This window comes from Streptomyces sp. NPDC048639 (assembly GCF_043199075.1).
Lineage (GTDB): Bacteria > Actinomycetota > Actinomycetes > Streptomycetales > Streptomycetaceae > Streptomyces.
This window is the reverse complement of sequence record NZ_JBICVP010000014.1, coordinates 56,135-113,805: the sequence shown is the minus strand read 5'-3', so window position 1 is coordinate 113,805 and position 57,671 is coordinate 56,135. Positions and strand designations below refer to the sequence as shown.

The window sequence follows — 57,671 nt, the reverse complement described above, 5'->3', positions numbered from 1 at the left end:
GTCATGTCCGCCGAGCGAGTAGGAGCCGTCATGGAGACGGGCGGGGGAGAGGGGCGGCCCTTGTTCTTGAGCCATCCCATGGCGGCGTTGGCCGGGATGGCGATGAGGCCCAGGATGCGGTCCATGGGGTCCTTGGCGCGGGAGAGACCGAGGATCACCAAGGTTCCTCCCGGCGCCAGATGACGGCCGAAGCAGTCAAGCGCGTGGTCGAACGGCAGATGGTGGAGCGTTGCCACGCAGGTGATGACGTCGTAGGGACCGGCAGGGATTTCGGCTGCCGCATCCGCAACGGTGAAGGTCACGGGAAGTGCAGCCGGAGTCAGCTTCTGAGCCTGGGCAGTGATCACAGGGTCGGAATCGACAGCTACGACGGCAGTGGCACGTCTGGCGAGGAGTCGTGCGAGGTCGCCGCTGCCGGAGCCGATGTCCAGGGCGCGGCCGAAGCGCTTGGGGAGCTGCCGCCGTATCCAGCGGTGGTAGTGGGCGTTGTGATCCCAGGGGTAGGCGCGGTTGAACCGTTCGAGAGCCAGCAGGACACGAGGCGAAAGGCCCTTCATTCGCCAGTCCTCCCTGAGAGCGATCACGACGTTCATCGTAGGCGGGGGTGTCTCCGACGCAGTGCCGCTGCCAGTCGGAACCCCGGACGTTGCTCGGAATCGGACACGTGCTTCTCCACCCCCAGGCGAGGGCAGCTCGATCCACTCGTCAGCCTGTCTGCCCGGCGGGACTCCCCGAGGCCCCCGATGGCGCTCGTTCGCGCGATGGTCGCTGACGGAAGCCGTATCGGATATGGCGTTCCCGGCGCTGGAGGACCGGTCCGCGCCGCCGTAGTTTTCCGCTCATGGATCACCTGGACCACCCCGATCACCGAGATCGCCCCGATAACCGGGATGACGCGGACCACCTGCATCACCCGGACCTCCGTGCCGACCTGGACGGACTGCGGCTCCGCTACTGGCAGGCAGGGGACCATGGCTCCCCGGTTGTCCTGCTGCACGCCCTCGGGGCATCCGTCGAATTCTGGTCGCGTACCCTGCCGCGGCTCGCGGAGCACCACCGCGTCTTCGCCCTCGATCTTCCGGGATTCGGCAGGAGCGACAAGCCGAGAGTGCGCTACACGCGCGCCTTCCTCGCGGAGACCGTCTGGCGGTTCGCCGACGCCGTGGGTCTCGATCGCGTGCACCTGGTGGGGAATTCCATGGGTGGGGCTGTCTCGATGGAGTGCGCGATCCGCAGCCCGGAGCGCCTGCACAGCCTCGTCCTGGTCTGCCCGGCAGGGCTCGGCAGAGCGGTCGGTCCCGGTCCGCGGACGCTCAGCGTCCCGCACGTGGGGGAGATCCTCACCCGGCCCCACCGGGAGGCCACCAGGCGCTCCGTCCTCGGATGCGTGCACCGGCCCTCGACCGTCCCGGACGGCCTCGTGGAGGCGGCGTTTCGGCACTCCGCCGACGACGGCGCGGCACACGGACTCCTCGACACACTCCGCGCGTTCGTCCGCTACGACGGCCAGCGCATGGAGGTCGTCGACCGCTACCGGGAGGGGCTCGCGCAGATTCCCGCCCCCGTCCTCATGCTCACCGGTGAGAAGGACCGGATGATTCCAGCGGATTACCTCGACACCGTCGGCGCCTACCCGAACGTCCGGACCCACGAGTTCGCCGACTGCGGCCACTACCCCCAACTGGAAGTGCCCGACGAATTCAGCCGCGTCGTCCTGCCGTTCCTCCACCACGCCGAGGGGGTGCTCCGGGACTGACGCAGCCGCCAGGCGTGGTCGACCGGACAGGTGTCCTTGAGGTCGGTCCGGAAGCCTTGGCCGGGACGGGTGCTCTTCCAGCCCTTCACGGTCGCTGGGTACCAGCCGGGCTCCCCGCCCACCATCACGCCGGGCTTCAGCAGGAGGCTGTCGGGTGCCTGCTGAACCTGGCCGGGTGTTGGGGTGGCACGGCGAACTCCGCACGGACGAGGCCGGGTTCTTCCACCGGGCCGAGCCGTCCAGCGGGAGTGACGAACGGGCGCGTCCAGCCCCACGGTTGGCGTTGCGTCGCGGCTCCCGACCGTGAGACACGTCCGTCAGGCCGCTGGCGCGAAGTGGGGCGCGAGGAGAGACAGGGCGTCGAGGACTTGGTGCGCGCTGGGTGCGCTGTCGGGGTCGACGAGCCATTGGAGCATGAGGCCTTCACAGATCGCGATGAGCAGCGAGGGAATGGTCTCGGCGCCTGGGGGCGGGGCGATTCCCGTGTCGGTGCAGGCTCCGGCCGCCATGGTGTTCCCGGCGGGGCGTGCGTAGGTGTATCCGGCGGCCAGGCGTGCGCGCAATGCGGTGGAGCGGACTGCCGGGGGGAACGCCTCGATGTACGAGATCATCAGGGGCCGAAGTTCCTCGAAGGAGTCGATGAGGGCGACGAGGGCGGCCTCGAGTCGGGCGCGCGGTTCGTCACCGGCTGTTGCGGAGATCGCCTGGTGCATGCGCTGGGTCCAGGCGTCGACGCACTGTCCCAGGGCTGCGTCCAGCAGGGCGTCCACGCCGCCGAAGTGGTAGCCGATGGAGCCGAGGCTGGCGCCCGCCGCATCGGCGATGTCGCGGGCGGTGGTACGGGCGTAGCCCTTCTCGCGGAGGCAGATCAGTGCACCGTCGAGGAGCTTGTCGCGATGGTTCTTGGAGGCGGGTTCCTTCGGCATGCCCACGATGCTATACAAACGTGCAGCACATTTGTTCAGTACGTGCGTTCGCGCCACGCGTTGCCCGAAGGAGCCGTCGATCGTGTCTGCCTCCCTGCCTCCTGGGCCCCGTCTTCCCGCTTGGATGCAGACCGCAGCGGTCATCGCCGCCCCCAGCCGCGCCCTGCGGGCTGCCCGTCGGCGGCACGGACCGGTTTTCCGTGCGCGGTTCCTCGGGTTTCCCGATCAGGTCTTCGTGGCCACCGCGGACTACGCTCAGCTCGTCTACGCCACCGATGCCGGTGGCGGGCGGGCCGGCGAGGTGCGCCGCCAGTTCATGGACCACATGGTGGGCCAGCACTCGCTGCTCAGCCTGGACGGTGACCCATGGTGGCGGCATCGCAAGCTGCTCAGTCCGCCCCTGCACGGAAAGGCCATCTCCGGCTACGGCGAGGAGATAGCGGAGATCGCCGCCAACGACATCGCCGCGTGGCCGGTCGGCCGGGCCTTCGCTCTGCGCGACCGGATGCAGAACATCACCTTGGAGGTGATCCTGCGGCTGGTGTTCGGGATTCGCGACGCGGAACGGCTCGCCCGGCTCCGTACCTCGATCCCCGGGCTGGTCGAACTCGGCGGATCGGCTGCGATGCTGATGATGCCGCCACGGATGCGGGAATGGACGCAGCGGCCGCCGGCGTCGAGGATTCCGTTCCTGCCCTCCACGCGCTTCCTGCGCGCCCGCGACGCCGTGGACGCGATCTTGTTCGACGAGATTGCGCACCGTCGGGCCGATCCCGTTCCCGGCGCCACGGATGTCCTCTCCCGGCTGCTGGAAGCCCGCGACGAGCAAGGCCGGCCGATGAGCGACCAGGAGCTGCGCGATGAACTGCTGACGATGCTCGAAGCCGGGCACGAGACCACGGCGACTGCTCTGGCCTGGACCTTCGAGCGGCTGCTGCGCACCCCGGAGGTGCTCGACAGGCTCCGCGAGGAAGTGGACAGCGGGGAGGAGGACCGCTACCTCGAAGCGGTCGTCAAGGAAGCCTTGCGCTCACGGTCGGTGGTGTATGACGCTCCGCGGCTGCTGGACGCACCTCTGCGGCTGGGGGAGTACGAGATACCGGCCGGCTGGTTCGCCGCACCACTGATCCCGCTCATCCACCACGACACCGAGGCGTTCCCCGAGCCGGAGGAGTTCAGGCCGGAGCGGTTCCTGGGCGAGGAGGCGGCACGGGCCCAGAAGGCATGGATGCCCTTCGGCGGTGGCCGCCGGTACTGCGTAGGTGCCCAACTCGCTTTGCTGGAAATGAAAGTGATTCTCCGTCAGGTACTGAGGCGAATGGATCTGACCGCTCCCGACCCGGCGCCGGAACGGCAGCGGATGCGGCACGTCACCTTTGTGCCGGCGAAACTCACCCGCGTCATTGCCCAGCCGCGCACACCTTGAGGTCGGGGGCGCTCCGCAGGAGGTGTGGCCCGCGGTCGCAGTCGTGACGCGGATGGGCGAGTGGAGCCCGGGGCGCACCAGTGGCTGATGGATCGGTGAACAGGGTGCCCCTGCGACCGGAGCCCGCTTCGTCGGAGCCGACGACAGGAGCCGGGTCGGCTGGAACACCGTGTGCACCGTCACCGATGCCCGTCCCGGAGCCGGCGTTCATCTGGGCCGGACTCGGTCTCCCGATCGCTCGATGGTCCTTCACCTTCTCCGCAACCGAACACGGCACCCTCGTCAGCCGACGGCAGGCACGAGCCATGGGCTCTCGGTTGGTGGCACGCGCAGTTTCCGGGTCTTCGTCCCGCTCGGAGAGCTGCGACTTGAGGCCGGCGACTGTTTTCAGCCGATGGGGGACGTCGGTTCGGATTGCGTACGGACGTGGTTGAGCAGGGTGGGGAACCGGGCACGGGTGGTGCTGACCTTGCTCACCGGTGGTTGATGACTCCGCGGCAGCCTCAACGTGAGACAGAGGTCGGCCTGCGGGGCTCGACGCGATCCTCCACCGCCCTGTCGCCATCGCGTCTGACCAGGTACGCACCCTTGCCCGGAACCTCTGTCACCGCCTCCACCAGATCCGTTCCGCGGTAGACCAGACCGACTCCGTCATCGGTGCAATGAGCCGTCGGCAAGGTGCCGTCCGCGACGAGCCGGTGGATCATCGGCCGGCGCCCCTCGTCCACGTCGTAGTGCACGCCGTTGCCGTAGGGCAGGAGCCCGAGAGCGTTCGTGACCGGGCGCAGATCCGGCCCGAATGAGTCGGTCGCGCCTCCTTCGAACCAGCAGATGGACCCCGCGCTGACCCCGCTCAGCACAACGCCGGCCCTCCAGGCGCGGCGCATGATGTGGTCCAGGCCGTGAACCCGCCACACCGCCAGCAGATTGGCCACCGAGCCGCCCATGACCCAGATGACATCCTGATCGAGCACTGCCCCCTCAACGTCCTCCACATTGGGCATGGGGAACAAGTGCAATGGCGTCAGATCGAACCCGGCTATCCGTGCGGCCTCCGTCATGCGGGCCGTGAAGTGCTCGGCGTCACCGATCGCGGTGCCGACGTACATGACGCGTGGGCGCCGACCGTGCGCCCCGGAGAGGTCGACGGCGTGATGCACCAGGGCATCGAACATCACCCTGGTGCGTCCTCCGACACGGTGCCCGCCAGAGGTGGCGACGATGGTGGGTTCTGATGCCGTCATGGCTATGACCGTATCGACGCAATGGAGGGACTCCAATGCCGATTCGGAAACAGGCACTTGGCTTGCCGAACAACCTTCGCCGGGATGCTTGATCACTGGTGGACGGTTGCGGTGAGGCGTCGAAGTGCGGCGTGGGCGGGTGGGCCCCAGGTGGGCTTGCCTCCCGGGCGGCCGTGGACGCCGGCGTCTGCGATGTGGATGCCGCTGAGGGCGCGTAGAACCGCCCAACCGCGGGCGCGGCGTAGGGTCGCGGCGTCCGGGCTCGGCTGGTAGGTCTCGTGGAAGTGGTCGGTGGCGCCGTCCGGCAGCAGGATCCAGGCGGCGGCGAGGTCGCAGGCCGGGTCGCCGGCGAAGAGGTCGCCGAAGTCGATCACGCCGCAGAAGGTGCCGTTCGCGGTCAGGATGTTGGCGGGGTGCAGGTCGCCGTGGAGCCAGAGTCTTGGGCCTGCCCAGTCGGGTGCGGAGGCGGCGTCTTCCCAGACCGCGCGGACGGCGTCCGGGTCGCGAATCAGCCCCAGTTCGGTGGCCGAGGCGAGCCCTTGGGTGAAGTGGTCGGCGGTGTCGGCCAGCGGGCCCCCGCGGTTTCGGCCTGCGGGCGCCCCGTCAGGGGCGGGGTGGTGAAGGGCTGTCAGGAAGTCGGCCAGGGTGACGGCCGCCTCTGCGGTGCGCGTTGCGGGGGCACGGTCGGCGGGCTCGCCCGGTACCCAGGTGGTGACGAGCCAGGGCCGCGGAAACCGTTCGGAGGGTTCACCAAGGCGCTGCGGGACAGGGATCTGCAGCGGAAGGTGCGGGGCGAGGGTGGGCAGCCAGGCGTGTTCCTTACGCAGCAGCCCGTCCGCGGACTGTGTCGCCCAGGGCAACCGGACGGCGAGGTCGTCGCCGAGCCGCCACACTTGGTTGTCCCAGCCACGTGCACCGAGCTTCAAGGGGTGTTCCGCCAGGTCGGGGTGCTGCTCACGCAGCAGATCCCGGATCAAGTCCTCCGTGATGTCCATCTCGGTGGCTGTCATGTGGAGCAACGGTAGTTGGGTAGCGGCCTGCCTGGATTGCGGGCGAACCTGAGTCAGGTTCAGGCGTCGAACGTACATCGAACTTGGTCGGTCGTATTCGCAGTTCAGCGGATGTGAAGGCGGGCCTTCGTCCGATCCTGCACTCCGTCCCAGAATGGATCAGTGCAAAGGCGGTGATCGTGGGTTCGGTGCATCAGAGCGTTTTGCGGGATGCGTCCGCAGAAGTGTCACACGTCCGGTCGGAGCTGTACGCGTGTCCGACCGCGCGGGGCGACGCGTTGTTCGAGTTGCGCGAGGCGCTTGTGCACGGACTGGCCGGTGCGGACGCTGGTTGATCTCGCGCTCGCGGCAGCGGTCAGCGCGACGGGGGCGATCTCGGGGCGAACCTCGCCGCGGGGAGCGTGGCCGTGCGGCGAGGACGGCTTTCACCTCGCGTCACCTGGTCGTAGATTCTTGCGGGTCTGCCTGTTCTGCTCGCGCGATGCGAAAGAGGTCTCGTGTCCGTCAAACAGAATGCCGCGCTCGTGACGGGCGCCTCCCGTGGATTGGGTGCCGCCATCGCACGGCGGCTGGCGGCCGACGGGTGGCCTGTGGCGGTGAACTACCGCTCGGACGCCGATGGGGCTCATCAGGTGGTGGAGGAGATACGTGCCGATGGTGGCACTGCTGACGCCATCGCCGCGGACGTGACCGACGAGGAGGCAGTGGCCGGTCTCTCCGCGAAGATCGCCTCACGGCTGGGCCCCGTCGAAGTCCTGGTCGTCAACGCGACCGGGCCGCAACCAGAGTCGAGGGTCGAGGACCTCACGTGGCAGTCGTATCTCGACCAGCTCCGATTCTTCGTCAAGAGCCCCACGCTTCTGCTCCAGGAGATGCTCCCCGGCATGAAGGCGCTGGGCAGCGGCCGAGTGATCCAAATCGGCTCCGACGCCTTTCAGCGCGCGCTTCCGGGCACGTCCGCCTACGCCGCGGCGAAAGGCGCGCAGTGGGGACTGACTCGAGTGTGGGCGCGTGAACTCGGCCCGCACGGCATCACGGTGAACCTCGTCGCCCCTGGCTGGGTGCCGGTCGAGCGACACAGTGAGGTGTCGGCACATGACCTGCGCGGCTACGTGGCCGACGTGCCCTTGGGTCGACCTGGCCGACCGGAGGACGTCGCCGGCACCGTAGCGTTTCTCGCCTCGAACTCCGCGGAGTTCATCACAGGGGAGCGCCTTACCGTAAACGGTGGCCACACCATCGGCTGACAAGAGGGCCGAACACTGGTGGGTCGCCGTCTCCCGACACGACTCGAGCGACAGATCCGCCGACCGTCACGCCGAAGGAGACCCGCAGGAGAAGATCGCAACGAGCCTCGCAAGCGGAACGCCGGCCGGCTAGCCCGCCTTCCGCTTCCGGGCGCCTGTCGAGGTCTTGTTCGCAGTTTCTTGGCGGGCTTTTCTGCGTTCTGCCTGGACGCGCCACTGCGTGATTCCCGGCTGCGCTGCACAAGATTGCTCCAGGGCGGCCATATCGGCGCCTACGAGCCTCTCGCGCCTTCAATGCGCACCCGCCGGAGGGCGAATCAGGCGGACGGGGCCAGGGGGCGGCATGGACGACGCGCCCTCGCCCATCAAGCTCAGGAGCCGGCGAGGAATGCACCGAGGAGGGGGCCGACCTCCTCCGGGGCCTCGATCTGGGGGTAGTGGCCGACGGCGGGCGGTCCTCCGAGTTCCGCCACCGCCGCGTGCGGCATGCGTTCCCGGATACGGGCGAGGACATGAGCACCGCTGATCGGATCGGCAGGGCCCCACACGAAGAGGGCCGGACCCCCGTAGCCCTCCAGGGCCGAGACCCATCGGGTCTGGTGCATGCGTCGCTCGTCGATGTAGCGCAGCAGCTGCGGAGCCAGCAACTGGCCCCGGTTGAGGGCGATGCCGTGCCACATCTCGTGCAGCGCGCGGTCCGTGACCGGCCTGCCCAGGATCCGGCGCATCGAGGCGCGGAAGCCACGCTCGCTGATCGCGTGGGCGAGCAGCGGTCCCATCGGCCCGTGGAGCAGCCGCTGGATGCGGATCGGCCGGTGCAGATCGGCGTAGAGGCCCCGTTCAGCCAGGCAGTCCGGGTGATCCGGTGGGGGCTCCGCGCGAGCAGCTCCTGGGCCACGCTCACTCCGTAGTCGTGGGCGACCAGCGCGGTGTCACCGATGCCCAGCCGGCGCCAGAGGTCCTCCACCAGATCGGCCTGCTCCAGCAGCGAATAGCGGTGCCTGCGCGGCTTGTCGCTGTAGCCGAAACCGAGGAGGTCGAAGGTGGTGACCCTCAATCCGAGCCTCGTCAGCCCGGGCACGAGCGGCGACCAGTCGTGGGAGGAGGTGGGGAACCCGTGCACGAGCGTCACCGGTGCGCCATGGGCCGGCCCGTCCTGCCGGACGAAGAGCGTATGGATACCCGTACGTCCGCGAACGGCGGCCCGTGTGCCCCCGGCGAACCACTGGGCGCCGGTGGGCAGGGCGCTGCCGGGCACTAGTCATCCCCCTTCAGGCGGGCGATGCCGTCCAGGAGACACCGCAGGCCGAAGTCGAACTCCTCGTCCCCGTCCGGTCCGCCGAGGAGGGCGGAATGTTCGGTGACCAGCGGATAGCGTCCGGCGGGAAGTGAGGCGAACAGGCCGGCCATCGCCGAGCGTTGCTCGGCCGTGCGCGCCGCGCCACCGCTGTCCAGAAGCACGGCCCCGACCACGAAATGGGTGATGGTGAGGTAGATCCGCACCGCCTGCCCGGGCGGCCACCCCGCATCCGTGAGCAACCGCAGTCCGTGTTCGCGGGCGCGCAGGGCGTTCGGGCCGAGGAGCTGACCCCTGGTCATCAGGGGGACCAACGCGTGGTGCGCACTCAGTACACGCCGGTACTCCCGGGCGCCGGCCTCGGTGCGGGCGCGCCAGTCCGGGCCGGGCCCGGGGAGGCGGACCTCGCCCAGCATGTGATCGACCAGCTCCACGAACAGTTCGTCGCGACTGGCCACGTGCCGGTACAGAGAGGTGTGCCTGACGTTCATCCGGTCGGCCACCGCACGCATGGTCAGCGCGTCGAGGCCGTCGCTGTCGGCGATCGCCAACGCGACATCCATGATCGCGCCCAGGGCCAGCCCGCCGGGCCGGGGCCGCTGGCGTGCCCGGGTTTCATAGCGCTCCTTCCACCAGGCGGCCGAGCCGATCGCGGGATCCCTGCCACCGGTCGCAGCGGCCGCCGCGGGGCGCTCCGGCGTCACCTCGATTCCGGCCGCCGCGGCCTCGGGTGCTGCCTGCTCCCACTCCTGAGGGCCTGTCACGCGAACAGTTCCGGGTCGGTGCGGACGATGTCGTCCCAGAGCGGCTGGAAGGAGAACCACCCCGCGAGCGGGAATCCGGTCTGCTTCCGCGTGTAGCGGGCGGCCTCCGGACTGATCAGCTGGGGTGTTCCGGCCGCCTCGGCCAGCAACTGCGCCTGAGCGTTGCGCTCCATGCTGATGAACCACCACGCGGCCTCCTCGACGGACTCACCGACGGTGAAGATCCCGTGGTTCTGATGGATCGCTGCCCGCTTGTCGCCCAGCCCCTTTGCCAGCAGCTCGCCGGCCTCCTCCTCGAGGACCACCCCTCCGGCCCCGTCGCGCACCACGACGTGGTTCTCGTACAGGGCGCAGGCGTCCTGAGTGATCGGATCCAGTAGCCGGCCGAGACTCGACCACGCCTTGCCGTGTACGGCGTGGGCGTGGCACGCGGCGACCACGTCGGGGCGTGCCCGGTGAATAGCGGAGTGAATGACGAAGCCGGCCTTGTTGACCGGGCGTCGCCCATGTCGCACCACGCCCTGATGATCCACCATGATCAGATCGGAGACCGTGACGTGCCGGAAGGACATTCCGAAGGGATTGACCCAGAACAAGTCGGGGAACTCCGGGTCTCGCACGGTGATGTGCCCGGCGACGCCTTCGGCGAAGCCGAGCCGCCCGAAGATGCGACAGGCGCCGGCCAGCCGCTGCTTGCGGTGCTCACGCTCCTCCCGAGGATCGTCGAACCGGGGAGGCAGAGCGAACTCGAGGTCTTCCTGCGCCGGAAGGAAAGCGTTCGCGGTGTCGGTCACGTCAGAGGCCCCCTACGGTCGTCGTTGGCTGCACGTCGCAACAGGTATGCGTCCAGTGGACGCATGGTAAGCGTCCACTGGACGCACCACAATCATGCAGCAGCGGGAGCCGGGGGACTGGGACGGACCACGCGCCGCCCTGGACGCCCTCGAGGCGTCAACTCACCTAGCGCATGCTGCCTTTCGACCGCACTCTTGACGCGGGCTGCCGTCGTCCGGCTGATTCAGCCGCACGGGAGATCCCCACGGCTGACCATTCAGGTCATCGCATTCACGCCGTCGCGATGGTTGCGCCGGATCGCGGTCCCAGCTCGGCCTCAGGCATGCCGGCAGCCCATCGGGGCAGCGGGATCTGCGGCAGGGGCGGGGCGCTCGCCCCGGGTGATGGCTGGCTGACCGCATTGGCGCTCGCCGCATACAAGGCGACCGGCAAGCTTCACGCACCGCGGATGCCGACCAGCTAGCCCGTTTGTGTGCAGTCCTGCGGGGCGAACTTCCCGCAGCCCTCGATCGCCTCTCTGCCGCAGGTGTCATCGCGGCTTGGTCGGCTGACCCTGCCGGCGATGAGCTCCACTGGCAGATGCTCGGCGACATTCCCCTGACGACTCCGTTTGCCCCAGAGCGGCGGCGATCGCGCATCGCGTTAGGGATCCATCAAGGGCCCCGGACGGTGTCATCAGGAAGGCGTTAAGGGCGCGATTACTCGCCAGTACGGCTGGTTTTCTTCGTTAGGCGCCAGCGGTCCGCAGGCGTCATGCATGTCTCATTGATCCCTAGGAGCACACGGTGGCCGACGTGGCCTTCGTCGTCACCACGATCGCGGTCTTCGCGCTGGTGGCGCTCATCGCCAAGGGGGTGGCGAAGCTGTGACTGCCGAGAACATCGTCGGGCTGGTCGTAGCCGTAGCCCTGCTTGGATACCTGGTCCTCGCTCTCGTCTTCCCGGAGAGGTTCTGAGCGCTATGAGCCCCGTCCTCTCCGGTGTGCTCCAGTTGCTCGCGCTCATAGCGGCGCTCGCGCTGGCATACCGTCCGCTCGGTGACTACATGGCCGGTGTCTACGGCTCCGGCCGACACCTGCGTGTCGAGAAGTGGATGTACCGCGCCATCGGTGCCAACCCGGACGCCGGGATGCGCTGGCCGGCGTATCTGCGCGGCGTCCTCGCCTTCTCGGCCGTCGGCGTGCTGTTCCTCTACGGCCTGCAGCGGCTCCAGGGCGTACTGCCCGGGTCGCTCGGCTTCGTCTCGATCGACCCGGACCAGGCGTTCAACACGGCCGCCTCGTTCGTCTCCAACACCAACTGGCAGTCGTACTACGGCGAGCAGGCCATGGGCCACGTCGTGCAGACCGGCGGCCTCGCGGTGCAGAACTTCCTGTCCGCGGCGGTGGGCATGGCGGTCGCCGTCGCGCTCGTGCGCGGCTTCGCCCGTTCCCGTACCGGTGAACTCGGCAACTTCTGGGCCGACTTGGTGCGCGGTGTCGTACGGATTCTGATCCCGATTTCGATCATCGGCGCGATCGTCCTCATCACGACCGGAGCGATCCAGAACTTCGCGGGCATCCACGAGGTGGGCACGCTCACCGGTGGAACCCAGCAGGTCAACGGTGGAGCCGTGGCCTCCCAGGAGGCCATCAAGGAACTGGGCACCAACGGCGGCGGCTACTTCAACGCCAACTCGTCCCACCCGTTCGAGAACCCGAACGCCTTCAGCAACCTCTTCGAGATCTTCCTCATCCTGCTCATCCCGTTCGCGCTGACCCGCACCTTCGGGCGCATGGTCGGCAGCGTCAAGCAGGGCTACGCGATCCTCGCCACGATGGCCACGATCTGGCTGGCCTTCACGGGCCTGATGATGTGGACCGAGTTCCACCACGGTGGCCCGGCGCTCGAGGCCGCGGGCGGCGCCATGGAAGGCAAGGAGCAGCGTTTCGGCATCGGTGCCTCGTCGATCTTCGCGGTCAGTACGACGCTGACCTCGACGGGGGCGGTGGACTCCTTCCACTCCTCGTTCACCGGCTTCGGGGGCGGCATCACGATGCTGGGGATGATGCTCGGTGAGATCGCCCCCGGTGGTGTGGGGTCAGGGCTGTACGGCATGCTGATCATGGCCGTCATCGCGGTGTTCATCGCGGGCCTGATGGTCGGTCGTACGCCCGAGTACCTCGGCAAGAAGCTCGGCACCCGGGAGATCAAGCTCGCGGCCTGCTACATCCTCGTCACGCCGGCCCTGGTGCTCATCTTCACCGCGTTGTCGATGGCGCTGCCGACGCCACCGGACTCGATCTACAACACCGCGCAGAACGCGGTCGGCGGCAGCGGCGCGCACGGTTTCTCCGACGTGCTGTACGCGTTCACCTCCGGCGCCAACAACAACGGTTCGGCCTTCGCAGGCCTGAATGCCGACACGCAGTGGTTCAACACCACGATCGGTCTTGCCATGCTGCTCGGCCGGTTCGTGCCGATCGTCTTCGTCCTGGCGCTGGCGGGTTCGCTCGCCGAGCAGAAGCCGGTGCCGGAGACCGCGGGCACCCTGCGGACCGAGAAGCCGCTGTTCGCGGGGCTGTTGGTCGGCACGATCATCATCATCACGGGTCTGACCTACTTCCCGGCGCTGGCCCTCGGGCCGGTGGCTGAAGGGCTGGCGTCATGACCACGCATGTGAGGAAGCACGAGGACTCCATGTCCACCGCCACCCCGACACCCGCTCCGCATCAGGACGCGCCGACCGGGCACAGGACCGGCCGTGTGGGCGGCGGCCTGTTCGAACCCAAGCAGTTGTTCAGGTCCCTGCCCGACGCGTTCCGCAAGCTCCACCCGCGCGTGATGGTCAAGTCGCCCGTCATGTTCGTGGTCGAGATCGGCTCGGTGGTCACCACCGTGCTGGCGGTGAAGGACCCGGGTGACTGGTTCGGCTGGGTCATCGCCGCCTGGCTCTGGCTCACGGTGGTCTTCGCCAACCTGGCGGAGGCTGTCGCCGAGGGGCGCGGCAAGGCGCAGGCCGACACCCTGCGCAAGGCCAAGACCGACACCGTCGCGCGCCGTCTCGCCGATGGCGTCGAGGAGCGGGTGCCGGGCACCGACCTGCGGATCGGCGACCTGGTCGTCTGCGAGGCGGGCGACATCGTTCCCGGCGACGGTGACGTCGTCGAGGGCGTCGCCTCGGTGGACGAGTCGGCCATCACGGGTGAATCGGCCCCGGTCATCCGGGAGTCCGGCGGTGACCGGTCGGCGGTGACCGGCGGGACGAAGGTGCTCTCCGACCGCATCGTCATCAAGATCACGGCGAAGCCGGGCGAGACGTTCATCGACCGCATGATCGCCCTGGTCGAGGGTGCGGCACGGCAGAAGACGCCTAACGAGATCGCGCTGAACATCCTTCTCGCGTCCCTCACCATCGTCTTCCTGCTGGCCGTGGTCACCCTCCAGCCCTTCGCGATATACGCGGGGGCCGAGCAGTCGCTGATCGTGCTGACCGCCCTGCTGGTCTGCCTGATCCCCACCACCATCGGCGCCCTGCTCTCCGCGATCGGCATCGCGGGCATGGACCGGCTCGTCCAGCGCAATGTGCTGGCGATGTCCGGCAGGGCGGTCGAGGCCGCGGGCGACGTGTCCACGCTGCTGCTCGACAAGACCGGCACGATCACGCTCGGCAACCGCCAGGCGTCCGAATTCGTCGCGGTCCAGGGCGTTTCCGAGGCAGACCTGGCGGATGCGGCTCAGCTCTCCTCGCTGGCCGACGAGACCCCCGAGGGCCGCTCGATCGTCGTCCTCGCCAAGGAGAAGTACGGCCTTCGGGCGCGCGATGAGGGCGAGTTGGGCCACGCCGAGTTCGTCCCCTTCACCGCCCAGACCCGGATGTCGGGTGTGGACCTCGTCGAGAACGGGGCCGGGCGCAAGGTCCGCAAGGGCGCCAGCGGTTCGGTCATCACGTGGGTCCAGGAGCGCGGCGGCACCGTCGCGGACGACGCCGACCGGCTCGCCAACGGGATCTCGGAGGCCGGCGGCACGCCGCTGCTGGTGGCCGTGGAGGACGCGGAGGGTGCACGGATTCTCGGTGTCATCCACCTCAAGGACGTCGTCAAGGACGGCATGCGGGAGCGGTTCGACGAGCTGCGCCGCATGGGCATCAAGACGGTCATGATCACGGGCGACAACCCGCTGACCGCCAGGGCCATCGCGGACGAGGCGGGCGTGGACGACTTCCTCGCCGAGGCCACGCCCGAGGACAAGATGGCGCTGATCAAGCGCGAGCAGGCGGGCGGCAAGCTTGTCGCGATGACGGGTGACGGGACGAATGACGCTCCGGCGCTTGCGCAGGCGGATGTCGGCGTGGCGATGAACACCGGTACCTCGGCCGCCAAGGAGGCCGGGAACATGGTGGACCTGGACTCCAACCCGACCAAGCTCATCGAGATCGTCGAGATCGGAAAGCAACTCCTCATCACCCGGGGCGCGTTGACGACGTTCTCGATCGCCAACGACGTCGCGAAGTACTTCGCGATCATCCCGGCGATGTTCGCGGTGGCCTACCCGAGCCTGGACAAGCTCAACGTCATGGGCCTGGCCTCGCCGGAGTCGGCGATCCTCTCCGCGGTCGTCTTCAACGCGCTGATCATCATCGCCCTCGTCCCGCTCGCCCTGAAGGGCGTGCAGTACCGGCCGGTCAGCGCCGACAGGATGCTCCGCCGAAACCTCGCGATCTACGGCCTCGGCGGCCTGATCGCACCCTTCATCGGCATCAAACTCATCGACCTGCTCATCTCCCTCATCCCAGGCATCGGGTAACGGCATGAACACAGAAATCCGCACCACCGCACGGCTGACGGGGGCTGCGCTCCGCGCCCTCCTCGTCCTGACCCTGGTCTGCGGTGTCATCTACCCGCTGCTCATCACCGGAGTGGCCCAGGCCCTCTTCAACGACAAGGCCAACGGCTCCGAGATCGAGAAGGACGGAAAGACCGTCGGCTCCTCGCTCTACGGCCAGACCTACGACCTGCCGAAGAAGAACCCCGACGACCCGGAGGAGGCGCCGCGGCCGGATCCCAAGTGGTTCCAGCCCCGGCCGTCCGCGGCCGGCACCAACAGCGTGAACACGCAGTACAGCATCCTGCTCTCCGGTGCCTCCAACCTCGCCGCCGACAGCAAGGTCCTGAAAGACGCCGTAGTCGAACGCCGCCAGGCGTACGCCGAGTTGAACGGGGTCAAGGAGTCCCAGGTCCCCGTGGATGCCCTTACGGCGTCCGCTTCCGGCATCGACCCGCACATCTCCCCGGAGAACGCGGAACTCCAGGCGGCGCGCGTCGCGAAGGCCAACGGCCTGCGCGGAGCCGCGGTCGAGAAGCTGGTCAAGGACCACACCCAGGGCCGGATCGCCGGATTCATCGGCGATCCGCGGGTCAACGTCCTGGAACTCAATATCGCACTGCAGGACCTGGTCAGGAACTGATCGTGACACGAACAGCCGGCGGGAGCCGTGGGACCGGGGCACATTCTCGGCCCACGGCTCCCGCCGCGTCGTGAAGCCATGCATCGATACCTGTCACCCCGACTTCCCCGTCGGGATTCACCAGCCAGGAAGGCGGCACCAATGACCCGGGTGCTGGTGGTGGACGACGAACCACCCATTGTTCGGACCCTCGTGATCAATCTGAAGGCCCGGAACTACGTTGTGGATGCCGCACCTGACGGCACCACCGCCCTTCGGCTTGCCTCGGAGAACCGACCGGATGCCATCCTGCTGGACCTCGGATTGCCCGACATGGAGGGCATCGACGTCATCAAGGGGCTTCGCGGTCGGGTCCGTGTACCGATCCTGGTGGTCTCGGCCCGGCAGACAACTGACGAGAAGATCGCAGCCCTCGACGCGGGGGCGGACGACTATGTCACGAAGCCCTTCGCGATGGACGAGCTGCTCGCCCGGCTACGGGCCGCCGTTCGCCGCACACAGCCGGAAGAGCCGTCCAACGAGGGAGCCGTTGTCACCACCCGCTCCTTCACGATCGACTTGCACGTCAAGAAAGCCAGGCGAAAAGGCCGGGACGTTCGTCTGACACCGACCGAATGGCACCTGCTGGAAGTACTGATCCGCAATCGTGGTCGGATGGTGAGCCAGAAACAGCTGCTCCAGGAGGTGTGGGGCCCCTCCTACCAAAACCATGCCCACTACCTTCGTGTCTACATGGCACAACTTCGACGCAAGCTCGAAGCCGATCCCTCGCACCCCCGACACCTCATCACTCACCCAGGTATGGGCTACCGCTTCGAGTTGTGAGGCCTGAATTCTCTCCGCGGCGACAAGGTCCAAGGGGAAGTGGGCTCCGCAGCCGGACAGTCGACAACAGCCGGACATTTCTCACCGAATGTATGGGGACCATGGCACGCGGCAAACTAAGGATCTACCTCGGCTCGGCACCAGGTGTGGGCAAGACCTACGCCATGCTGTCCGAAGCGCACCGCCGTGTGGAGCGAGGCACGGACTGCGTTGTTGCCTTCGTGGAATGCCACAGCCGACCCCGTACCGAAGTGATGCTGCACGGGCTGGAGCAGGTGTCGCGGCATGAACTGGAGTACCGGGACGCCGCCTTCACCGAAATGGATGTGGACGCAGTCCTCGCCCGCAGTCCGGCCGTGGCGCTGGTCGACGAGCTGGCGCACACCAACGTGCCCGGCTCGCGCAACGAGAAGCGGTGGCAGGATGTCGAGGAATTGCTCCGGGCGGGTATCGACGTTGTCTCCACCGTCAACATCCAGCACCTGGAGTCGCTGGGCGACGTGGTCGAGACCATCACCGGTGTGCGGCAGCGTGAGACGGTCCCCGACGAGGTCGTGCGCCGCGCCGACCAGATCGAGCTGGTCGACATGTCGCCCCAGGCGCTGCGCCGCCGCATGGCGCACGGCAACATCTACGCCCCCGACAAGGTGGACGCGGCCCTGTCGAACTACTTCCGGCCCGGCAACCTCACCGCCCTGCGCGAACTGGCCCTGCTGTGGACCGCGGACCGGGTCGACGCCTACCTCCAGGAGTACCGCAGCGAGCACGACGTCTCGACGATCTGGCAGGCCCGCGAGCGCATCGTCGTCGGCCTCACCGGCGGACCCGAGGGCCGTACGCTCATCCGCCGCGCCGCCCGCATGGCCACCAAGGGCGCCGGCGGGGAGATCCTGGCCGTGTACGTCTCCCGCAGCGACGGGCTCACCTCCGCATCCCCGAAGGAACTGGCCGTCCAGCGCACCCTGGTCGAGGACCTCGGCGGCACCTACCACCACGTCGTCGGCGACGACGTCCCCGAAGCGCTGCTGGAGTTCGCGCGCGGGGTCAACGCCACCCAGATCGTGCTGGGCGCCAGCCGACGCCGCACGTGGCAGTACGTCTTCGGCCCCGGCGTCAGCTCCACCGTCGCTCGGGACTCGGGGCCGGATCTCGACGTCCACATCGTCACCCATGACGAAGTCGGCACGGGGCGTGGTCTGCCGGTCGCGCGTGGCGCGCGGCTCGGCCGCTCCCGCATCATCGCCGGCTGGCTCGTCGGCCTGGCGGGGCCCATGCTTCTGGCGCTCCTGCTCAACAGCGTGGGCCAGGGGCTCGGCCTCGCCAACGACATGCTGCTGTTCCTGACGCTGACCGTGGCGGCCGCTCTGCTGGGCGGACTGCTGCCCGCGCTGGCATCGGCTGCCTTCGGGTCGCTCCTGCTCAACTACTACTTCACGCCGCCCCTGCACCACTTCACCATCGCGGACCCGAAGAACATCGTGGCCATTGTGATCTTCTTCGGGGTCGCGCTGGCCGTGGCCTCCGTTGTCGACCTCGCTGCCAGCAGGACGCATCAGGCCGCCCGGCTCAGAGCCGAGTCCGAGATCCTCTCCTTCCTCGCCGGCAGCGTGCTGCGGGGGGATACGAGCCTGGAGGCGCTGCTGGAACGGGTCCGCACGACCTTCGGCATGGAGTCGGTGGCACTCCTGGAGCGCGCGAGCGATGTCGATCCATGGACATGCGCGGGCAGAGCCGGGGATGCCCGCCCACTCGTACGCCCGGAGGACGCGGACGTCGACATGCCGGTGGGCGACCACATGGCACTGGCTCTCTCCGGCCGGGTCCTGCCCGCGCAGGACCGTCGCGTGCTCGCAGCGTTCGCCGCACAGGCCGCGGTCGTCCTGGACCGGCAGCGGCTGGTCGGCGAGGCGGCACAGGCCCGCGAGCTGGCCGAGGGCAACCGGATCCGCACCGCGCTGCTCGCCGCCGTCTCCCACGACCTGCGTACCCCCCTGGCCGGCATCAAGGCCGCGGTGACCTCGCTGCGCTCGGACGACGTCGCCTGGTCCGAGGAGGACGAAGCCGAATTGCTGGCGTCCATCGAGGAGGGGACCGACCGCCTGGACCACCTCGTGGGGAACCTCCTGGACATGTCGCGGTTGCAGACCGGCACCATGACCCCGCTGATGCGCGAGGTCGATCTGGACGAAGTGGTGCCCATGGCGCTCGGCGGTGTGCCGGAGGGCAGCGTGGTCCTGGACATCCCCGAGGACCTGCCGATGGTGTACGTGGACCCCGGCCTGCTGGAGCGCAGCGTCGCCAACATCGTCGAGAACGCCGTGAAGTACAGCCCCGGTGGCGGGACCGTCCTGGTATCCGCCAGCGCGCTCGGCGAGCGCGTGGAGGTCCGCATCGTCGACCGCGGCCCCGGCGTCCCCGACCCCGAGAAGGACCGCATCTTTGAACCGTTCCAGCGGTACGGCGACGTGCCGCGCGGCAGCGGCGTCGGGCTCGGCCTCGCGGTGGCCCGGGGCTTCACCGAGGCCATCGGCGGGACGCTGGCGGCCGAGGACACCCCCGGCGGCGGCATGACCATGGTGCTGACCCTGCGAACCACCGTCGGCCACCCTCCGGGCGGCCCTGACCTTCCAGCCACGGCCACCCCATGAGGGCAACGCCGCGTACGCGCAGCTGACTTGAGGAAGTACCGCGTGACAGCCCCAGGCGCTTCAGCCGACGTGGACGCGGGGCCGGCGGTCCCGTTCCGGCTCGGCTTCCCGCAGCACCTCGCGGGTCACCGGCGCCACCTCGCCCTGTCCGAAGAGGAAGAACTTCACGAAGTGGGCGAGGGGGCTGCCTTCGGTCCACTCGAAGTAGATGTGCGGCCGCTGTCCGGTCGCATCGCGGACGTGCAGGAGCAGGGCGGCGAGGGCGTTGGGGACGGTTGAGCTCTCCAGGGTCAGGACGCGGTACCGGTCGTGGAGCACAGCGCCGTGCACCTTCAGGTCGGACTCGAATTCCGACGGATCGCCGACGGTGACCTCGACGAACATGAGGTCGTCCTCCGGCGGGATGTCGTTGTCGGACCGGATCTGATGGAGCTTGTCGCGGTACTCGGCAGCGTCGCGTGCGTCAGGCTCGTTGGCGATGAAGCGGATCCTGCGGTGGGCGGTGTCGCGTACGAAGCGCTCGGCCATGTCGTCGAGGGTCACGCTGGTGACGCGGAGTTCGAAGGCCCGCCGGACCCGTGACAGCAGGGAGATGGCGATGATGCCGGCGATGAAGCAGGCTCCGATCTGCACGCCGTCGGGCCGCTCGATGATGTTGGCGCCGGTCGTGTAGAGGAACACCGCCGAGATGACCCCGAAGGCGTTGGTCCAGCCGCGCTGGTTCGCCCTCCGCGCGGCGATGGTCACCGCGATCGCGGCGGACGTGATGAGGACGAGGACACCGGTGGCGTACGCGCCTCCCTGTGCGTCCACATCGGCGTCGAACAGCCAGGTCACGAAGAAGGCGATGAAGGTGAAGACGAGGACCATCGGGCGGACGGCCCGCGCCCATTGCGGAGCCATGCCGTACCGGGGCAGGTAGCGGGGCATCAGGTTCAGCAGTCCCGCCATGGCGGAGGCGCCGGCGAACCACAGGATGGCGATGGTGGAGATGTCGTAGACGCTGCCGAAGCCGTTGCCCAGGTACTCGTGGGCGAGGAAGGCCAGGGCGCGCCCGTTGGCCTCGCCGCCGGGGTCGAACCGGTCCTGCGGGATGAGGACGGTCGTGACCACGCTGCTGCTGATCAGGAACACACTCATGATGAGTGCGGCTGTGGTCAGTAGCTTCCTTGTGCCCTCGATACGGCCCTTGGGCCGTTCCTCGGTGTCGCCCGGTTCGCCCTCGACGTGGGGCATGACCGCGACGCCGGTCTCGAATCCGGACAGGCCGAGGGCGAGCTTGGGAAAGACCAGGAGGGCAATGCCCACCATGGCCATCGGACTGCCGTGTTCGGCCGTGAGCGCGTCCGCCCAGTCGGGGACGACATGCGGCTCGGTCGCCACATGCCACAGGCCGACGCCCACGACCACGACGTTCAGGATCAGATACACCCCGACGAGTACGACCGCGATGCCGACGGCCTCGGTGAACCCCTTGAGGAACACCGCGCCCAGCAGCGCGATCAGGATAAGGGTGATGAACACGTTCCGGCCGTGCAGAGCGTCGGCCAGTTGCGGGTTCTCCACGACGTGGGCGGTGGCGTCCGCCGCGGACAGGGTGATGGTGATCAGGAAGTCGGTCGCGGCGAAGCCCAGCAGCACCAGGACGAACAACTTGCCCTGCCAGAACGGCAGAAGCCGCTCCAGCATGGAGATCGAGCCCTGGCCGTGGGGACTCTCCTCCGCGACCCGGCGGTACACCGGCAGCGCGCCCAGCAGCGTCACCAGGACGAGCACCACGGTGGCCACGGGGGACAGCAGCCCGGCTGCCAGGGCTGCGATGCCGGGCTGGTAGCCCAGCGTTGAGAAGTAGTCCACGCCGGTCAGGCACATCACCTGCCACCAGCGGTGCCGGCGCTCCCCATCGGCGGGCTGCGCATGCGGTCCCGGCTGCTGCTTGGCCCTGTCGGCCAGACCTTCGAGCAGCCAAGCGCGGAAACGCTGCTGCGCCGGTTTCCCTGAGCCCGGTCGGGTGGAGCCGGCCACGGTGAACTCCTGTCGTACAACGGTGCGGACGTATCTGGCGAAGGGCGGGTTGGCTACGGATCAGCGTCCCGATGCCCCGTCACCTCCGTTGAGTCCGCACCCGGGGGCGGTGTCGCAACGCGGTAACCCTCCAGGCAGGTCAACGGTGCAGGAAGCCGGCGCGCGACGTTCGGTACCACGCGCCGGCCCGCCGCCGCACTTCGCTTCCGCCGTCCAGCTTGGGTGGAAGCGCTGGGCATTGAACCGACCCGGAACTCCCGGCGCGCCGCATGCACCCAATCGGGGCAGCGTTCGTCAACGAGGCGTCAAGGGTTACGGATCTTGCGCCAGGGATTCGTCAATGCTCGTCGACTCCCCCGGAGGGAGACGGTTCCCTGGCCGAGTGGGATCTCCGGCGCCGACGGCGGAGTCTCCCGGTTTCACTCCCTCACTCAGCGGCCTTGCAGGCCCTCCCCGTCAGGTGGTGTCCATGTCCAAGCCGACCTATGCGGGCATTCCGCTTCTGGCGCGCGCCGTTCGCGTATTGGTGGCCAGGCGGGGTGAGCACCGGTGACCGCCGAGAACGTCGTCGGAATCATCATCGCCGTCTGCCTGGTCGGATATCTCATCCTGGCCCGGATCTTCCCGGAGAAGTTCTGAGGGGCACGGCGGCGCTCCCGGCTCGCAGATACCTCAGACGTGCCGGCTCGCAGATACCTCAGACGTGCCGGGAAGACAGCCGGCGATATGCCGTGCGTGCCGTGAGGAGCCGGGCGATAGCCGTGCCGAGCAAGGCCGCGCCGAGCAGCACGCCTAGGCGCACCATGTCGTCGGCGCCGCTCCATGTGAGGTCGCCCTTCAGGTTGACGACGAACCCGTCGAGGAACAGCCAACACACAGCCGCCGTACCGGGGGCCGCCATGGCACGCGCGGGCGCCCCGAGACTCAGGACCCCGGCGAACACACTGAAGATCACCAGTGCCGTCGCCGGGTCGTGGATGACTCCGACGGCCCCTAGGAGCGGCAGCATCAGGAAGGAGCCGAAGAAGGCCGCCGCCCAGACCACAGGGGTGGGAGCGGCATCAGGCACGGGGCGGATGACGCGGTGCTGGAGCCGCATTTCGGTGATCACACGGCCTCCCTGAAGGGCTGCCGACAGGTCCCGTCCGCCGGCTTCATGTCCAGCCGACTACGAGCGCACCAGGGTCGGTAGATGTCTTGACGTATCCCGAGCGCTCCGGCCACCTGTCTTGATACGGCTTTGACGTGGCCTGCCCCTGACGGCGACCTCACCCCACACCGGGGATGAACCGCACGACGAGCAGGTCGATCAGCTTGATGCCGATGAAGGGCAGGACGAGTCCGCCGAGCCCGTAGATGCCGAGGTTGCGGCGGAGCAGGGCGTGGGCGGAGGACGGTGTGTAGCGGACGCCACGGAGAGCGAGCGGAATGAGGGCGATGATGATCAGAGCGTTGAAGATGATGGCCGAGGCGATCGCCGAGGTCGGGCTGTGCAGGCCCATGATGTTGAGGGTGTCCAGGGCCGGGTAGGCGGAGGCGAACATCGCCGGGATGATCGCGAAGTACTTCGCGACGTCGTTGGTGACGGAGAAGGTGGTCAGCGCTCCTCGGGTGATGAGGAGTTGCTTTCCGATCTCGACGATCTCGATGAGCTTGGTCGGGTTGGAGTCCAGGTCCACCATGTTTCCGGCCTCCTTGGCGGCCGAGGTACCGGTGTTCATCGCCACGCCGACATCCGCCTGCGCAAGGGCCGGAGCGTCATTCGTCCCGTCACCCGTCATCGCGACGAGCTTCCCGCCGGCCTGCTCTCGCTTGATGAGCGCCATCTTGTCCTCGGGGGTGGCCTCGGCGAGGAAGTCGTCGACCCCTGCCTCCTCCGCGATGGCCCTGGCGGTCCTCGGGTTGTCGCCGGTGATCATGACCGTACGGATGCCCATCCGCCGTAGCTCGTCGAACCGCTCGCGGATGCCGCTCTTGACGATGTCCTTGAGGTGGACGACGCCCAGGACCCGCGCACCGCTCGCATCGTGCACGGCGACCAGCAGGGGGGTGCCGCCCGAGGCGGCGACGGTGTCGGCGAACCAGCGAGCCTCCACCGGTACGCTGCCGCCGCGTTCGCCTACCCAGCCGATCACCGAGGAGGCGGCGCCCTTGCGGATGCGGCATCTGGTGCCGTCGCCCCATACGAGGTCGACGCCGCTCATCCTGGTGTGTGCGCTGAACGGAACGAACTGTGAGTACTGCAGCTCATCTTCGGCCGGAGCGCGCAGGCTGAAGCGTTCCTTGGCGAGGACGACGATCGAGCGGCCCTCCGGCGTCTCGTCGGCGAGTGACGCCAACTGCGCGGCATCCGCGAGCTGCACATCAGGGATTCCGGGGACGGGGACGAAGCCGGCGGCCTGCCGGTTGCCGAAGGTGATGGTGCCGGTCTTGTCGAGCAGCAGGGTGTTCACATCGCCCGCGGCCTCGACCGCCCGCCCGGACATGGCCAGCACGTTGCGCTGCACCAGCCGGTCCATGCCCGCGATACCGATCGCGGAGAGCAGGGCGCCGATGGTCGTCGGGATGAGCGCCACGAGCAGAGCGACCAGCACGGTCGTGGACTGCTCGGCACCGGCGTGGACGGCCATGGGCTGGAGCGTGACGACAGCGAGCAGGAAGATGATCGTCAGCGAGCAGAGCAGGATGTGCAGGGCGATCTCGTTGGGGGTCTTCTGCCGGGTGGCGCCCTCGATGAGGGCGATCATCCGGTCCATGAAGCTGTGGCCCGCCTTGGCGGTGACGCGGACGACGATCCGGTCGGACAGCACGGTCGTACCGCCGGTGACCCCTGAGCGGTCGCCGCCCGACTCGCGGATGACGGGGGCCGATTCGCCGGTGATCGCCGACTCGTCCACGGCCGCGATGCCGTCGACGACTTCTCCGTCCGCCGGGATGAGCTCCCCGGCCTCGACGAGGACGAAGTCGAACAGTTGCAGCTTGGCGGCCGAGACCGCCTCGGTCTCGGCGAACTCCAGGTCCATACCGACCCACCACGATCGCAGCCGCAGGGTGACGGTGTCCGTACGAGCCTTGCGCAGCGATGCGGCCTGTGCCTTGCCGCGGCCTTCGGCGACGGCTTCGGCGAGGTTGGCGAAGATGACGGTCAGCCACAGCCAGCAGCTGATCAGCCAGGTGAAGACGCTCGGGTTGATGACCGCGGAGAGGGTGGTCAGGGCCGAGCCGACCTGGACGACGAAGAGCACCGGGTTCTTCACCATCACCCGGGGGTGCAGCTTGCGCAGCGCCTCGGGGAACGACGTCATGAGCCGGACGGGATCCAGCAGACCGCCTGGTACAGGGCGGTGGCCGCGGTCCGCGGGATCGGCGCTCCGATGCGAGGAGCTTTCCTTGACGCTGGGCGGAGTCCGGTCGGTGGTGGTCGGTGTGGCCTGGTCAGGGGCCGGAGGCAGCATCAGAGGGACCTTCTGGGACCTTCGCGGGCCCGGCCGGCGGCGTGCGAGGGCCGGGCGGGCGGTGGATGGGTGGTGAGGCTGAATGAGGTCCGTCGGCGATGGGTGGTTCCACCACCGACGGACCGAGCGCGGGCACGAGAGAGCCCCGGAGGTGCCCGCGCTCCCGCCGTGTCGGCGGCGAAGGTCCGTCCCGGGGGCGTGTCGGGTCCGGGACGGGGACTTCGCGGTTCGGGCTTGGGGAGTTGCCCGGACCTGGGCCTTCCGGTGGGCCGTGGCCAGTGAATCTAGGCGGTGATCGCGGTGGGTGGCGCACGAACTCCGCATCATTTGCGGGTTTCTGACGGCCCTTCGGACGCCGTGTCAGGGTGGCGTCAAAGAGTGGTGACCGGCCGTCAGGAGCGTGTCAGGACGTCCGCCCGGACGCACCTGGTTCGGACAGACTTGCGGAAACGGGGGTACGGACGGCCTGTCCGTGGTGCGGGGTTGGAGGGCGCGTACGAGGTCCGAGACCAAGACCGCCGGAACGTCGCACAATCCGGGCGTGGGGGCCCGGCTGTTGCGGACACGCACCACGGCCGCGTCGTCCTGAACGGGGGACGGGCCCGAAGGGCCTCCGGTGGGTGCCGGGCGCGCGAGCCCGGACGGAGGCCGCGGCCCGGCGGGGCTCGGACGGCGCCGGCAACTGGCGTCCGTCCGGGCCCCTTTCGCACTCTTGTCCCGGACGGGGAGCCCCTGCCCGGCCGGTCACGCCTCAGTGCGCGCGTCTGTCCACGTCGACCGCGTAGCTTCCCGGGGTTGGGCGATCAATGCCAGGGCGCCGAGTGCTCGGCCTCCCCATCGAATGCCCTGCCCGCAACGTCCCTTAACGTGTTCGCATCGCCGGCACGGCACTAAGGTGAAACGGTGACCACCCTGCCGGAAGACCCGTCGCCACGGATCAGCGAAGACGACCGCGACACAACCGTGCAGCGCCTGCAGGAGGCGTACGCCGAGGGGCACATCTCGCACGAGGAGATGGACGAACACCTCCACCAGGCGCTCACCGCCAAGACGCACGCGGAACTCGTGTGGGCCGTGGCCTCGCTCCCGGCGGAGAAGCCGGGCACCACGTCCACGATCGGCGCTGCCGGCGGACGGATCCAGCGGCGCGGCGCATGGCGGGTACCTCGGACCCTCAAGGTCGAGTCCGCATACGGAAGGGTGCACCTGGACCTCTCCCGAGCGCTCATCGAACATCCGGTGGTCGACATCGAGTTGCAGCTCGGTACCGGTCGGGCCAGGATCACGGTGCCTCGCGACGCGATCGTCGACATCGAGGGTCTGCGCACCGGGTGGAAGGACCCGCGCTACAAGCCCCGGCGGCCCTCCCGCCCCGGCGGGCCGAGGATCCGGATCTCCGGAGCCATGGAGTTCGGACGGTTGAAGATCCGCCACGCGCGGCGTTGACGCCCCCTCCGGCACCAGGACAACCCGGTCGGCAGTACTTCGTCCCCGCGCGCACTATGGGCGACCTCCGGATACGCCTCGCGCTCCTCGACTTGGACGCTCAGACCACGAACGTCGTCCGGCCCAGCGGCAGTTCGGGAGCGGTCCGGCCCCCTCATGCCCTGGCAGCACGTGGCAGAGCTGAGCTGTACGACGTATCGCTCCACTCCATCAGGCAGGAGCCACGAACACATGCTGAGCCCCACGGCAGAACGAAGCGATGGAGTGTCCGATGGTCCGCCCCACCTGGACCGTCGTGCGAACTCCAGGGCGGCAACCGGGCGGCGAGCAGGTCGAGCCGAACGACGGCCGGGCGAGACAGGCCGTCCATCACGCGGATGGATGCGGCCGGCTTCAGGCTGTAGAGGCGCCCCTCCCTCGACGTCAGCGTCGCGTCAGAGCAGGCAGGCGTGAGCGTCAAGCATGCGTCAGGACCGTGGACCTTTCCCTGGCCTGCGGGAATACCTTCGGTGCAGCGCCCCCGGCAACCACGCCGGGACGGCGCAGTCGTCTTCCTCGAGGAGGAAAGCCATGTCTGCGTCCGAGCATGCAGAGGACCCCGAGCCTTCTGAACCCGTCCCGGCCGGACCTCTCTTCGTACCTGTCCGGTCGGGACCCACGGGCTGCACAGCCCGGTTCTTCCGCACCCCCCTGGGCGGCCGCACGGCCGTCGGCTTCACGTCCGAGGAGAAGCTCTCCTCCGCGCTGGGCAGGGACCAGGCCTGGATCAGGCTCTCGGAGCCCGCCCTGCACGCCCTCGCCGCACCGCTGGGCGTCACCGCGCTCACCTTGGACCCGCAGCTCTCCGCCCCCGCCACTGTCCGCGCCGAGCCGGCGTTCGTACGTCGAGGTCCCGCGCACGGGTGGCAGGACGGGGACTCGCAGCACTTCGGCGTCCTGCGGGTGACCCGTGCTGCGGCTGCCGTCCTGTGCCTGAACCTGCTCATCGGCTGAGGGGAGCACCATGTCCATCTCGCTTTCACCGGATCCGGCGGCGCCTGCCCGGCCACCGGATGACACCGAGGGCCTGTCCGTCTGGCCCTCCTCCGCCCTCCCTACGACCGATGGGGATGTGACCGTCGGCGGGGTGTCCCTGGCCGGGACCGCCGATCGCTTCGGCACTCCGGTGTACATCCTGGACGAGGACGAAGTCCGGGACCGCTGCCGCGCCTACCGCGCCGCATTCCCCGACGCCGACGTCGTCTACGCGGCCAAGGCCTTCCTGTGCCGCGCCGTCGCCCACTGGGTCATGGAAGAAGGCCTGGGCCTGGACGTCTGCTCCGCGGGAGAGCTGGCACTCGCCGTGACCACCGGGTTTCCCCCTGAGCGGATCGTGATGCACGGCAACGCCAAGAGTCCCGAGGACCTCCTCACCGCCGTCCGGGTGGGCGTCGGACGCATCGTCGTCGACAGCACCTCGGAGATCGCGCGGCTGGCGGCGATCGTGCCCCCGGGCACCCGCCAGCAGATCATGGTCCGGGTGGTGCCGGGCATCGCGGCAGGCGGGCACACGAAGGTGCGCACCGGCACGGACGACCAGAAATTCGGCCTGTCCATCGCGGACGGCTCGGCCCAGCACGCCATCGCCAAGATTCTCGGCCAGCCGCACCTGGAACTCGTCGGTCTGCACTGCCACATCGGCTCCCAGATCGCGACCGTCAAGCCGTACGTGGCGACCGTCCGCCGCATGGTCGGCCTCATGGCCCGCATACGGGACCAACACGGCCTCGCACTGCCCCAGTTGGACATCGGCGGCGGACATGCCATCGCCTACCGGCCGGGCGAGGACAGTCTCGACCTTGCTGCCCTGGCCGAACGGGTCCTGGCCGAGCTCGAGGACGGCTGCGCCCGCGCCCGGTTGCCCGTGCCACGGCTCACCATCGAGCCGGGACGCGCCGTGATCGGAACTGCCGGGGTGGCCGTCTATCGCGTGCTGGCCGTCAAACGCACCGGCGAGCGCATCTTCGTCGCCGTCGACGGCGGCATGAGCGACAACCCCAGGCCCGCGCTGTACGGCGTCCGGTACGCCCCACGGCTCATCGGCCGCTGCTCGGCGTCCGAATCCCGTCCCGTCACGGTGGTGGGCCGGCACTGCGAAGCGGGCGACGTCCTGGCGGACGGGGTGCCGCTCCCGGGTGACGTACGCCCCGGCGATCTGCTCGCGATCCCGGCCGCGGGCGCCTATCACCTGTCCATGGCCTCCGGCTACAACCTGGTCGGCCGGCCGCCGGTGATCGCCGCGGTCCGGGGCAACGCCCGTGTCCTCGTACGCCGCGAGTCGCTCGAGGACATCAGCCGCCGCGACATCGGTCTGTAGGCCGCAGGCGCGCAGCGGATGTGCCCTCCGCCGGACTCACGGCGGAGGGCACCCTCAATGACCTGGCTGTCAGGAAAGCGTCAGAAGCCGTCGATCATTCTTGATTCGGGTTCGTGACCGTACTTCCATGGGATCCGTGAACAGCGGTCTGCGCCATGACGACCGGCCACCGAGTACGGTGCCGCCGGTCCTGCGCGCTGCTCATGTGCCGGTGCGGTGACGCGCCGCTCTCCCGCGGCCGCTTGACGGTGGTCGCCTCTCTCTCCGTACGCCTGCCGCGCTGACGGCCGTACGTCCTCCATCACACCCTTCGCGCGTCCGACGCAGCTTCTCCTGCCCGCAGTAGGGGGAGTTGGTGTGGCCGTGCCCGTTATCAGGATCGAAACCATGTCTTCTTCTTCCCTGTCCGGACGGACCGTGCTGGTCACCGGAGCCACCAGCGGCATCGGCTGGGAGACCGCGCGGCAGCTGGCCGAGCGCGGCTCCACGGTCCTCGTCCACGGCCGAACCGCCGAGGAGGCGCAGGCGGCGACCGACCGGCTGATCGCCACCGCTGGCATCAACGGCACCCAACTGTGTGCCGTCGGCGCGGACTTCGCGCGACTGGAGGAGGTCGAGCAACTGGCTCACCGGGTCGTACAGGAGCACCCGCACTTGGACGTCCTGGTGAACAACGCGGGGATGGCCGCTCCCGAGCGGCACACCATCACCGCCGACGGCAACGAGATCGCTTTCCAGGTCAACTTTCTGGCGCACTACCTGCTCACCTGCCTGCTGGAGCCGGCGCTCACCAGCGACCCGGGCGGCCGCGTCGTCAACGTCTCGTCCTCGCTCCACCGCACCGCATCCATCCAGTGGAGCGACCCGAACCGCGTCCGCCGCTACTCCCGGCTCGCCGCCTACGCGCAGTCCCAGCTGGCGCTCACCGTCTTCGCCGCCGATCCGCGCGTGACGGCCGTCTCTGTCCACCCCGGCATCTGCGACACCGCCCTGCTGCCGCTCTACAGCCACGAGGGCGCCTCGCCCGCCGGGGGCGCGGCCCACGTAGTGCGGCTGTGCAACCCGGCCGTGGAGATCGTCAACGGGGCCTACTACGACCGCGCGGAACGCGTCGCCCCGGCCGCGTCCGCCACCGAGGACCGCACCGTCAAGCGCCTCAACAGGCTCGCCGACCTGCTGGTCCGCCAGAACGCCTGAGAACCCCGACCCACCGAGCGACATACGGAGAGATCGTGTCGAAGCGCGCCCGTAAGAAGAAGGCACGCCGGAAGAAGAAGGCCAATCACGGCAGCAAGGCCGGTCAGCGCTGAACCCGCGCAAAGGGGGCGGCCCGTTGGGGCCGCCCCCTTTGCGCTCAGCTCCGCTAGAGCCTGAATCTCAGTCGGCAGATCACGGCGTCCGTGTCGCGGCGTACGGCGTGCGCGACCACCGCGCCGCGCTGGTTCTGCAGTACGCGCTGCCACAGGCGGGCCGGCTCGACCTCGGGGATGAGGACGGTGATCCGGGTGTCCGGGTGGGCGGCGGACAGTTCGCGGACGTACGCGGTGATCGGGCGGCCGAGCGTACGGCGGGCCGAGTCCAGCTGCACCAGCGGAACGCCCGGGTTCCACAGCGCCCAGTCCATCTCCAGCGCGTCGGTCTGGGCACGGTCCTCGGCGTCGGCGTGGCGTACGGTCACCGCGCGCACCTCGTCGCCGAGCGAGACGGCCGCGGTCAGTGCCTCGCTGGTGAGCCGGTTCAGTGAGGAGACGGGGACGATGACCAACGAGCGGTCGCGGTGCGGCGGTTCGGGGATGCGTCCGACGCCGAGGCGCTTGCCGATCCTGCCGTAGGCGCGGTGCGCGATCTCGAACGCGACGACCAGCAGCGGCAGGGCGACCACGACGAGCCAGGCTCCGTCGTGGAACTTGGTCGCCGTGACGACGACCGCGCTGACGCCGGTGAGCAGCGCGCCCAGCCCGTTGAGCAGTGCCTTGCCCGCCCACTGCGGGCCGCGCACCTGACGCCAGTGGATGACCATGCCGGTCTGGGCGATGGTGAAGCCGATGAAGACGCCGATCGCGAAGAGCGGGACGAGGGTGTTGGTGTCGCCGCCGGAGAAGACGAGCAGCAGGGCGGAGACGGCGGCCAGGGCGAGGACGCCGTGGCGGTGGACCTGGCGGTCGGCCTTCAACCCGAAGACGTGCGGCAGGTAGTTGTCGCGGGCCAGCAGCTTGAGCAGGACCGGGAGGCCGCCGAAGGAGGTGTTGGCGGACAGCGCCAGCAGCGTCATCGTGGTGAACTGGACGAGGTAGAAGCCCAGATTGTGGCCGATGGAGGCGTCGGCGAGCTGCGCGAGGACGGTGACGCCCTCGACCGGCTGCAGCCCGAAGCGGGAGATGAGCACGGACAGGCCGATCAGCATCACGCCGAGCAGGGCGCCCAGCGCCACCTCGGCACGCTGGGCCCGACGGGCGGCCGGTGCCCGGAACGACGGAACGGCGTTGGCGATGGCCTCGACGCCGGTCAGCGCCGAGCAGCCGGAGGCGAAGGCCTTCAGCAGGAGCAGGGCCCCGACGGTGGTGGCGTTGTCGGCGAGTACGGAGGCGTGGCCGGCGGCCGCCTCGGTGGAGGCCGGTGCGTCGCGGAAGAGGCCGACCGCGATGAGGACGAGGATCGAGCCGATGAAGATCACGGTCGGCACGATGAACGCGCGGGCGGAGTCGACGATCCCGCGCAGATTCACGCCGGTGACCAGGACGAGCACGGCCAGGCACAGCCACAGCCGGTCGTCGTACAGGGCAGGGAAGGCGGAGGTGAGCGCGGCGACTCCGGCGGTGACGGCGACCGCGACGTTGAGGACATAGTCCAGGACCAGGGAGGCGGCGGCGACCAGGCTGGTGCGTCGGCCCAGATGCGCCTTGGCCACCGCGTAGCTGCCGCCGCCGTCGGGGAAGGCGGCGATCACCTGGCGGTAGGAGGCCACGAGCACTGCCAGCAGGACGGCGATCGCCACGGTGACGGGGAGGGTGAAGCCGAGCCCGTAGCCGCCCGCCGCGGCCAGCACCAGGACTATCGCCTCGGGCCCGTACGCCACCGAGGCCATCGCGTCGAGCGAGAGCGCGGCGAGGCCGGTAACGGCGGTGAGCTTGTGACGTGCGCCGGAATCGGGCGGCTCCCCAGCGCTGGGCGCGGTCTCCGACTCGGTGGTGACGATGGTCATGTGGGTGTGGCTCCTTGTGAGACGAGTCCACCCAGCGTGTGACCGGAATTCCACCGACGCACTCGGCCCATACGCGTTCCTGGCGCGACCCGGAGAAGTCCATACACACTCTTGACGGTTGCGAATGCGGCGCTGGAGGACTGGACCGGCCCCAAAGCGTGTGGAACAGCGGCGAGCCGAAAGGTATGCACCGCCGCTGGATGAGGCCGTCGTCCAGGTCTCCGGCAGGAACGCAGCCGACAGTTCCTGTGTGCACCCGCAGAACTACGCTGGAGCGGTGAGGGGCGCACCGTCGCAGAGAGCATCGACGGGTCTCCCTGGTAGTAGACGCAGGTGTTGAGTCACTCGGAGGTCAGCGGCCCGCCCTCCCGCTGCTGCCTCACCTGCGTTCGGGGAGCGGTCCTCGGTTTGGAGGCGCGGCCGCGCATGTGGGAAACGATCACCGCGCGTGTGGGAAGCATCCTCAGAGGGGCGTTTGCGCCCCTGGTCAGCCCTACTCGTGAACACCCCGTCAGGGCGAGCAGGTCCCCGAACGACTTCTCACCCTCGCTCCGCGGCGTCCCCTTGCGGATGTAGAAGGTGGTTCCGGCGGGGCGCAGTTCCACGATCCTGTCGAGGTCGGGGGTGGCGCACACGCTCTGATATCGCCGGGCGAGTCGATCGTGCCGGCGGTCGGGCCGTTGCCATTCGATGCAGCGTGGGCGGTCCCATGACGCGTTCGTCGTCGTGGACCAGTGCGGCGGCATCGGGTGGCTGGCGATCAGGCCGGGACGGAGGCCTCTTTGGGGTTGGGACCGTAGGCGTTGGTGCCGGGCTGGCTGTCCTGGAGGGCGAAGACCAGGATGATCAGCTCGCCGATGCCCGGGAGGAGGAGGAAGAAGGCCCAAACGCCGGAGCGGCCTGTGTCGTGCAAGCGACGGCAGATGAGGGCGAGGGTGGGCAGCAGGATGATGAGGCAGTAGGTCGTGAAGAGGAAGGGGCCGGTATCGGCTTCGATGTCGGCTATGTACACCACTGCGGCGAGGCACGCGCTGAGCAGGCGGAACATCCAGTAACTCTTGCGGCGCGCCCGTCCTCGGAAGTTCAGGGCGTTCTTGAACGGGTCGATGTACCAGTGCATGGTGGGATCTTTCATTCCAGAGGTGGGGGGTGTGGGGGTGTGTGGGCGGCAGCGGCGGTGGCTGTCGGCTGCTTCCCTGAGCACCGCGGGAGCCTGCCGTCCCACGAGCCGTGCGGGGTGAGTCCCCCGGCCCGGTAGGAGTCTCCGGATCGGCCACCTCACTCGTGGGGGAGGGGGAACCATCCGAGGTGCGTGTCCTCCAATAAGGAGGGAGCAGTGGCGGCGCATCGGAGCGCTCACTGCCACGCAGACCCCGGCCCCGGGTCCGCGGACAAAGGTGCCTGCGCTTTGCGTTGGGCCGCGCGTCTCCGCAGAAGGGCAGTTGGGCACATGCGATGCAAGACCGCGGGCCGGTCTGTGAACGCGGCACCGCGGGTCCCCCCGGTCCGCGGAGTCCGGGCAACGCGCCCGCCCGCACAAAGTCCGCGCCTCGCGCCCATCCGCGCGAAGGTCGTGCCGGGGTACGTACGTCAGCCGGCGAGCGCGGCCTTCTCGGCAACGAGGTTCTCCAGCGGCGATGGGCGCGCCATGGAGGGTTCGATGGCGACCCACAACTGGTGCGAGTCGAAATAGGCCTGGATGTACGAGGCGCGGTCGCCGCGCAGCACGATCTTGTCGACGACCGGCCACGACGTGGCCTCTCCGGCCACTGTCGCGTGGACGGTCGAGTCGATGTAGAGGGTGTCGCCGCGCGCCGCCCAGCCCTCGGGGATCAGATGGATGTCAGGGACTCCGGCGAGCACGGTCTTCATATAGCCCTCGACCTCGTCCCTGGTGAGCGGCCTCGGCATTCCGGGGTGCAGCAGGGTGGCGTCCTGGTGGTAGAGCTCCGGGAAGCGTTCGGCCCGGGGTTTCGCCCAGATTTCGGTGAAGTGCTCTACGAAATGCTCGACATGAGTCGGCATGCGGCCTCCTGTGGTTCCTCCGACGCTCACGCCGGCCACATGACCGACGCCCTGCACGTTACATACGGGCTGTATGTGAGGTCAACGGCGGAGTGTGCGGATAATGTGCCGGTGATGAGTTCCCAACCGAAGAGCCGACGGGCCGAGGCGACCGAGGCAACCAGGGAAGCGCTGGTGGAGGCGGCACGCGAGCTGTTCGCTGAGCGCGGCTTCAGCGCTGTCTCGACCGAGGAGATCGTCCGTAAGGCCCGTGTCAGCCGCGGCGCCCTCTACCACCACTTCACGGACAAACAAGACCTGTTCCGGGCCGTGTTCGAGCAGGTGGAGCTCGAACTCGTAGAGATCTTCACCGCGGCGCTCACCGATGACGACCTATGGGCCGGAGTGATCGCCTGCGTGGAGGCATTCCTCGACGCCTGCGCCGCGGACCGGACCGTGCAGCGGATCGTCCTTCTCGAGGCGCCCGCCGTGCTGGGCTGGTCGGAATGGCGCGAGTTGGATGCGAAGTACGGCCTCGGCATCATCGTCGGCGCCCTCGACGGGCTGATGGACCGCGGGATCCTGGAGCGGCGGCCCATCCGGCCGCTCGCCCATATGCTCCTCGGCGCTCTGAACGAGGGGGCCATGCTGGTCGCCCACGCTCCGGACCAGGCCGCGGCGCGGGCCGAGGTCGCCGAGAGCTTCATCTACTTGGTGGAGCGGCTCCGCCTGCCGTCCGCCTGAACCCGGGCCCTGCAGAACCATGTTCGCAGCGCGGGTCCGAGTGCACGCAGCCTCGGCAGGGACTCGGCTCACCGCCGTGTCGGCCGGCGTGGTCACGGTGCGTGCCTCCCTGAGGGGCGGCCGGCATGTGAATGAGGCCGCTCGCCAGGCCCATCGGGCCGCGGTGGCGAGGGCGAACCAGCGGCTGCTGTGGCCGGCAGTCGCCCGATCTCTCGCCGTTGTTGTTTCGCGGTCGGCCGTCTGAGCGCGGAAGCCTGCCGGTAGCGCTCTCGTGGGCACCGCGGCTTCCGTGGTCCTCACGGTGCTGACTCTGTGCAAGCTCTACAGGCCTGGCACAGGTTCATGGAAAGGCCGGGCACCAGCGGGCACCCCGCTCACCGCAGTCCAGCCTCCACCGCGTGCCGAACTCGCGGCGGCGAGCGCCCAACAGGTCGGACAGGAAAGGGCCGAGGTGGACGGATCGATGCCAGACAGGCAGGCACGCGAAGGTCCGGGCGCAGAGGTTGAGCTTCGTCGGCAACCCGCGCCGGCAACCCGGGAGCCTCATCTCTCCTCGACCCGACCTCACGCCAACTCCCCCCGGCGGTCAGCTGGCTGGAAAACGCTCAGTGCCCCAACAGGGGACGAGACACACGGCAAGATGGCCCGCTGTGAATGCTGAGGGACGCGGTCGAGGGCCAAACGGCGTGGGCAGGCAGTATTTGCTGCTGATGGTGCTGGGGACACTCGGAGCACTGGCCCTGACTCGACATTTCGAGTTGGGTACGGCCGCGACAGCAGCCACGCTGTTACCCACCTTTGCTCCCGCCTACCTGACTTGGAAGGCCTTCCAGCACGATCGCGCCGAAGCCGCCGCCGTGGATGTGGAGAAGGTTGCCAGCCAGCTCGCGCAGGCGGTGAAAAGGCAGTGGGACGACGAGGCCGCAATTCGCCGCTTGAACGACCCGTATCCCTTACCGGTCGCCTGGCGGGCGGCCGATGCGGAGTTGGTCGAGCCCTGGTCCCGGCTGGCCGAGCTGGTCCGAGCCTGGCCCGGTGGGCCGCCAGGTGATCCCGGCCAGTGGCCGGCGGACGCTACGGGGCTGGCGGGCGCTGATGCGCAGATCGGCGAGGTCTTCTCCCAACGGGTGCCCACCCGCCGCCTGGTGCTCCTGGGTGAGCCCGGCTCCGGCAAGACCGTACTGCTGATCCGGCTCTTGCAGGATCTGATCGAGCGGCGAACCAGTGACGGAATGGTGCCCGTGCTGTTCTCCCTCTCCTCGTGGGACCCCGCCCACCAATCCCTGGAGGGCTGGCTGGCCCAGCAGTTGCGGCGCAGCTACCCCGGCCTGTGTGCTCCCGCTCCGGTGGTCGCACCCGGGGTCGATCAGGGGGTCGACCTGGCCCAAGCCCTGCTGGATGCCCGGCGGATCCTGCCGCTCCTCGACGGCTTCGACGAACTTCCTCCCGCCTTGTACACCGTGGCTCTCGATGCCCTCAACCAGGCCATGCCCGCGAAACAGCCCCTGGTTGTGGCCAGTCGGACCGCCGCCTTTGACACCGCCTTGACCCGGCCCGATGCCATGGTGAGACTCAATGGCGCCGCCGGCATCCACCTGCTGCCACTCACCGCCGACCAGATCGCGGCCTATGTGCACCGTGACGCAGGGGGCCGGCACACCCCCGCTGCCGATCGCTGGAACACGGTGATCGCCCACCTGGGCACCGACACCCCCGTAGGGCAGTCCCTGAGCACTCCGCTGGGCCTGTTCCTGGCCCGCACCATCTACAACCCCCGCCCGCACGCCCGGGCCACACCCGCCCCCATTTCCCACCCGGGCGAACTGTGCGACACCGCGGCCTTCCCCACCCGGACCGCACTCGATACCCACCTGTTCAACGGCTTCATACCCGCCGCCTACAACCGCCATCAGCCCAACCCGCCCCGCTGGCCGGCACAGCAGGCACACCGCACCCTGGTCTTCCTCGCTCGGCATCTGGAGGCTCATCGCGGAGGCGGCCCCGATCTGGCCTGGTGGGAGCTCGCGTACGCCTTCCCCATGTACGTTCGTCATCTCGCGCTCGGGCCGGTGTTCGGGCTCGTGTTCGGGCTCGCGGGGGGTTTCGTGTTCGGGTTCTCGGACGGGCTCCTGGAGGGGCCCGCGGACGGGTTCGCGTACGGGTACATGGGCGGACTCGCGGACAGGCCCTCGGGCGGGCTCACGACCTGGCTGGCGGTCTTTCTCACGGTTGGGCTCGCGGTTGGGCTCATGGGCCGGGACGCGCGGCGGAACAGCCAGAGCACACGACCGCACCGGTCCTCCAACTCGCTGGCGATCGGACTCACGTTCGGGCTTGCTGTCGGGCTCGCGATCTGGCTCGCCTTCGGGCCCCTGGACCGGCTCGCGGTCAGGCTCGCGGACGGGGCCCCGGTCGGGGTCGCACGGGGGGTCGCGGTCGGGCTCGTGTGGGGGCTCACATCCTGGCTCGCATTCGGGCTCGTGTTCGGGCTTGCGTTCCGGTTCGCGTTCTGGCTCCTGAGCCGGGACGCGCAGCGCAACACCGGGAACACACAGCTGCGCCGCTCATCCAACTCGCTCACCGGCTGGCTCGCGGCCGGCATCGTGGCCGGGCTCACGGACGGCGTCGTCGTCGGGCTCACGGACGGACTCTCGGACGGGTTCGCTGTCGGGGTCGCAGGCGGGTTCATGGGCTGGCTCGCAGTCGGTCTCATGGGCCCGGGCGTACGGCGGGGCACCCCCAGCGCACGGCTGCGCTGGTCATCCAACTCCCTGGCGATCGGGCTCGCCGCCGGGTTGGCCGTCTGGCTCATGGGCTGGCTCGCCGCCGGGCTGGCGTACGGGCTCGCGTACGGCCTTGTCGGCGGACTCATGTTCGGACTCACAGCCGGACTGACATCGGAGAATCCTGACCTGACCACCGCGGTCGGACCGGTCGCGCTACTCACCCGGGACCGCCGCGTCTTCTTCGTAGTCGCGCTCACAGGCGGACTTGTCGGCGGACTCGCCTACGGACTCGCGGACGGGCTCGCATACGGGCTTCCGGACGGGCTCGCCTACGGACTCGCGGTCGGGCTCGCGATTGGACTCGTAGTCGGGCTCGCCATCGGGCTCAAGCGCACAGCATGGGTGGACTTCGCGGTCGCCAGGACCTACCTGGCGGCGCGTCGCCGAGTCCCATGGCGCCTCATGACGTTCCTTCAGGACGCGCACGAGCATCGCGGCGTGCTACGGCAGGTGGGGGCGGTATACCACTTCCGACACATTGACCTGCAACGCCATCTCGCCCGGCAACCCTGGCCGCCGACCACCTGACACACCGCGATCGCGCCTCACGGCCCCTGCCGATCTTGGCGTCCGGTGGTCGGGCCGGCCGTGCGCTGGGGCGTGGGTCTCGCGCAGATCGTGGCGCAGCTCGGTCCGGGCGGCCGCCAAGCCAGAGGGCGATGACGGGGCGGCTACCGCGACGATCGGTATGAACGACAACCCCACGCCGAATCCGCCCAGCCCTCCGGTCTACCCGCCTCCCCTGACCAGCCCCTGATCTGCCGACCGCCGATGTGGCCGGTCCTCTGCTGCGCCTCCTGGCCCACTGTGACGGACCCACGCGGGCGCCATCGTGATCGCTTCCGCCGCCTGACCTACAGCAAGTAGTGGGCGTGGCGGTCACGAAGCGGCTCGGTGCCGTGTTGGACTGGGCAGAGTGCTGATCATGGTGGTGCCCATCCGCGTCGTGGCATGGGACATACCTGGGCGGTCCTACGGCATGACATTGAGGAGACGGAGGCAGCCCGTGGCGGACGCGCGAAACGACGAGCGGCTCGCAGGTCGCCTCGTGGCTGTGGCGGCGCTGGGACTGGTGCTGATCGTTCCGCCGTTGCTGGCGCAGTTCGATCGCACGGACCGGGTCTTCGGCGTCCCGGTTCTCTGGGCCTACCTGTACATCGTCTGGGCCGTCGTGATCGGCCTGGTCGCCGTCATCGGCGGCAGATCGAGGTAGCGCCGTGCTCCAGACCTGGGTCATCGTCGCTGTTTCGGTGGGGTACCTCGGTCTGCTCTTCGCCGTCGCCTCCTTCGCCGAGCGGCGGGCGGACGCCGGCCGGAGCGTGATCAACAACGCCACCATCTACGCGCTGTCCCTCGCGGTGTACGAGACCGCGTGGGGCTTCTACGGCAACGTGGGCACGGCCGCCACGGCAGGCGTCGGCTTCCTGTCGGTCTACCTGGGGCCGATGCTCATGTTCGCGCTGGGCTGGCTGGTGCTGCGCAGAATCATCCGGGTCAGCCGACGGCTCCGGATCACCTCGCTGGCCGACTTCGTCTCCGCCCGCTACGGCAAGAGCGCCGCACTGGGCGGCCTGGTGACGATCATCGCCGTGGTGGGAATCGTTCCCTACATCTCGCTGCAGCTGAAGGCGATCTCCAACACCTTCGAGATCCTTCGCCGGCACCCCGACATCACCTCCACCTCGGACCTGGGCAATGTCCCGCTGTTCCAGGACACCGGGTTCTATGTGGCGCTGCTGCTCGCCGCGTTCACCATCCTCTTCGGCACCCGTCACCTTGACACCACCGAACGCCACGAGGGCATCGTCGCCGCCGTCGCGTTCGAGTCGGTGGTCAAGCTCGTGATGTTCCTCGCGGTCGGGATCTTCGTGACGTTCTGGATGTTCGGGGGGCTCGGCGACCTGTTCTCCCAGGCGGCGGACGCCGATCTCACCGGGCTGTTCACGGTGCGAGAGGAGACCGGTTACGGCGAGTGGGTCTGGCTCAACGTGCTCTCCATGCTGGCGATCGTGCTGCTGCCCCGGCAGTGGCAGATGATCGTCGTCGAGAACGTCGACGAGGGGCACCTCAAACGGGCGATGTGGCTCTTCCCGCTGTACTTGCTCGCGATCACCTTCTTCGTGCTTCCGATCGCAGCTGGTGGGCTGCTGACGTTCGGAGACTCCGTCGACGCCGACACCTATGTGCTCGCTCTGCCGATGGCCGAAGGCCCGCAGGTTCTCGCGCTGCTCGTCTTCATCGGCGGCATCAGCGCGGGCACCAGCATGATCATCGTTGAGACGATCGCGCTCAGCATCATGGTGTCGAACTCACTCGTGATGCCGCTTCTGCTGCGCGGCAGGTCCCGGCTGGCGCACCGGGCCGACGTCGCCGGGCTGGTGCTGGGCATTCGCCGGGTGACCGTCGTACTGGTCCTGCTGCTCGGGTACTCGTACTTCCGGCTCGCCGGCGAGGGGCCGGCGTTGGGATCGATCGGCACGGTGTCGTTCACGGCGGTGGCACAGTTCGCGCCCGCGATCCTGGGCGGCCTCTTCTGGAAGGGCGGTACCCGCCGAGGCGTGCTGGTCGGCTTGGTGGCGGGGTTCGTGGTCTGGGCGTACACCATGCTGCTGCCGATCTTCGCCGACGCCGGGTTGCTGCCTTCCTCGTTCGTGCGCGAGGGCCCGCTCGGGATCGAGGTGCTCCGGCCGGAGCACCTGTTCGGCCTGACGGGAATGGACCCGATCAGCCACGCGATGTTCTGGAGTGCACTGCTGAACATCGGCGCATACGTCGCGGTCTCACTCGCCGGCCGGCCGGATGCCGCCGAACGGGCCCAGGCCATGCAGTTCGTCGAGGTCCTCGCAGAGCCCGTCAGGGAGCGGCGCCGCTGGCAGTCCCGCGCCACGGTCGGCGAACTGCAAGCGCTGCTCGAGCGCTTCCTCGGGAAGGACGGCGCCCAGCGAGCCTTGCGCTCCTACCCCGGAAGGAGCGCCGACTCATCGACATCCGAAGCGGCCCCGGAGCTGGCCCACTACGCGGAAGCCCAGCTCGCCGGATCGGTCGGCGCCGCGTCCGCGCGGCTTGCGGTCGACGCGGTGGCCGGAGAGGAGCACATCGGCACCGATGACGTGATGGAGATGATCGGCGAGGCGTCGCAGCGGGTCGAGCTGGTCCAGCGGCGGCTGAGGTTGCTCTACGACGCGACCGGGCGCATCGGCACGACGCTCGATGTGACCCATACGGCCGAGGAACTGGCCCAGGTCGCGGTGCCGCGCTTCGCCGACTTCGTCACCGTCGACCTGGCCGAGTCCGTGCTGCGCGGTGACGAACCGGGGGCGAACGGCACCGGCATCAGCAACGACGGTAGTGCGCGGATGCGGCGCCTGGCCTCCAGCGGCATCCGCGACGACGCTCCCCTCTTTGCCATCGGCGACCTGATCACCTTTGTGCGGTCTTCACCACAGGTCCGCAGCATCGAGAGCGAACAGGCGGTACTGGTGCCTCGTCTGGGTGATTCCCCGGGGTGGCAGGAAGTGGACCACGCGCGGGCCTCCCGCGTCCTCGACTACGGGATCCATTCGCTCATCACAGCGCCGCTGCCCGCCCGCGGCATGGTGCTGGGCGTGGTCACCTTCTGGCGCTCGGAGAAGCCCGAGCCCTTCGAGCAGGACGATCTCTTTCTCGCGGCCGAACTGGCCGCCCGCGCCGCGGTGTCCCTCGACAACGCCCGCCGCTACACCCGCGAGCACGGCATGGCCGTGGCCCTGCAGCGCAGCCTGCTGCCCCGCGCACTGCCCGAACAGAACGCCGTCGAAGTCGCCTCCCGGTACCTCCCCGCACAGGAGGGAGTCGGCGGCGACTGGTTCGACGTCATCCCCCTGCCAGGCGCCAGGGTCGCGCTGGTCATGGGTGACGTCGTCGGGCACGGGCTCCATGCCGCCGCCACCATGGGGCGGCTGCGCACCGCCGTGCAGAACTTCTCCTCACTCGATCTGCAACCCGACGAAATCCTCAGCCACCTCGACGAGTTGGTCGCCCTCACCGACCAGGACGCGGTCGCTGCCGGCGACGACACCACCATCACCGGCGCCACCTGCCTGTACGTCGTCTACGACTCCGTCTCCCGTATGTGTGCCATCGCCAGGGCCGGCCACCCGACGCCCGCGCTCACACACCCCGACGGCACGGTGGACTTCCTGGACGTACCCCCTGGCCTTCCCCTCGGCATCGGCGGACTGCCGTTCGAGTCAACCGAGTTGCGACTGCCCCAGGGCAGCAGGCTCGTCCTCTACACCGACGGCCTCGTAGAGCGCCGAGGCCAGGACATCGACACCGGGCTCCGACTGCTCCGCGAGACCCTGGCGCACGCCGACCAGTCGTCGGAGGAGACCTGCGACGCCGTGCTCGACGCCCTGCTCTCGGACAGCCAGCGCGACGACATCGCGCTGCTCGTCGCCCGTACGCAGGTGCTGAGTGCCGGGCAGGTCGCCGAGTGGGACGTGGAGTCGGACCCGGCCGCCGTCAGCCGCGTACGCGCCGCCGTCACCGAGCAACTCGCGGAGTGGGGGCTGGAGGATCTCGTGGACACCACAGAGCTGATCCTCAGCGAACTCATCACCAACGCCATGCGCCACGGCGCAGGACCAATCAATGTGCGGTTGCTCCGCGACCGCACCCTCTTCTGCGAGGTCTTCGACCACAGCAGCACCTCGCCGCACCTGCGCTATGCGGCCACCATGGACGAGGGCGGACGGGGCCTGTTCCTCGTGGCCCATTTGGCCGAGCGCTGGGGCACGCGCTACACCGAGGACGGCAAGGTCATCTGGGCCGAACAGACGGTGCCTGGGACGCTCGGCAGCTGACTTGCGCACCCCCGAGGCCCGGGAGGGGCCGGTACGAGTGGACATCGCGTTCGCCGCATCCGCGCCGGATCCCTGCCCCGGGTGCGCCGCGATGCCCTCTCGCCCGGCCGACCTTGCCGCCGGCGAGGTCAGTTGCCGGCGCGGCTCAAGAACTCGTGCAGGGGTGGAGCTCCCACCGGAGATCGCGCGCAGCTGGATCGAGCGACCATGTTGCCATCATGCTGACGCTCACTGGTTGGTCGCGAAGCGTGAACAACTGGTCATGGTTCAGGCCGCACATCGGCCCCAGAGTGTCGGCTTCCGCGGAACAGTGAAGACCATTGCCACCCCCGCTGAGCGCCAGCACCGGCACCGGCACCGGCACCGGCACCGTGACCATGGTTCTCGTTGATGACCAGACCTTCGAGATCCACCCAGAAGCTCGCGACCTCTCGCTTCACCTGCGCGCACGTGGACAGTCGCCGCACGCGACCGGCTTTGCGTCGCCAGGAGAGCAGACCGGCCCCGGAGAGGACGACGTTGCGGTTGAGCTGTTGGGGTGGGACACGGAGCGGTGCCATTCCGGGGAGGGGCGGTCCTGCGTTGAGGATGGATATGGCCTGGTTTGTTCATTGACGTAGGGAGGTTCCGGTGCGGGGACAGAGGATCGCGACGGCCACGATGATGGTTTTGGCCGTGAGCGGATGGGCGGCACTGGGGTCCGGGGCGGCGTTTGCGGAAACTGACCCCCACGGGGCGAAGGCGAGGGCGACTGGCGGGTCCTCCACGGGAGGTGAGGTGTTCCAGCAGAACATCGCGAATTCCTCCCGGCAGAACAACAGCTGCAACAACCCCAACGTCTCGGACCTCGCCTTGATGGGGGGCCGGGCGGGGGCGCGCTGTGGGAGCCATGACGGCTCGTTCAGCAAGCACACCCAGGTCAAGGGCGGGAGCGCCCGCGCCGAAGGCGGCTCTTCCACAGGCTTCGGCGTGACCCAGCAGAACCTTGCGCAGGAGGGTCGGCAGAACAACAACTGCAGCAACCCCAACAGCGACGCGGACACCACTGTGACGGGGGGCCGGTTGGCGGTTGGTTGTGGGAACAAGGATGGCTCGTTCAGCAAGCACACCCTTGTCGAGGGCGGAAGCGCTCGAGCCGAAGGCGGCAGCGCAGACTTCAGCGTGTTCCAGCAGAACAGTGCGCAGGATGGCCGGCAGAACAACAGCTGCCACAACCCCAACGCCTCGGACCGCGACGTGTCCGGTGGCCGGGTGGGGGCGCGTTGCGGGAACCATGACGGCTCGTTCAGCGAGCACACGCGTGTCGAGGGCGGCGGCGCGCGAGCCGAGGGCGGCTCCAGCACAGGCGGCGAGATGTTCCAGCAGAATGTGGCGCAGGAGGGCCGTCAGAACAACACCTGCACCAACCCCAACCTCTCGACCATCAACGTGTCGGGTGGCCGGGTGGACGCGCGTTGCGCGACGAAGGACTTCTCGTTCAGCAAGCACACTCAGGTCAAGGGCGGCGGCGCCCGCGCCGATGGCGGCTCCAGCACAACGAGCAACGTGGTGCAGCAGAATGTGGCGCAGGAGGGGCGGCAGAACAACAACTGCCACAACCCCAACAGCAATACGGACGTCACGGTGTCGGGCGGCCGGGTGGACGCGCGTTGCACGGGCCAGGACTTCTCGTTCAGCAAGCACACTCAGGTCAAGGGCGACGGCGCCCGCGCCGATGGCGGCAGCGCAGCGGCCTCCGCAATTCAGCAGGATGTGGCGCAGGAGGGGCGGCAGAACAACAACTGCAACAGCCCCACCGAAGTCTCGGACCTCGACGTGTCGGGTGGCCGGGTGGAGGCGCGTTGCGGGAACAAGGACCGCTCGTTCAGCGAGCACACGCGTGTCGAGGGCGGCGGCGCCCGAGCCGACGGCGGCTCCAGCACAGCCGGCAGCGTGGCCCAGCAGGATGTGGCGCAGGAGGGGCGCCAGAACAATAACTGCCACGACCCCAACAGCGACTCGGACATCACCGTGACCGGCGGCCGGTTGGCGGTGCGTTGTGAGAACAAGGATCGCTCGCTCAGCAAGCACACTCAGGTCAAGGGCGGCGGCGCCGGCGCCGAAGGCGGCAGCGCAGCGGCCACCGTGTCCCAGCAGAACGTGGCGCAGGCAGGCCGGCAGAACAACAACTGCCACAACCCCAACGCCTCGGACCTCGACGTGACGGGGGGCCGGGTGGGGGTGGGCTGTAAGACGGTGGACCACTCCGCGAACCTGGGCACCGCGGAGATCGGCGGAGGTGCTCAGGCCGAGGGCGGCTCCAGCACAGGGGTGCTGTTCCAGCAGAACGTGGCGCAGGAGGGCCGGCAGAACAACAACTGCAACAATTCCAACAACGTGACTCTCACCGCGACGGGCGCCAACAGCACCTCCCAGTGCCGGGCCGTCGACAACTCCCGCACCATCGGCTCCCTCTACCGGTAGCCACACACGCTGGCCCGCTTCTCCCCACTCCCGGCCCAGGGGAAGTCCACGTATCCGACGTCCGATCTCTCCACGGCGACGTTCTGGTACGGCACTTGAAGATCGGGAAGCTGGCCGTGACGTGTGGAGAGGGTTGCTGCCGCATACCGCGCTCGCCGACGAGCTCGGTTTCATCAAGCGCCAGGGGACCGGCAATCCCGTATCGTTCAAGGAGTTCACCGAATCCCGGGCCACACGGTTTCCCGCATCAGGGTCGCATAAACTCATAGGCTTTTCTGGCATGGTCGGATTGCGGCAGGGCACACGACCTCTCGGAGGTTGATAATTATGGTTCCCCTGCTTCTCGTACTTCTTCTCGCACTGATCCTCTTCGGCGCCGGATTCGCACTCAAGGCCCTGTGGTGGATTGCCGTCATCGTGCTGGTGGTCTGGCTGCTGGGCTTCATGGTCCGCACCACCGGGGCTGGCGGCCGCAGGGGTCGTTGGTACCGCTGGTAGGCCTACTCAACCCACATGTGGGGCTGGACCGGATATCTCTGGTTCAGCCCCACATGCATTCTTGCGCTCATGCCACGGACGAAAGCAACCCGGAAACACACAAGAGGGTCCAACCATAGGGCGGTGACTTATGGGAACCCGATTAGGCACGGTCGGGGCGGTTGGCGCCTACGCAAGGGGCCTGCGCCTCCAGCGCCCTCCGCCCCGGCCGCCTCCTCTTCTGCCTCTGCAGACATGCCTGGCGACTCGAACGTCTCCCCGCGGGCGCAGACGCTCTGCCCTCCTGAGAAAATCACGTGCCCCCACTGCCGGCGGCGGTCTCGGGATGGGACCGCAACTCGCCCTGCCGATCGCCCTCGCCAAGGGCGGTGCCGTCCTGCTCGCGATGTCCCGGCCCGTCCCGGCCTGGTGGCTGTCGATGGCCATGGCCTCCGTCCTCGCCTGGGCCGCCATGGTGTACGGGCCCGGCACTGGCTGGCCGGACTCCCGTCCGGGCATCAGGCCAGGTCGAGGAGTTGTTCGTAGAACCCTCCGAAGCCCCGTTCCCTGTCGACCAGATGAAGCTCGAGAATCCAGTGGCAGGTCCGGCCCGCGCGGTCGGTGCGGCGCAAGGGGGTGTCGTTCTCCGGGGTGATGTAGGACTCGGCCTTGGCGCCGTCGTTCGTCTCGTGCGGGAATTCGCCGACCAGGTGACCGGCGTGCCAGGTCCCGATGCTCCAGCCGGCTGCTGCGGCAAGACGCTCGACTTCTGCGTGCAGAAGTCGGCCGGTGATGTCCGGGTCTGCAGCGAAGAAGGCGCGACCGGCGTCGAAGATGCGCGGCAGGTCCTGCAGGAGACAGTGTTTGCGGCGGTCGTCGCCGAAGACGTACGTGCGGCCGAAGTCTGCCTCGTACTCCTCGAAGATCGGACCGAAGTCTGCGAAGGCAACGTCATCGGACGCGATGACCCGGTCCGGCGGATTGTCCTGGTAAGGCCGGAGGGTGTTGGGCCCGGAGCGGATGATCCGCTTGTGCCAGTGCTTGGTGGTGCCGAACATCTCATTGGCCAAGTCGCGGACCAGATCGCTGACTTCGCGCTCCCCCCTGCCGGGCGACACCAGCCCGCGCACCTCCATCTCGGCGAACAACGCGATGGCCTTCTCCTGAGCTGCCACCAGCCGCTCGACCCGCTGGGTTTCCGGAACATCCGGTGTCTCGTCCGTCACGAAGCTTCCCTCCCGTGGTAGCGGCCGCGCTACCGAGTTCGGCGCAGCAAGGTGCCGGTGTGCGCGCCTGGGTGATTCGCGCACTCTCCGTCGGTCATCGTAGTGCTGCCTCTGAAGATGCAAGCTGATATGCGTCTGGGGCACACATGCCAGGAGTTCCGGCAATTTCTTGATGCAGGAGCGAACGAACTGAGCTGGACGCGGGAGCGTAGGCGCGGTGCGCCGCGACCGTGCACGGGTACGGGACTTCTGGCTGTACCGGTACGCACCCAAGGTCCTCGACACCCGGGCTCGCCGCTTTCCGCCCATCGAGCATCTGGCCGCCGCCCCGGGCGGCACATACACAATCCAGACCGTACGCAACCCACTGGACTGCAACGACGGCTTCAACGAGGCGTACTACGGTCGCCCCGACATGCTGCTCGACGCGGCCGCCCGCCAGGGGTGTTCGTCCTGGAGCTTCATCGACGACCGCGTCCGCGAGTGCTTCGACAAGATCCTGCGACGCGACCTGGACTCCGGCGCTTGGGACGAGGAATTCGGTCACCTGCGCAGGCAGCCGACGTACGAAGGGTCACTCGTCATCGTCCGCGCGACCCCGTGATCGGCCGTGGCCGCCACCCGGCGGGTCCAGGCCCAGCGCCTCGCAGACCCTGACAGAGCGCTTGCCGAGTCAGCCGGTCCTGTCGGGGCGCTTGAGAAGGTGTGTCAGGGGCACGTCGGTATCGGCGAGTTCGTTCGGGTCGACTGTCCGGCCGGAGGTGACGAGGTCGCGGATCGGGTCGGTGACGTCCCAGACGTTGACGTTCATCCCGGCCAGGACACGGTTCTCGGCGAGCCAGAAGGCGATGAATTCCCGGGTGTCGGTCCGGCCGCGGAAGACGACCTGGTCGTAGGCGCTGGGTTCGGCGTAGCCGGTGTACTCCATGCCCAGGTCGTACTGGTCGGTGAAGAAGTAGGGAACGCGGTCGTAGGTCACGTCCTGGCCGAGCATCGCCTTGGCAGCAGTCTGGGGCTGGTTGAGGGCGTTGGCCCAGTGCTCGACGCGGATGTGCTTGCCGACCAGCGGGTGGAAGGCGTTGGCGACGTCCCCTGCGGCGTAGATGTCCGGGTGGGACGTGCGCAGGTGGGCGTCGACGCGGATGCCGTCGTCGACCTCCAGGCCGGCGGCTGCGGCGAGTCGGGCGTTGGGGGTGATGCCGACCCCGACGATGACCGCGTCGGCGTCGATGCCGCTGCCGTCGGCCAGCAGCAGGCCGTTCGCTCGGTCGCCGGCACCGGTGATTTCTGCGACCTGGACGCCGCAGCGAAGGTCGACCCCGTGATCGACGTGCAGGTCGGCGAAGATCTGGGCGACTTCGCGACCCAGCACGTTCAGCAGCGGGAGTTCGGCCCTCTGCAGGACCGTGACCTCGAGACCGGCCGTCCGGGCGGCGGCAGCGATCTCCAGCCCGATCCAGCCGGCGCCGATCACTGCGACCCGGGATGCGGACTCGAAGGCTTCCTGGATGCGGTCGCTGTCGGCGAAACGGCGCAGGTAGAGCACGCCGTCGAGGTCGGCTCCGGGCAGCAGAAGTCGGCGGGGTGAGGAACCGGTTGTCAGGAGCAGCTTCGTGTAGCCGATGCGGCTGCCGTCGGCGAGCGTCACTTCATGGGCGGCCGGGTCGATCGCGGTGACGGTGGAGCCCAGTCGCAGGTCGATGTCGTGCTCGGCGTACCACTGGGAGGGATGGACGTAGGCCGACTCACGTTCCTCCTTGCCCATCAGGTAGCCCTTGGAGAGGGGCGGCCGTTCGTAGGGGTGCTCGCTCTCCTCTCCGATCACCGTGATCGGGCCGACGAAGCCTTCTTCCCGGAGTGTCTGTGCTGCCTTCGCGCCGGCCAGGCTGGCTCCGACGATCACGAATGCTGTGTGAGCGGCCATGATCTCTCCTCTGTTGCGTCCGCTCTGCTCGCAGGGCGATGGGGGTCCACTCGGGACCGGCGACATCAGGCGGCAGGGCGCTCGGTGTGCAGTTCTGCATCCAGTTGCTCGAAGAGCTCGTTGCCGGAAGCGGTGAACTTGCTTATGCCTTCGTCCTCCAGCACGCGCACCACGTCGTCGTAGGACACTCCGGCCGCCTCCAGGTCATCCAGTAGCTGCTGGGATGCCGCGTAGGTGTCGTGGATGGTGTCGCCGTGGATGCGGCCGTGGTCGGCGACGGCGCGCAAGGTGTGCTCCGGCATGGTGTTGACCACCCTGGGCGCAACCAGTTCGTCGACGTAGCGGGTGTCGGAGTAAGAGGGGTCCTTGACCCCGGTGGAGGCCCACAGTGGGCGCTGGGGGCGCATTCCGGCTGCGGCCAGCGTCTGCCACTGATCGGATGCGGTGGCCTGTTCGAAGTGCTGGTAGGCGAGGCGTGCGTTGGCGATCGCGGCCCGCCCGCGCAGCGCCCGCGCCTCCGGTGTGCCGATCTTGTCCAGCCGGCTGTCGACCTCGGTGTCCACCCGGCTGACGAAGAAGGAGGCCACCGACGCGATGGACGTCAGGTCGTGCCCCGCCGCGCGTGCCTGGGTCATGCCGTCGAGGAAGGCGCGGAGCACCTGGTCGTAGCGGTCGAGAGAGAAGATCAGCGTCACGTTGATGCTGATGCCCTCCGCGAGCGCGGTGCTGATCGCCTCCAGGCCGGGCCGGGTGGCGGGGATCTTCACGAACAGGTTCGGCCGGTCCACCAGCCACCACAGGGCCCGTGCCTCGGCGATCGTCGCTGCCGTGTCGTGGGCGACTCGCGGGTCCACCTCGAGCGACACCCGCCCGTCCACCCCGTCGGTGGCCTCGTACACCGGTCGCAGTACGTCGCAGGCCCAGCGCACGTCGAATGCGGTCAGCGCCCTGACGGCCTCCCCGACCTGGACTCCGCGCCGGGCCAGATCACCGACCTGTGCGTGATAGCGGGTTCCCGAGCGGATCGCCTTGGCGAAGATCGTCGGATTGCTGGTGATCCCCACGACCCGCTGTTCACGTATCAAGTCGGCCAACTCGCCGCCGGCGAGCCGCTCCCGGCTCAGATCATCGAGCCAGACCGCGACGCCTTCGGCGGCCAGCCGGTCCAAGTTCTCGCTCATGATCTTCTCCCTTGCGTCGTGGCGCGGGATGCCGTCTACGTGTCGCCCGGATCCTCTGCGGTCCCCGCCCGGAGCTCGTTCACAGCCGCCCCAGCAGCAGAGCCGGACAGGGGCGCCGTGCTGCCCGTGGCGCGTAGTTCGACACAGCACCGCCCCGGGTGAGGGGCGAGGACCGCGTCGATCCCACCGGCTTGCAGCCCGGTGAGGAAGCCGTCGAGGAACGCGTGATTGATCCCGCACACCAGCTCCGGCGACCGGACGGCCAGCGGGCGGAACGGGCAGTTCAGCAGCCGTAGTTCGGTCGGAGCCTTCCGATCGGGCTCGAAGCCGTGCTCTTCCAGCACGGACTGGGAAAGGGTGACAGAACGCTCGGGCCCCAGACGGCCGGGGCGACTGCTGGCGCGTGTTGCGGTTCCGAGTTCCTCGCCGCGGTGGCGGGCCGTGCGCCGCGCTGCCGCCTGTGCGTCCTCGCCCTGCTGCTGGTCGAGGACCGCGTCGATGAGGATCTCGGCGAGGACGTCGGGGCGGCGCTCGGGAATGCTGATGCGGATGTCGGTGGCGGCCGGCTCGTAGACCTTGGGCTTGCGGCCGACCCTGGGGATGCCGTCCGGGTTGTCGTAGCGGGAGGTCAGCAGCCCGGCCGCGACGAGCTTGTCCAGGTGGAAGGCGCCCAGTTTGGCCGAGATCCCCGCGTCACCGGCTGCCTCTTCCCTGGTCACGGGCCGGTGGGCGCGCCGTACGAAGGCATACAGCCTGCGGCGCACCTCGTCCGCGAGCACCGAGACCGCTTCCACCCCCGAAGCGGCGGGGGCCTGAGGTGAAGCCGGGGTCAGGTCAGAAGCCATGCCTCCACGATAACTCCAACATATGTATGCGTAACTGATCAGAGCCACATTTCTCTCTGGCTCGTTAGCCGCAATCAGCGAATAACTTCAACGTTCATTGGTGAAATTTGCTGGGGGGCAGGGTCATGCCCAGCCGGGGGATGGTCAGGCCCGTCGAGGTGATCTCGAGCTCGCGCCCAGCTTCGCGGTCTCCTGCTCGGCATCGCCATCCACACGGCGTGGAGTGAGATCGGCTGGCGCCCTTCACCACAGCCGGGGCCGCGGAGCGCCGGGCTCTCCGTCTTCCCTAGATGATCGATTCCAAGGGTCAGTGGTCGCAGGCGGTCAGTGAGCGTAGGACTGGCTGGCTGGTGTGGTCGTTGTGCCAGATCGCGGCCGTCAGCCCGAGGATGCGTTGCATGACGCGGGAGATCACGCCGCCCGGTGTGCGGCCTCGGTGCTGTTCGAGGTCAAGCTGGCCCTTTGAAGGTCTCGTTGACCGACTCGATGACCTGCCGCAACGGCTTGAACAGGGGTGCCCCGGCCCGCTCCGGCTCGCCCTTGCGGGCCGGCCTCAGCAGCCGGATGTCCTGCTCGGCCAACTGGTGCTCGAAGGCGCGGCCGAAGTAGTTCTTGTCGCCGATCAGCGTCTGCCCGGCCCGGGCGGCGACCGGTTCCGGTTCGGCGGCGAGCAGGTCGAGCAGGGTCTCGCGTTCGTCAGCCTTGGCCCCGGTCAGGCGAAGGCGATGGGCAGGCCCTGCAGGGTGCACACCAGGTGCAGGCGCAGGCCCCAGAAGAAGCGGCTGTGGCTGGCGCAGTACCCGTACTCGGCCCATCCGGCCAGGTCGGAGCGCTTGACGGTCTCGCGGGAGTGTCCGCACTCCACCGGCGTGGAGTCCACGATCCACACGTCATCACTCCATACAGAGGTGTCGGTCGCCAGCACCCGGGTCACCCGCCGCAGCAGCTCGGTGGCCTTGCGCAGGCGCTTGTTGTAGCCGGGCTGCTTGGGTAGGTAGGGGAAGAGATGCCGCAGGTGGGCGCGGGCGTGGCGGAGCCACTTGGCCTCGGAGGTGAAGCCCAATATGGTCTGCATCATCGCGAGCGTGACCAGCTCGGCATCGGTCAGTTGCGGGGCGATCCCGACCGCCGGACGCCAGGGCGCCAGGTGCGGTGAGTCCTTCAGTAGATCGTCGGTCTTCACATAGAGTGCGGTGGCGAGGGAGTCCAACTCTGTCTTCACACACTGACGTTGGACTCCCTCCTTCCAACCCCGCGGGCGATTCTCTGGAACGGATCAGTATGTGGAGATCGATGGCTCCCGCGGACTCAGGCGCCCACGGTCCCGTCGACACCTTCACGCAGAAAGTCCGCGTGCCCGTTGTGGCGGCCGTACTCCAGAAGCACGTGCATCATCACCATCCGCAGCGACACCTCCTCGCCCCATCGTGGTTGATACCCGGCCTGGTCCAGGGACTCAGCCTCCCGCTCGACACGCCGCGAGTTCTGCACCTCGGCATCCCAGGCCACGAACGCCTCGTCCCTGGTCGACGCACTCGCGTCGTACGCTGCCTGAAAGTCGATCTTGTCGGACCAGACCATGGGCGCGTCGTTGTCCTCGAACACTCGACGGAACCAAGCACGCTCCACCTCCGCCATGTGCCGCACCAGACCGAGCAGCGAAAGCGTGGACGGCGGCATCGACTGCTGCCGCAGCTTCTCGTCGGTGAGCCCTTCGCACTTCATGGCGAGGGTTGCGCGGTGGTAGTCGAGAAAAGCCCGCAGCATGTCGCGTTCGCTGCCAAAACTGGGCGGTCCTATGCGATTGTCGCTGGTCATTGGTCGTGCTCCTCATCCGTGCCTGCGTTGAGGGCCAGTATCTAATCCCGTCGACTGTCCCCATACGAGTGGACGTCAACCGGGCCTGAAGACTCATTGGACCCCGCAGCGGCAACTACCCCTTGGAATCGACCATCTAGTCCGCCTCTTGGTAGGAGTGGCGTTGCTCGGCCCAGGGATCTGCGGTGTTGTGGTAGCCGCGTTTCTCCCAGAACCCGCGCCGGTCCTGGGTCATGTACTCGATACCGCGAAGCCACTTCGGCCCCTTGTAGCCATAGAGGTGCGGAACGACCAGGCGCAGCGGGAAGCCGTGTTCGGCGGTGAGCAAGTCACCGTTGTGATGGGTTGCGATCAGGGTTCGGTCGGAGGCGAAGTCCGCGAGGCGAAGGTTGGCGCTGTATCCGTACTCGGCCCACGCCATGACATGGGTCACCTTGGGGCTGGGCGGCGCCAGGTCCAGCATGGTGGCGGCGGCCACGCGGAAGAACTCATGGCCGCGGGTCGTGGTGCCCGATGCGCAGTGCAGGTCGGTGGTGATCGTGGTCATGGGAAGTGCCACGACCTCCTCCAAGGTCCAGGAGTATGTGGCGCCCGTGGCGGTGGCTCCGAAGACCTGGAGATTCCATCTGGCGGCACGAAATCCGGGTACCGGACCGTAGTGCGAGACAGGCCAGCCCTTGACCGTTCGCTGCCCTGGGGGGAGCGGTTCGGTCCCCACGACGCACCCTCGCCTTAAGCACTCGCCGCACCAGCACAGGCTGGATAGAAACACCGGTCGACCTTGCAGATGCTGGCAATTGTGGCAGTGCTACCTCTCAAATGTTCATGCCCATGCACCCATGACGGCCATCCTTAGGGGGCTCCGTCGCCCAAGCGGGTCTGCCTGCCGGATTTCGAAGTCGCGGCGCTGATCGATTGCACGGAGATCAACCTCGCCGGCACCTGTCGATCAGAGGGGACGCCGCTCGTGGTGCCGGTCAGCCCCACGTTGCTCGGCACGGACGGCGCGGTCTTGTCACCACTGGTGCATCCACCACCGATGCAGGTCTTGCGCACGTAGCCTTCGGATCCAGGAACGCGGCTACCAGGACCACGCCTGGACCGACCCCCAAGCGTCGGCGCGGAACCCGAACGATTCGTTGACTGCCATCATGGCCGTGTTCCCGACGGCGTTCCACGTGGTGATGCTGCTCAACTCCGGCTCATGCTCGCGGGCCCATGAAAGATTGGTCTCTTTCAAAAGCGCCCCCAGTCCCTGTCCACGGTGCGCCGGAAGTACAACCGTGTCCCACTGGCTTGCGTCCCGATGATGCGAGGCGGCGATTCCGAGCGCCGAGTAACCGACCAGGAGGCCACTGTGCGTGTGCCGCACAGCCGTGATGTAGGTGCGTAGGCCCCAGGCACGCAGGACGGCGTACAGGGTCTCGACTTTCGCAGCGTCAAAGGTCTCCGCTGTCCCATTCCCCGAGCTCGCCGCCTCGTCCTCGGCAAGGCGGGTGGACATGGCCGCGAACTCCTCCAAGGACTCCGAGGGGACACCGCCACGCCAGCGCACGAGTCCGTACCCGGCCGGTACTGCGTGGCCGTCCCCTCGAGGGCGTTCGGCGATGTTCAGCGCCAGTCGGCGGTAACGGGCTACCCGCTCCGCCCCCGTTTCCTCGGAAAACGCGTCACCGGGCCCCTTTTCGGCAAGGCTGGAGGTGAATGCGGTCAACTTCTTCGGACCCATCCCGCCGAGAGACTCCCGGACTGCGGCAAGCAACTGCCGCCCAACTCCCTGGCGCCGCATGTCAGGGTGCACCGAGAGACAGACCAAAACCGCCTCCGTGGGAGGGGTATTGCCGTCCAGGCCGACCACACAGATCCCGGACGGACGGCCGTCGCTCCACGCGGCCCGGATCAAAATGCTCCGGCCGGGGCGGGGACTCACCATCTGCCCGATGAAGGAAGCCCTGCACGCCGGCGGATCGGCAGGAAAATCGAACCAATGGGCTTGGCGATGCATGACATAGAACTCTTCCAACGCCGCTTCATCGACGACGGACAGGGGTTCTACGGTGAGCATGAAATGTGCCATCGGTCCTGCCTCGGGTAGTGACAGTGCGTGCTCCTGGGGCCGGCCCGCGGTGACCGGCAGCCTGGTGGGCCCTGCCCGACCCTTCGCGAACACTAGACGCTGTCCGCACGCCCGGCGAACGCAATGTTCCCGTGCCCCAGTGAGTTGTCCACGAGCGGTCGCGCCCGGTTCTGTCTTGCTTGAGTCGCCTTATGGGCGCTGCCTCGCCGCACACGAGCCCGAGCCGAACAACACGCTGCCGCCGGCCGACCTACTGTCGAATGGGCCGCCTTAGGCTTCGTAGCCGAAAGACCACGCTGGGGCGAAGCGGCCCGTCCGGCACGCTCAGGTCGTCGAAAACGTTGGCCGGGTCGCGGGTTATGCCGGTGCGGTGCATCACTGCCTGCGAACGGAGATTGGTGGTCGTCGTCACCGCGAGGATCTCCTTGAGGTCGAGGCATTCGGCGGCTCCAGCGTCCCGCGACCCGCTGACGCGACCGGCAGTGAGCCGCCGAAGCGCTCAACCGGCAGAAGAAATCCACCACGCGACGCGTGCGGCAACGCCTGTTCGCCCTGGCCGCCGACGTCACCGCCACTGCCGCGTGGTCCCTGATCGACGCCGGCCAGCTCGACGGCGCCGGTCGGCACCTTGACCGGGCCTTGGGGCTCGCGGGCCTGGCGCAGGACTCCGAGATGGCCATGCAGGTGTGGAAGCCGACCACGTCCGGCCCGTCGCGAGCCCCTGGAAGGGCACAAGCGCTGTTCGTACGCCGGTATTGCCGAGGGCACGAGCACGCCCTCGCCGCCAGCGACGTACGCCGAGGAGCTGTGAGGAGGCGCCGCCGCATGACGAAGCGCCCCTGCCCCGGCAGGAGGGCCGGGAGTGCGGTGATCCGCCGGGGGTGAGCGCGGGCGCGACCGGTGGGGCGCAGGAGCGGAGCGGATGGACCGGGCGAGCTTCCGCTCCCCGCTTACGGATGGTTTGCCGGGACGGCCGGCCAGCGGGTGTGAAAGCGCCCCTAGCTTGGGCCTGCGCCGTGGTCCGGGGGAGTGCGGCGCGGTGTCTTCTCCCGAGGCACCGGAGCCCAACTCTTCACGGAAGGAATCCGCACAGTGGCACACCGTAAGGTCTATCTCGCGGTCGGCAGGACGAACACCCGGATCTACCGCTTCGACCCGATCGACGGAGACACCCGCGTGGTCGGGAACGTGCCGGCATACGCGGCCGGTTACACCGCCATGGGCGCGCAGTACCGGGGTGAGGACAAGGAGCCGCTGCTCTTGGCGGTCAGCGACAACAAGCTGGTCACCATCGACGTGGAGGCCGGCACGGTCACGGACGCTGTCGTCAACGGGCTGCCGAGCGGCAAGACCTGGTACGGCGGGGACCTGGATGACGACGGGAAGACCCTCTACGTCGTGAGCAACCCCGGCGTGCCCAGCTACTCGATCGATGTGACCACCAGGACAGCGACCGCCGGCAGCGACTCCGGCGCCGGGCGGTGGGACGACTTCGCCCACCACCCCAAGGACGGCCGGCTGATCTCGGTGGAGGGCGACAACGGGGACCTGCTCCACATCGACCCGCAGAAGAAGCAGATGAAGATCGTGCTCAAGAAGCAGGTCTTTGAACCCGCCGAAGCCAGCTCCTCCGCGGGCTCCCGGAAGTCGTACTCGGCCACCTTCTTCGACGACGACGGCAACTTCTACGCCGTCGACTCCGCCGGCAACGTCAGTCACCTCGACCTCACCGGCGCCACCATCCCCGACCACGCAAAGCGGATCGGCGGCGGGAAGATCCCCGTCGACAATCTGGAGGTCATGAACGGCGCCGGGCGCATCACCCCGCTCCCCGTTCCGCCCAGTTACCACGAGATCGTGGTAACGAAGAAGTTCAATACCTCATGGGACAGCAATGACCCGCGCGGCAAGGTGTACAGCTTCGAGCTGACGCTCACGGCCGTCAGCAAGAGCAGCGGCAAGGGCGAAGACGTCCACAAATTCAGGATCTCGTTCGACTTGCCGACGGTGGCGGGACAAAAGGTCGACGCATCCGGCGTAGACGTTGTCTACCAGGGCGGCAAGGCATACATCGACGCAAAGAACGACCAGTTGCTCGCCGCCGGCAAATCACGGCCCATCACCGTACAGATCACCGTCCCCGGTGATCCTCAGAAGCTGCCGCACGAGTACCCGCTCGACGGGCTGAAGGCCACCCGCCTGGCCTGACCAGGACATCACAGAGAGCGGGCCCCGCCACTGGCGGGGCCTGCTCCGTTCCCAAGATTCTCAAGACAGCCTGTGGCGCGTGACGTAGGCCCGCACCAGCACGGTGCGGGCCTACGGTCTGGTGCGCGGTCAGATGCCGATGTGGCGGCGGCCGGAGTCGTACATGCGCCGCACGCTCGACTCTCGCTCGGGGTCCTCGAACAGCGCGGCGGCGACGCGCCGCCAGCGATATCGGCGCCGCGCCGACGGCACCGTTCGGGGCGTCAACGCCGGAGGCGAGATCTTCCGCTACACCGGGGAACAGCCCAGTGAACCCTGACCGCCAGCAGGACGGTGCCCTTGTCCTCTCCACATGCGACCGGGGGAGGGGCGCTGGTGGATCGGCGACGAACGCCGCACCGACGTACCCTTCGGCCTCGACGACTTCCAGCTCCGCTGACTGAAAGGATGTGCCTGAGCACTCCAGTTGGCCACGCTGTCCTTGCTGTGGCAGGAGCAGGGCCTACGGGCGCGGGGTGTCCTGTCTGCTGTCGTCTTCCTTGCTGTCGCGTCGCCCGGCAGGTGGGGTGGACATCGGAGGAGCGGTTGAACTCCACCCCCGATTCCACCCATGGGTCCAGGTGCTGTGCGCCTCATCGCAGCAGCCTTGAGGGCATGACAACGACCGAGTGGATCACCGACATCGCCCTTATCCTCGTCGTCTTCCGGCAGCTGCGGGAAGGCCGACTCGACCTCAAGTCCTTCCTGATACCGCTGGGGATCGTGGCCTTCGTGGCCCACTCGTACCTGGACAGCATCCCTACTGCGGGCAACGACCTGGTGCTGATCGGGGCCCTGATGAGCGCGGGTGCTGCGCTCGGCATCGCCGGCGGCATCTACACCCGGATCCGGACTGTTGGCGAGCACGTCCTGATCAAGGCCGGTGCGGTGTCGGCGATCCTGTGGGTATTGGGCATGGGGGCTCGGATGGGTTTCCAGATGTGGGTCGAGCACGGCGGTGGCGCCGACGATGTCGCCCGGTTCAGCATCACTCACCACATCACCAGCGACTATGCCTGGGTAGCGGCGTTCGTGTTGATGGCACTCACCGAAGTGGCCACGCGGCTGGCCACGATCTTCATACGAAGCCGGACCCGGACGGTGACCCATCCCGTGCCCGCCTTCGACCAAACCGCCTGACCGTGCGTAATGTTCTGCCCGTGTCCGC

45 protein-coding genes and 2 pseudogenes (2 of these 47 running past the window's edge) are annotated in these 57,671 nt (G+C 68.5%); 24 read left to right on the top strand and 23 right to left on the bottom strand.

Annotation, left to right across the window (positions count from 1 at the left end):
- On the bottom strand, nt 1-557 hold the 5' portion of the coding sequence (locus ACGFNH_RS30875) for a class I SAM-dependent methyltransferase (RefSeq protein WP_393659432.1). Its footprint begins 100 nt before the window's first position; 557 of the gene's 657 nt are visible here — the first part of the coding sequence; it begins with the start codon at nt 555-557; its stop codon lies off the left edge, out of view.
- A 284-nt stretch (nt 558-841) separates the two neighbouring features.
- On the opposite strand from ACGFNH_RS30875, the gene ACGFNH_RS30870 reads away from it, so the two are divergent.
- On the top strand, nt 842-1,756 hold the full coding sequence (locus ACGFNH_RS30870) for an alpha/beta fold hydrolase (protein WP_393659373.1): 915 nt from the start codon (nt 842-844) through the stop codon (nt 1,754-1,756).
- 317 nt (nt 1,757-2,073) lie between these two features.
- Here the strand turns inward: ACGFNH_RS30870 and ACGFNH_RS30865 are convergent, their stop codons facing one another.
- Nucleotides 2,074-2,682 carry a TetR/AcrR family transcriptional regulator gene (locus tag ACGFNH_RS30865; RefSeq protein WP_393659371.1) on the bottom strand — a complete coding sequence of 203 codons (609 nt, stop codon included), beginning with the start codon at nt 2,680-2,682 and terminating at the stop codon, nt 2,074-2,076.
- 82 nt (nt 2,683-2,764) lie between these two features.
- On the opposite strand from ACGFNH_RS30865, the gene ACGFNH_RS30860 reads away from it, so the two are divergent.
- The gene (locus tag ACGFNH_RS30860; protein WP_393659430.1) at nt 2,765-4,108 is read left to right on the top strand and encodes a cytochrome P450; all 1,344 of its coding nucleotides are present in this window, start codon (nt 2,765-2,767) and stop codon (nt 4,106-4,108) included.
- Between the two features lie 503 nt (nt 4,109-4,611).
- Here the strand turns inward: ACGFNH_RS30860 and ACGFNH_RS30855 are convergent.
- Both ACGFNH_RS30855 and ACGFNH_RS30850 read right to left on the bottom strand, forming a co-directional pair.
- Nucleotides 4,612-5,352, bottom strand: coding sequence for a Type 1 glutamine amidotransferase-like domain-containing protein (locus tag ACGFNH_RS30855; RefSeq protein ID WP_393659428.1), 741 nt, complete (start codon nt 5,350-5,352; stop codon nt 4,612-4,614).
- Between the two features lie 92 nt (nt 5,353-5,444).
- The gene (locus ACGFNH_RS30850; RefSeq protein WP_393659369.1) at nt 5,445-6,362 is read right to left on the bottom strand and encodes an aminoglycoside phosphotransferase family protein; all 918 of its coding nucleotides are present in this window, start codon (nt 6,360-6,362) and stop codon (nt 5,445-5,447) included.
- Nucleotides 6,363-6,859: 497 nt separating this feature from the next.
- Here ACGFNH_RS30850 and ACGFNH_RS30845 point away from each other — a divergent pair, with 497 nt between their 5' ends.
- Complete coding sequence (locus ACGFNH_RS30845; protein WP_393659367.1) at nt 6,860-7,609, top strand: SDR family oxidoreductase; 750 nt, start codon at nt 6,860-6,862, stop codon at nt 7,607-7,609.
- Here the strand turns inward: ACGFNH_RS30845 and ACGFNH_RS30840 are convergent.
- From ACGFNH_RS30840 to ACGFNH_RS30830, 3 genes are all read right to left on the bottom strand, one after another.
- Entirely contained in the window at nt 7,578-8,690 is a 1,113-nt protein-coding gene (locus ACGFNH_RS30840; RefSeq protein ID WP_393659426.1) for an alpha/beta fold hydrolase, read from the bottom strand. The two genes, ACGFNH_RS30845 and ACGFNH_RS30840, sit on opposite strands and share 32 nt — an antisense overlap.
- A gap of 176 nt (nt 8,691-8,866) precedes the next feature.
- On the bottom strand, nt 8,867-9,670 hold the full coding sequence (locus ACGFNH_RS30835) for a TetR/AcrR family transcriptional regulator (protein ID WP_393659365.1): 804 nt from the start codon (nt 9,668-9,670) through the stop codon (nt 8,867-8,869).
- A complete protein-coding gene (locus ACGFNH_RS30830; RefSeq protein WP_393659363.1) occupies nt 9,667-10,464 on the bottom strand; it encodes a class II aldolase/adducin family protein in 798 nt (265 codons plus the stop codon). The genes ACGFNH_RS30835 and ACGFNH_RS30830 overlap by 4 nt, the downstream gene beginning before the upstream one ends.
- An 866-nt stretch (nt 10,465-11,330) precedes the next feature.
- Here ACGFNH_RS30830 and kdpF (ACGFNH_RS30825) point away from each other — a divergent pair.
- The 6 genes from kdpF (ACGFNH_RS30825) (at nt 11,331) to ACGFNH_RS30800 (ending at nt 19,383) form a co-directional block, all read left to right on the top strand.
- Nucleotides 11,331-11,420: a K(+)-transporting ATPase subunit F gene (gene kdpF / locus ACGFNH_RS30825; protein ID WP_033264828.1), complete on the top strand. Its 90-nt coding sequence runs from the start codon at nt 11,331-11,333 to the stop codon at nt 11,418-11,420.
- Between the two features lie 5 nt (nt 11,421-11,425).
- Entirely contained in the window at nt 11,426-13,114 is a 1,689-nt protein-coding gene (gene kdpA, locus ACGFNH_RS30820) for a potassium-transporting ATPase subunit KdpA (protein WP_393659361.1), read from the top strand.
- Nucleotides 13,111-15,249 carry a potassium-transporting ATPase subunit KdpB gene (gene kdpB, locus ACGFNH_RS30815; protein ID WP_393659359.1) on the top strand — a complete coding sequence of 713 codons (2,139 nt, stop codon included), beginning with the start codon at nt 13,111-13,113 and terminating at the stop codon, nt 15,247-15,249. Before kdpA ends, kdpB (ACGFNH_RS30815) begins: the two co-directional genes overlap by 4 nt.
- A 4-nt stretch (nt 15,250-15,253) precedes the next feature.
- Nucleotides 15,254-15,910 carry a potassium-transporting ATPase subunit KdpC gene (gene kdpC / locus ACGFNH_RS30810; RefSeq protein ID WP_393659357.1) on the top strand — a complete coding sequence of 219 codons (657 nt, stop codon included), beginning with the start codon at nt 15,254-15,256 and terminating at the stop codon, nt 15,908-15,910.
- Nucleotides 15,911-16,051: 141 nt separating this feature from the next.
- Nucleotides 16,052-16,735: a response regulator gene (locus ACGFNH_RS30805; RefSeq protein ID WP_393659355.1), complete on the top strand. Its 684-nt coding sequence runs from the start codon at nt 16,052-16,054 to the stop codon at nt 16,733-16,735.
- 101 nt (nt 16,736-16,836) lie between these two features.
- Nucleotides 16,837-19,383, top strand: coding sequence for an ATP-binding protein (locus ACGFNH_RS30800; protein WP_393659424.1), 2,547 nt, complete (start codon nt 16,837-16,839; stop codon nt 19,381-19,383).
- 60 nt (nt 19,384-19,443) lie between these two features.
- Here the strand turns inward: ACGFNH_RS30800 and ACGFNH_RS30795 are convergent, their stop codons facing one another.
- A complete protein-coding gene (locus tag ACGFNH_RS30795; RefSeq protein ID WP_393659353.1) occupies nt 19,444-21,408 on the bottom strand; it encodes an amino acid transporter in 1,965 nt (654 codons plus the stop codon).
- Between the two features lie 549 nt (nt 21,409-21,957).
- On the opposite strand from ACGFNH_RS30795, the gene kdpF (ACGFNH_RS30790) reads away from it, so the two are divergent.
- A complete protein-coding gene (gene kdpF, locus ACGFNH_RS30790; RefSeq protein WP_393659351.1) occupies nt 21,958-22,047 on the top strand; it encodes a K(+)-transporting ATPase subunit F in 90 nt (29 codons plus the stop codon).
- A gap of 58 nt (nt 22,048-22,105) precedes the next feature.
- Here kdpF (ACGFNH_RS30790) and ACGFNH_RS30785 read toward each other — a convergent pair whose 3' ends face one another.
- Together ACGFNH_RS30785 and kdpB (ACGFNH_RS30780) are read right to left on the bottom strand one after the other, a co-directional pair.
- Complete coding sequence (locus tag ACGFNH_RS30785) at nt 22,106-22,519, bottom strand: hypothetical protein (RefSeq protein WP_393659349.1); 414 nt, start codon at nt 22,517-22,519, stop codon at nt 22,106-22,108.
- 157 nt (nt 22,520-22,676) lie between these two features.
- Nucleotides 22,677-24,863 carry a potassium-transporting ATPase subunit KdpB gene (gene kdpB, locus ACGFNH_RS30780; protein ID WP_393659347.1) on the bottom strand — a complete coding sequence of 729 codons (2,187 nt, stop codon included), beginning with the start codon at nt 24,861-24,863 and terminating at the stop codon, nt 22,677-22,679.
- 903 nt (nt 24,864-25,766) lie between these two features.
- Between kdpB (ACGFNH_RS30780) and ACGFNH_RS30775 the strand changes: the two genes are divergently transcribed.
- The 4 genes from ACGFNH_RS30775 (at nt 25,767) to ACGFNH_RS30760 (ending at nt 29,862) form a co-directional block, all read left to right on the top strand.
- Entirely contained in the window at nt 25,767-26,309 is a 543-nt protein-coding gene (locus ACGFNH_RS30775; protein WP_393659345.1) for a DUF1707 domain-containing protein, read from the top strand.
- Nucleotides 26,310-26,879: 570 nt separating this feature from the next.
- Nucleotides 26,880-27,302: an SAV_915 family protein gene (locus ACGFNH_RS30770; protein WP_393659343.1), complete on the top strand. Its 423-nt coding sequence runs from the start codon at nt 26,880-26,882 to the stop codon at nt 27,300-27,302.
- Nucleotides 27,303-27,312: 10 nt separating this feature from the next.
- Nucleotides 27,313-28,665 (top strand): diaminopimelate decarboxylase, encoded by a 1,353-nt coding sequence (lysA, locus tag ACGFNH_RS30765; RefSeq protein ID WP_393659341.1) that lies wholly within the window; start codon nt 27,313-27,315, stop codon nt 28,663-28,665.
- A gap of 387 nt (nt 28,666-29,052) precedes the next feature.
- On the top strand, nt 29,053-29,862 hold the full coding sequence (locus tag ACGFNH_RS30760) for an SDR family NAD(P)-dependent oxidoreductase (RefSeq protein WP_393659339.1): 810 nt from the start codon (nt 29,053-29,055) through the stop codon (nt 29,860-29,862).
- Between the two features lie 166 nt (nt 29,863-30,028).
- Here the strand turns inward: ACGFNH_RS30760 and ACGFNH_RS30755 are convergent, their stop codons facing one another.
- The 3 genes from ACGFNH_RS30755 to ACGFNH_RS30745 all read right to left on the bottom strand — a co-directional run bounded on the left by ACGFNH_RS30755 (nt 30,029) and on the right by ACGFNH_RS30745 (nt 33,892).
- Nucleotides 30,029-31,867 carry an APC family permease gene (locus ACGFNH_RS30755; RefSeq protein WP_393659337.1) on the bottom strand — a complete coding sequence of 613 codons (1,839 nt, stop codon included), beginning with the start codon at nt 31,865-31,867 and terminating at the stop codon, nt 30,029-30,031.
- A gap of 760 nt (nt 31,868-32,627) precedes the next feature.
- Complete coding sequence (locus ACGFNH_RS30750; protein WP_393659335.1) at nt 32,628-32,987, bottom strand: DUF805 domain-containing protein; 360 nt, start codon at nt 32,985-32,987, stop codon at nt 32,628-32,630.
- Nucleotides 32,988-33,457: 470 nt separating this feature from the next.
- Entirely contained in the window at nt 33,458-33,892 is a 435-nt protein-coding gene (locus ACGFNH_RS30745; RefSeq protein ID WP_393659334.1) for a nuclear transport factor 2 family protein, read from the bottom strand.
- A gap of 114 nt (nt 33,893-34,006) precedes the next feature.
- Between ACGFNH_RS30745 and ACGFNH_RS30740 the strand changes: the two genes are divergently transcribed.
- From ACGFNH_RS30740 to ACGFNH_RS30715, 6 genes are all read left to right on the top strand, one after another.
- Entirely contained in the window at nt 34,007-34,615 is a 609-nt protein-coding gene (locus ACGFNH_RS30740; protein WP_393659332.1) for a TetR/AcrR family transcriptional regulator, read from the top strand.
- Between the two features lie 686 nt (nt 34,616-35,301).
- The gene (locus ACGFNH_RS30735; RefSeq protein ID WP_393659330.1) at nt 35,302-37,929 is read left to right on the top strand and encodes an NACHT domain-containing protein; all 2,628 of its coding nucleotides are present in this window, start codon (nt 35,302-35,304) and stop codon (nt 37,927-37,929) included.
- 478 nt (nt 37,930-38,407) lie between these two features.
- On the top strand, nt 38,408-38,614 hold the full coding sequence (locus tag ACGFNH_RS30730; RefSeq protein ID WP_393659328.1) for a hypothetical protein: 207 nt from the start codon (nt 38,408-38,410) through the stop codon (nt 38,612-38,614).
- Between the two features lie 4 nt (nt 38,615-38,618).
- A complete protein-coding gene (locus ACGFNH_RS30725; RefSeq protein WP_393659326.1) occupies nt 38,619-42,245 on the top strand; it encodes a SpoIIE family protein phosphatase in 3,627 nt (1,208 codons plus the stop codon).
- 777 nt (nt 42,246-43,022) lie between these two features.
- Complete coding sequence (locus tag ACGFNH_RS30720; protein ID WP_393659324.1) at nt 43,023-44,708, top strand: hypothetical protein; 1,686 nt, start codon at nt 43,023-43,025, stop codon at nt 44,706-44,708.
- A 327-nt stretch (nt 44,709-45,035) separates the two neighbouring features.
- Nucleotides 45,036-45,206, top strand: a complete 171-nt coding sequence (locus ACGFNH_RS30715; RefSeq protein ID WP_393659322.1) for a hydrophobic protein — start codon at nt 45,036-45,038, stop codon at nt 45,204-45,206.
- Between the two features lie 497 nt (nt 45,207-45,703).
- On the opposite strand, the gene ACGFNH_RS30710 is transcribed toward ACGFNH_RS30715, so the two are convergent.
- Nucleotides 45,704-46,411 carry a M24 family metallopeptidase gene (locus tag ACGFNH_RS30710; RefSeq protein ID WP_393659320.1) on the bottom strand — a complete coding sequence of 236 codons (708 nt, stop codon included), beginning with the start codon at nt 46,409-46,411 and terminating at the stop codon, nt 45,704-45,706.
- A gap of 217 nt (nt 46,412-46,628) precedes the next feature.
- On the opposite strand from ACGFNH_RS30710, the gene ACGFNH_RS30705 reads away from it, so the two are divergent.
- The gene (locus ACGFNH_RS30705; protein WP_393659318.1) at nt 46,629-47,015 is read left to right on the top strand and encodes a hypothetical protein; all 387 of its coding nucleotides are present in this window, start codon (nt 46,629-46,631) and stop codon (nt 47,013-47,015) included.
- A gap of 69 nt (nt 47,016-47,084) precedes the next feature.
- On the opposite strand, the gene ACGFNH_RS30700 is transcribed toward ACGFNH_RS30705, so the two are convergent.
- The 8 genes and pseudogenes from ACGFNH_RS30700 to ACGFNH_RS30665 form a co-directional block, all read right to left on the bottom strand.
- Nucleotides 47,085-48,335, bottom strand: a complete 1,251-nt coding sequence (locus ACGFNH_RS30700; RefSeq protein WP_393659317.1) for an NAD(P)/FAD-dependent oxidoreductase — start codon at nt 48,333-48,335, stop codon at nt 47,085-47,087.
- A gap of 65 nt (nt 48,336-48,400) precedes the next feature.
- Entirely contained in the window at nt 48,401-49,516 is a 1,116-nt protein-coding gene (tal, locus tag ACGFNH_RS30695) for a transaldolase (protein WP_393659315.1), read from the bottom strand.
- Nucleotides 49,517-49,551: 35 nt separating this feature from the next.
- Nucleotides 49,552-50,361: a helix-turn-helix transcriptional regulator gene (locus ACGFNH_RS30690; RefSeq protein WP_393659313.1), complete on the bottom strand. Its 810-nt coding sequence runs from the start codon at nt 50,359-50,361 to the stop codon at nt 49,552-49,554.
- Nucleotides 50,362-50,668: 307 nt separating this feature from the next.
- Nucleotides 50,669-51,583, bottom strand: a pseudogene (locus ACGFNH_RS30685) (IS982 family transposase).
- Between the two features lie 86 nt (nt 51,584-51,669).
- A complete protein-coding gene (locus ACGFNH_RS30680) occupies nt 51,670-52,179 on the bottom strand; it encodes a DinB family protein (RefSeq protein ID WP_393659311.1) in 510 nt (169 codons plus the stop codon).
- Between the two features lie 136 nt (nt 52,180-52,315).
- Entirely contained in the window at nt 52,316-52,897 is a 582-nt protein-coding gene (locus ACGFNH_RS30675; protein WP_393659310.1) for a molybdopterin-dependent oxidoreductase, read from the bottom strand.
- A 363-nt stretch (nt 52,898-53,260) separates the two neighbouring features.
- Nucleotides 53,261-54,256: a GNAT family N-acetyltransferase gene (locus tag ACGFNH_RS30670; protein WP_393659308.1), complete on the bottom strand. Its 996-nt coding sequence runs from the start codon at nt 54,254-54,256 to the stop codon at nt 53,261-53,263.
- 250 nt (nt 54,257-54,506) lie between these two features.
- Nucleotides 54,507-54,698, bottom strand: a pseudogene (locus ACGFNH_RS30665) (GNAT family N-acetyltransferase); the annotation flags it as partial.
- A 650-nt stretch (nt 54,699-55,348) separates the two neighbouring features.
- On the opposite strand from ACGFNH_RS30665, the gene ACGFNH_RS30660 reads away from it, so the two are divergent.
- Nucleotides 55,349-56,464 (top strand): DUF6923 family protein, encoded by a 1,116-nt coding sequence (locus ACGFNH_RS30660; protein WP_393659306.1) that lies wholly within the window; start codon nt 55,349-55,351, stop codon nt 56,462-56,464.
- Between the two features lie 129 nt (nt 56,465-56,593).
- Here the strand turns inward: ACGFNH_RS30660 and ACGFNH_RS30655 are convergent, their stop codons facing one another.
- Nucleotides 56,594-56,731: a hypothetical protein gene (locus tag ACGFNH_RS30655; RefSeq protein WP_393659304.1), complete on the bottom strand. Its 138-nt coding sequence runs from the start codon at nt 56,729-56,731 to the stop codon at nt 56,594-56,596.
- A gap of 387 nt (nt 56,732-57,118) precedes the next feature.
- On the opposite strand from ACGFNH_RS30655, the gene ACGFNH_RS30650 reads away from it, so the two are divergent.
- Nucleotides 57,119-57,643, top strand: a complete 525-nt coding sequence (locus tag ACGFNH_RS30650; RefSeq protein ID WP_393659302.1) for a hypothetical protein — start codon at nt 57,119-57,121, stop codon at nt 57,641-57,643.
- Between the two features lie 2 nt (nt 57,644-57,645).
- Nucleotides 57,646-57,671: the start of a sensor histidine kinase gene (locus tag ACGFNH_RS30645; protein ID WP_393659300.1), read on the top strand. The gene runs 1,186 nt beyond the window's last position; only the first 26 of its 1,212 coding nucleotides appear in the window; its start codon is at nt 57,646-57,648; the stop codon falls past the right edge of the window.

Coding starts and splice junctions, on each gene's coding strand:
- ACGFNH_RS30715 (WP_393659322.1), top strand. CDS start 45,036: ATGGTTCCCCTGCTTCTCGTACTTCTTCTCGCACTGATCCTCTTCGGC.
- ACGFNH_RS30760 (WP_393659339.1), top strand. CDS start 29,053: ATGTCTTCTTCTTCCCTGTCCGGACGGACCGTGCTGGTCACCGGAGCC.
- kdpA (WP_393659361.1), top strand. CDS start 11,426: ATGAGCCCCGTCCTCTCCGGTGTGCTCCAGTTGCTCGCGCTCATAGCG.
- ACGFNH_RS30770 (WP_393659343.1), top strand. CDS start 26,880: ATGTCTGCGTCCGAGCATGCAGAGGACCCCGAGCCTTCTGAACCCGTC.
- ACGFNH_RS30750 (WP_393659335.1), bottom strand. CDS start 32,987: ATGCACTGGTACATCGACCCGTTCAAGAACGCCCTGAACTTCCGAGGA.
- kdpC (WP_393659357.1), top strand. CDS start 15,254: ATGAACACAGAAATCCGCACCACCGCACGGCTGACGGGGGCTGCGCTC.
- ACGFNH_RS30870 (WP_393659373.1), top strand. CDS start 842: ATGGATCACCTGGACCACCCCGATCACCGAGATCGCCCCGATAACCGG.
- ACGFNH_RS30740 (WP_393659332.1), top strand. CDS start 34,007: ATGAGTTCCCAACCGAAGAGCCGACGGGCCGAGGCGACCGAGGCAACC.
- ACGFNH_RS30690 (WP_393659313.1), bottom strand. CDS start 50,361: ATGGCTTCTGACCTGACCCCGGCTTCACCTCAGGCCCCCGCCGCTTCG.
- ACGFNH_RS30670 (WP_393659308.1), bottom strand. CDS start 54,256: ATGGCACATTTCATGCTCACCGTAGAACCCCTGTCCGTCGTCGATGAA.
- ACGFNH_RS30650 (WP_393659302.1), top strand. CDS start 57,119: ATGACAACGACCGAGTGGATCACCGACATCGCCCTTATCCTCGTCGTC.
- ACGFNH_RS30700 (WP_393659317.1), bottom strand. CDS start 48,335: ATGGCCGCTCACACAGCATTCGTGATCGTCGGAGCCAGCCTGGCCGGC.
- ACGFNH_RS30805 (WP_393659355.1), top strand. CDS start 16,052: ATGACCCGGGTGCTGGTGGTGGACGACGAACCACCCATTGTTCGGACC.
- ACGFNH_RS30850 (WP_393659369.1), bottom strand. CDS start 6,362: ATGACAGCCACCGAGATGGACATCACGGAGGACTTGATCCGGGATCTG.
- ACGFNH_RS30755 (WP_393659337.1), bottom strand. CDS start 31,867: ATGACCATCGTCACCACCGAGTCGGAGACCGCGCCCAGCGCTGGGGAG.
- kdpB (WP_393659347.1), bottom strand. CDS start 24,863: ATGCTGCCTCCGGCCCCTGACCAGGCCACACCGACCACCACCGACCGG.
- ACGFNH_RS30855 (WP_393659428.1), bottom strand. CDS start 5,352: ATGACGGCATCAGAACCCACCATCGTCGCCACCTCTGGCGGGCACCGT.
- lysA (WP_393659341.1), top strand. CDS start 27,313: ATGTCCATCTCGCTTTCACCGGATCCGGCGGCGCCTGCCCGGCCACCG.
- ACGFNH_RS30745 (WP_393659334.1), bottom strand. CDS start 33,892: ATGCCGACTCATGTCGAGCATTTCGTAGAGCACTTCACCGAAATCTGG.
- tal (WP_393659315.1), bottom strand. CDS start 49,516: ATGAGCGAGAACTTGGACCGGCTGGCCGCCGAAGGCGTCGCGGTCTGG.
- ACGFNH_RS30680 (WP_393659311.1), bottom strand. CDS start 52,179: ATGACCAGCGACAATCGCATAGGACCGCCCAGTTTTGGCAGCGAACGC.
- kdpB (WP_393659359.1), top strand. CDS start 13,111: ATGACCACGCATGTGAGGAAGCACGAGGACTCCATGTCCACCGCCACC.
- ACGFNH_RS30800 (WP_393659424.1), top strand. CDS start 16,837: ATGGCACGCGGCAAACTAAGGATCTACCTCGGCTCGGCACCAGGTGTG.
- ACGFNH_RS30865 (WP_393659371.1), bottom strand. CDS start 2,682: ATGCCGAAGGAACCCGCCTCCAAGAACCATCGCGACAAGCTCCTCGAC.